57 protein-coding genes (1 of these 57 running past the window's edge) are annotated in these 56,929 nt (G+C 48.0%); 29 read left to right on the top strand and 28 right to left on the bottom strand.

Going from position 1 to position 56,929, the window contains the following annotated elements; translation table 11 throughout:
* The 3 genes from ACYVHB_RS26760 to ACYVHB_RS26750 form a co-directional block, all read left to right on the top strand.
* Positions 1–317: HU family DNA-binding protein (locus ACYVHB_RS26760; RefSeq protein WP_461054952.1), on the top strand; the 317-nt coding region annotated here is incomplete at its 5' end.
* A gap of 324 nt (positions 318–641) precedes the next feature.
* On the top strand, positions 642–1,325 hold the full coding sequence (locus tag ACYVHB_RS26755; protein ID WP_461054951.1) for a DUF6624 domain-containing protein: 684 nt from the start codon (positions 642–644) through the stop codon (positions 1,323–1,325).
* 72 nt (positions 1,326–1,397) lie between these two features.
* Positions 1,398–1,841, top strand: coding sequence for a hypothetical protein (locus tag ACYVHB_RS26750; RefSeq protein WP_461054950.1), 444 nt, complete (start codon positions 1,398–1,400; stop codon positions 1,839–1,841).
* Between the two features lie 92 nt (positions 1,842–1,933).
* Here the strand turns inward: ACYVHB_RS26750 and ACYVHB_RS26745 are convergent, their stop codons facing one another.
* The 4 genes from ACYVHB_RS26745 to ACYVHB_RS26730 form a co-directional block, all read right to left on the bottom strand.
* Complete coding sequence (locus ACYVHB_RS26745) at positions 1,934–2,500, bottom strand: TlpA family protein disulfide reductase (RefSeq protein WP_461054949.1); 567 nt, start codon at positions 2,498–2,500, stop codon at positions 1,934–1,936.
* 231 nt (positions 2,501–2,731) lie between these two features.
* Positions 2,732–3,085, bottom strand: a complete 354-nt coding sequence (locus tag ACYVHB_RS26740) for a hypothetical protein (protein ID WP_461054948.1) — start codon at positions 3,083–3,085, stop codon at positions 2,732–2,734.
* A 178-nt stretch (positions 3,086–3,263) separates the two neighbouring features.
* Complete coding sequence (locus ACYVHB_RS26735) at positions 3,264–4,406, bottom strand: redoxin family protein (protein ID WP_461054947.1); 1,143 nt, start codon at positions 4,404–4,406, stop codon at positions 3,264–3,266.
* Between the two features lie 115 nt (positions 4,407–4,521).
* Positions 4,522–5,163, bottom strand: coding sequence for a cysteine hydrolase family protein (locus tag ACYVHB_RS26730; RefSeq protein ID WP_461054946.1), 642 nt, complete (start codon positions 5,161–5,163; stop codon positions 4,522–4,524).
* Between the two features lie 703 nt (positions 5,164–5,866).
* Here ACYVHB_RS26730 and ACYVHB_RS26725 point away from each other — a divergent pair.
* Positions 5,867–6,121 (top strand): hypothetical protein, encoded by a 255-nt coding sequence (locus tag ACYVHB_RS26725; RefSeq protein ID WP_461054945.1) that lies wholly within the window; start codon positions 5,867–5,869, stop codon positions 6,119–6,121.
* 300 nt (positions 6,122–6,421) lie between these two features.
* Here ACYVHB_RS26725 and ACYVHB_RS26720 read toward each other — a convergent pair whose 3' ends face one another.
* Positions 6,422–7,186: an SDR family oxidoreductase gene (locus ACYVHB_RS26720; RefSeq protein WP_461054944.1), complete on the bottom strand. Its 765-nt coding sequence runs from the start codon at positions 7,184–7,186 to the stop codon at positions 6,422–6,424.
* 716 nt (positions 7,187–7,902) lie between these two features.
* On the opposite strand from ACYVHB_RS26720, the gene ACYVHB_RS26715 reads away from it, so the two are divergent.
* From ACYVHB_RS26715 to ACYVHB_RS26695, 5 genes are all read left to right on the top strand, one after another.
* On the top strand, positions 7,903–10,032 hold the full coding sequence (locus ACYVHB_RS26715; RefSeq protein WP_461054943.1) for a hypothetical protein: 2,130 nt from the start codon (positions 7,903–7,905) through the stop codon (positions 10,030–10,032).
* Between the two features lie 761 nt (positions 10,033–10,793).
* Entirely contained in the window at positions 10,794–12,119 is a 1,326-nt protein-coding gene (locus ACYVHB_RS26710; protein WP_461054942.1) for an ATP-binding protein, read from the top strand.
* A gap of 110 nt (positions 12,120–12,229) precedes the next feature.
* The gene (locus ACYVHB_RS26705; protein ID WP_461054941.1) at positions 12,230–12,793 is read left to right on the top strand and encodes a plasmid pRiA4b ORF-3 family protein; all 564 of its coding nucleotides are present in this window, start codon (positions 12,230–12,232) and stop codon (positions 12,791–12,793) included.
* 360 nt (positions 12,794–13,153) lie between these two features.
* A complete protein-coding gene (locus ACYVHB_RS26700) occupies positions 13,154–13,747 on the top strand; it encodes a hypothetical protein (protein WP_461054940.1) in 594 nt (197 codons plus the stop codon).
* A gap of 94 nt (positions 13,748–13,841) precedes the next feature.
* Entirely contained in the window at positions 13,842–14,423 is a 582-nt protein-coding gene (locus ACYVHB_RS26695) for a chemotaxis protein CheB (RefSeq protein ID WP_461054939.1), read from the top strand.
* Positions 14,424–14,877: 454 nt separating this feature from the next.
* Here the strand turns inward: ACYVHB_RS26695 and ACYVHB_RS26690 are convergent, their stop codons facing one another.
* Together ACYVHB_RS26690 and ACYVHB_RS26685 are read right to left on the bottom strand one after the other, a co-directional pair.
* Positions 14,878–16,077, bottom strand: coding sequence for a lactonase family protein (locus ACYVHB_RS26690; RefSeq protein WP_461054938.1), 1,200 nt, complete (start codon positions 16,075–16,077; stop codon positions 14,878–14,880).
* A 234-nt stretch (positions 16,078–16,311) separates the two neighbouring features.
* Positions 16,312–16,881: a cupin domain-containing protein gene (locus tag ACYVHB_RS26685; protein ID WP_461054937.1), complete on the bottom strand. Its 570-nt coding sequence runs from the start codon at positions 16,879–16,881 to the stop codon at positions 16,312–16,314.
* Positions 16,882–17,413: 532 nt separating this feature from the next.
* On the opposite strand from ACYVHB_RS26685, the gene ACYVHB_RS26680 reads away from it, so the two are divergent.
* The gene (locus ACYVHB_RS26680) at positions 17,414–17,917 is read left to right on the top strand and encodes a hypothetical protein (RefSeq protein WP_461054936.1); all 504 of its coding nucleotides are present in this window, start codon (positions 17,414–17,416) and stop codon (positions 17,915–17,917) included.
* A gap of 15 nt (positions 17,918–17,932) precedes the next feature.
* Here ACYVHB_RS26680 and ACYVHB_RS26675 read toward each other — a convergent pair whose 3' ends face one another.
* Complete coding sequence (locus ACYVHB_RS26675) at positions 17,933–18,235, bottom strand: HU family DNA-binding protein (RefSeq protein WP_461054935.1); 303 nt, start codon at positions 18,233–18,235, stop codon at positions 17,933–17,935.
* A gap of 117 nt (positions 18,236–18,352) precedes the next feature.
* On the opposite strand from ACYVHB_RS26675, the gene ACYVHB_RS26670 reads away from it, so the two are divergent.
* Positions 18,353–18,547 carry a hypothetical protein gene (locus ACYVHB_RS26670; protein WP_461054934.1) on the top strand — a complete coding sequence of 65 codons (195 nt, stop codon included), beginning with the start codon at positions 18,353–18,355 and terminating at the stop codon, positions 18,545–18,547.
* A 762-nt stretch (positions 18,548–19,309) separates the two neighbouring features.
* Here the strand turns inward: ACYVHB_RS26670 and ACYVHB_RS26665 are convergent.
* The 3 genes from ACYVHB_RS26665 to ACYVHB_RS26655 form a co-directional block, all read right to left on the bottom strand.
* On the bottom strand, positions 19,310–19,894 hold the full coding sequence (locus tag ACYVHB_RS26665) for a serine hydrolase domain-containing protein (RefSeq protein ID WP_461054933.1): 585 nt from the start codon (positions 19,892–19,894) through the stop codon (positions 19,310–19,312).
* 9 nt (positions 19,895–19,903) lie between these two features.
* Positions 19,904–20,665, bottom strand: coding sequence for a hypothetical protein (locus ACYVHB_RS26660; protein ID WP_461054932.1), 762 nt, complete (start codon positions 20,663–20,665; stop codon positions 19,904–19,906).
* 67 nt (positions 20,666–20,732) lie between these two features.
* Positions 20,733–20,945, bottom strand: coding sequence for a hypothetical protein (locus ACYVHB_RS26655; RefSeq protein ID WP_461054930.1), 213 nt, complete (start codon positions 20,943–20,945; stop codon positions 20,733–20,735).
* Between the two features lie 227 nt (positions 20,946–21,172).
* Here ACYVHB_RS26655 and ACYVHB_RS26650 point away from each other — a divergent pair, with 227 nt between their 5' ends.
* The 7 genes from ACYVHB_RS26650 to ACYVHB_RS26620 all read left to right on the top strand — a co-directional run bounded on the left by ACYVHB_RS26650 (position 21,173) and on the right by ACYVHB_RS26620 (position 26,024).
* Complete coding sequence (locus tag ACYVHB_RS26650; RefSeq protein ID WP_461054928.1) at positions 21,173–21,484, top strand: hypothetical protein; 312 nt, start codon at positions 21,173–21,175, stop codon at positions 21,482–21,484.
* 40 nt (positions 21,485–21,524) lie between these two features.
* Positions 21,525–22,823, top strand: a complete 1,299-nt coding sequence (locus tag ACYVHB_RS26645; protein WP_461054926.1) for an agmatine deiminase family protein — start codon at positions 21,525–21,527, stop codon at positions 22,821–22,823.
* 87 nt (positions 22,824–22,910) lie between these two features.
* Positions 22,911–23,339: a GNAT family N-acetyltransferase gene (locus tag ACYVHB_RS26640; RefSeq protein ID WP_461054955.1), complete on the top strand. Its 429-nt coding sequence runs from the start codon at positions 22,911–22,913 to the stop codon at positions 23,337–23,339.
* Positions 23,340–23,479: 140 nt separating this feature from the next.
* Positions 23,480–23,965: a MarR family winged helix-turn-helix transcriptional regulator gene (locus ACYVHB_RS26635; RefSeq protein ID WP_461054924.1), complete on the top strand. Its 486-nt coding sequence runs from the start codon at positions 23,480–23,482 to the stop codon at positions 23,963–23,965.
* A gap of 198 nt (positions 23,966–24,163) precedes the next feature.
* Positions 24,164–24,907: a helix-turn-helix transcriptional regulator gene (locus tag ACYVHB_RS26630; RefSeq protein WP_461054922.1), complete on the top strand. Its 744-nt coding sequence runs from the start codon at positions 24,164–24,166 to the stop codon at positions 24,905–24,907.
* A 485-nt stretch (positions 24,908–25,392) separates the two neighbouring features.
* Positions 25,393–25,575, top strand: a complete 183-nt coding sequence (locus ACYVHB_RS26625; RefSeq protein ID WP_461054920.1) for a hypothetical protein — start codon at positions 25,393–25,395, stop codon at positions 25,573–25,575.
* Positions 25,572–26,024 (top strand): type II toxin-antitoxin system VapC family toxin, encoded by a 453-nt coding sequence (locus ACYVHB_RS26620; protein ID WP_461054918.1) that lies wholly within the window; start codon positions 25,572–25,574, stop codon positions 26,022–26,024. The genes ACYVHB_RS26625 and ACYVHB_RS26620 overlap by 4 nt, the downstream gene beginning before the upstream one ends.
* A gap of 503 nt (positions 26,025–26,527) precedes the next feature.
* Here ACYVHB_RS26620 and ACYVHB_RS26615 read toward each other — a convergent pair.
* The 6 genes from ACYVHB_RS26615 to ACYVHB_RS26590 all read right to left on the bottom strand — a co-directional run bounded on the left by ACYVHB_RS26615 (position 26,528) and on the right by ACYVHB_RS26590 (position 33,660).
* Positions 26,528–28,846, bottom strand: coding sequence for a histidine kinase dimerization/phosphoacceptor domain -containing protein (locus ACYVHB_RS26615; RefSeq protein ID WP_461054916.1), 2,319 nt, complete (start codon positions 28,844–28,846; stop codon positions 26,528–26,530).
* 109 nt (positions 28,847–28,955) lie between these two features.
* Positions 28,956–29,810 (bottom strand): universal stress protein, encoded by an 855-nt coding sequence (locus ACYVHB_RS26610; protein WP_461054914.1) that lies wholly within the window; start codon positions 29,808–29,810, stop codon positions 28,956–28,958.
* Positions 29,811–30,384: 574 nt separating this feature from the next.
* Positions 30,385–31,008, bottom strand: coding sequence for an alpha/beta hydrolase (locus ACYVHB_RS26605; protein ID WP_461054912.1), 624 nt, complete (start codon positions 31,006–31,008; stop codon positions 30,385–30,387).
* 364 nt (positions 31,009–31,372) lie between these two features.
* A complete protein-coding gene (locus ACYVHB_RS26600; RefSeq protein WP_461054910.1) occupies positions 31,373–32,308 on the bottom strand; it encodes a ring-cleaving dioxygenase in 936 nt (311 codons plus the stop codon).
* Positions 32,309–32,346: 38 nt separating this feature from the next.
* Positions 32,347–32,472 (bottom strand): hypothetical protein, encoded by a 126-nt coding sequence (locus ACYVHB_RS26595; RefSeq protein WP_461054908.1) that lies wholly within the window; start codon positions 32,470–32,472, stop codon positions 32,347–32,349.
* A 72-nt stretch (positions 32,473–32,544) separates the two neighbouring features.
* Positions 32,545–33,660, bottom strand: a complete 1,116-nt coding sequence (locus ACYVHB_RS26590) for an alpha/beta hydrolase (protein WP_461054906.1) — start codon at positions 33,658–33,660, stop codon at positions 32,545–32,547.
* Positions 33,661–34,701: 1,041 nt separating this feature from the next.
* Between ACYVHB_RS26590 and ACYVHB_RS26585 the strand changes: the two genes are divergently transcribed.
* Complete coding sequence (locus ACYVHB_RS26585) at positions 34,702–34,971, top strand: transposase (RefSeq protein ID WP_461054954.1); 270 nt, start codon at positions 34,702–34,704, stop codon at positions 34,969–34,971.
* 160 nt (positions 34,972–35,131) lie between these two features.
* Complete coding sequence (locus tag ACYVHB_RS26580) at positions 35,132–35,551, top strand: hypothetical protein (protein WP_461054904.1); 420 nt, start codon at positions 35,132–35,134, stop codon at positions 35,549–35,551.
* 257 nt (positions 35,552–35,808) lie between these two features.
* On the opposite strand, the gene ACYVHB_RS26575 is transcribed toward ACYVHB_RS26580, so the two are convergent.
* The 6 genes from ACYVHB_RS26575 to ACYVHB_RS26550 form a co-directional block, all read right to left on the bottom strand.
* On the bottom strand, positions 35,809–36,510 hold the full coding sequence (locus ACYVHB_RS26575) for an SDR family NAD(P)-dependent oxidoreductase (RefSeq protein WP_461054902.1): 702 nt from the start codon (positions 36,508–36,510) through the stop codon (positions 35,809–35,811).
* Between the two features lie 186 nt (positions 36,511–36,696).
* Positions 36,697–36,861, bottom strand: a complete 165-nt coding sequence (locus tag ACYVHB_RS26570; RefSeq protein WP_461054900.1) for a hypothetical protein — start codon at positions 36,859–36,861, stop codon at positions 36,697–36,699.
* Between the two features lie 330 nt (positions 36,862–37,191).
* On the bottom strand, positions 37,192–37,794 hold the full coding sequence (locus ACYVHB_RS26565) for an OmpW family outer membrane protein (protein WP_461054898.1): 603 nt from the start codon (positions 37,792–37,794) through the stop codon (positions 37,192–37,194).
* Positions 37,795–37,821: 27 nt separating this feature from the next.
* Positions 37,822–38,481 (bottom strand): DUF4136 domain-containing protein, encoded by a 660-nt coding sequence (locus ACYVHB_RS26560; protein WP_461054896.1) that lies wholly within the window; start codon positions 38,479–38,481, stop codon positions 37,822–37,824.
* A gap of 153 nt (positions 38,482–38,634) precedes the next feature.
* The gene (locus ACYVHB_RS26555; protein WP_461054894.1) at positions 38,635–39,147 is read right to left on the bottom strand and encodes a general stress protein; all 513 of its coding nucleotides are present in this window, start codon (positions 39,145–39,147) and stop codon (positions 38,635–38,637) included.
* Positions 39,148–39,599: 452 nt separating this feature from the next.
* A complete protein-coding gene (locus ACYVHB_RS26550; RefSeq protein WP_461054892.1) occupies positions 39,600–39,824 on the bottom strand; it encodes a hypothetical protein in 225 nt (74 codons plus the stop codon).
* A 238-nt stretch (positions 39,825–40,062) separates the two neighbouring features.
* Here ACYVHB_RS26550 and ACYVHB_RS26545 point away from each other — a divergent pair, with 238 nt between their 5' ends.
* Positions 40,063–40,833 (top strand): MIP/aquaporin family protein, encoded by a 771-nt coding sequence (locus ACYVHB_RS26545; protein ID WP_461054890.1) that lies wholly within the window; start codon positions 40,063–40,065, stop codon positions 40,831–40,833.
* A 177-nt stretch (positions 40,834–41,010) separates the two neighbouring features.
* Here ACYVHB_RS26545 and ACYVHB_RS26540 read toward each other — a convergent pair whose 3' ends face one another.
* The 3 genes from ACYVHB_RS26540 to ACYVHB_RS26530 form a co-directional block, all read right to left on the bottom strand.
* Entirely contained in the window at positions 41,011–41,496 is a 486-nt protein-coding gene (locus tag ACYVHB_RS26540; protein ID WP_461054888.1) for a Dps family protein, read from the bottom strand.
* A gap of 148 nt (positions 41,497–41,644) precedes the next feature.
* Entirely contained in the window at positions 41,645–42,595 is a 951-nt protein-coding gene (locus tag ACYVHB_RS26535; protein WP_461054886.1) for a hypothetical protein, read from the bottom strand.
* A 26-nt stretch (positions 42,596–42,621) separates the two neighbouring features.
* Entirely contained in the window at positions 42,622–42,738 is a 117-nt protein-coding gene (locus ACYVHB_RS26530) for a hypothetical protein (protein WP_461054953.1), read from the bottom strand.
* A gap of 413 nt (positions 42,739–43,151) precedes the next feature.
* Between ACYVHB_RS26530 and ACYVHB_RS26525 the strand changes: the two genes are divergently transcribed.
* The 3 genes from ACYVHB_RS26525 (at position 43,152) to ACYVHB_RS26515 (ending at position 49,224) form a co-directional block, all read left to right on the top strand.
* On the top strand, positions 43,152–43,655 hold the full coding sequence (locus ACYVHB_RS26525) for a hypothetical protein (protein WP_461054884.1): 504 nt from the start codon (positions 43,152–43,154) through the stop codon (positions 43,653–43,655).
* Positions 43,656–44,013: 358 nt separating this feature from the next.
* A complete protein-coding gene (locus ACYVHB_RS26520) occupies positions 44,014–46,641 on the top strand; it encodes a histidine kinase dimerization/phosphoacceptor domain -containing protein (protein WP_461054882.1) in 2,628 nt (875 codons plus the stop codon).
* 387 nt (positions 46,642–47,028) lie between these two features.
* Positions 47,029–49,224, top strand: coding sequence for a tetratricopeptide repeat-containing sensor histidine kinase (locus ACYVHB_RS26515; RefSeq protein ID WP_461054879.1), 2,196 nt, complete (start codon positions 47,029–47,031; stop codon positions 49,222–49,224).
* Between the two features lie 31 nt (positions 49,225–49,255).
* Here the strand turns inward: ACYVHB_RS26515 and ACYVHB_RS26510 are convergent, their stop codons facing one another.
* Complete coding sequence (locus tag ACYVHB_RS26510; RefSeq protein ID WP_461054877.1) at positions 49,256–50,005, bottom strand: substrate-binding domain-containing protein; 750 nt, start codon at positions 50,003–50,005, stop codon at positions 49,256–49,258.
* Between the two features lie 79 nt (positions 50,006–50,084).
* Entirely contained in the window at positions 50,085–50,663 is a 579-nt protein-coding gene (locus ACYVHB_RS26505) for an RNA polymerase sigma factor (RefSeq protein WP_461054875.1), read from the bottom strand.
* An 804-nt stretch (positions 50,664–51,467) separates the two neighbouring features.
* On the opposite strand from ACYVHB_RS26505, the gene ACYVHB_RS26500 reads away from it, so the two are divergent.
* The 5 genes from ACYVHB_RS26500 to ACYVHB_RS26480 form a co-directional block, all read left to right on the top strand.
* On the top strand, positions 51,468–53,114 hold the full coding sequence (locus tag ACYVHB_RS26500; RefSeq protein WP_461054873.1) for a sigma-54 interaction domain-containing protein: 1,647 nt from the start codon (positions 51,468–51,470) through the stop codon (positions 53,112–53,114).
* A 358-nt stretch (positions 53,115–53,472) separates the two neighbouring features.
* Complete coding sequence (locus ACYVHB_RS26495) at positions 53,473–54,132, top strand: BON domain-containing protein (protein ID WP_461054871.1); 660 nt, start codon at positions 53,473–53,475, stop codon at positions 54,130–54,132.
* Between the two features lie 359 nt (positions 54,133–54,491).
* Positions 54,492–55,376, top strand: coding sequence for a VOC family protein (locus tag ACYVHB_RS26490; protein ID WP_461054869.1), 885 nt, complete (start codon positions 54,492–54,494; stop codon positions 55,374–55,376).
* Positions 55,377–55,395: 19 nt separating this feature from the next.
* Positions 55,396–56,124: a DUF1003 domain-containing protein gene (locus ACYVHB_RS26485; protein ID WP_461054867.1), complete on the top strand. Its 729-nt coding sequence runs from the start codon at positions 55,396–55,398 to the stop codon at positions 56,122–56,124.
* 34 nt (positions 56,125–56,158) lie between these two features.
* On the top strand, positions 56,159–56,929 hold the 5' portion of the coding sequence (locus ACYVHB_RS26480; protein WP_461054865.1) for a DUF2490 domain-containing protein. Its footprint extends 30 nt past the window's final position; only the first 771 of its 801 coding nucleotides appear in the window; it begins with the start codon at positions 56,159–56,161; the stop codon falls past the right edge of the window.

Below are 56,929 nucleotides of genomic sequence, written 5' to 3'. Positions count from 1 at the left end.
GATCGAGGATGAGAAAACAAGATGTAATTAACCGAGTCACGGCCCAAACCGGCCTTGATCCCGAAGTCAGCCGGTTCATTCTCGAAACCTTTTATAAGGTTGTTAAAGATTCATTAATTGAGGGCAAACCCATTTACATTCGCACCTTCGGGAGTTTCATTCTCAAAAGGCGGGCGGGCAAAACGGCACGCAACATCAATGCGAAAACCGCGGTGTCCGTAGCGCCCCGTGTCATCCCCTTATTCAAGCCCAGCACTGAGTTCGTCGATCAAGTCAAACAGGGAGGAAACCAGCGCAACTCGGCAAATACAGCCTAGTAACACCCGTAACCTGGGGTGGTGACATCGTATGTCACCACCCCAGGCGGTCTACTTTTTATCCCCGCGCGGTGGCCGCCTTTCCCACCTTTTTTGGATCAATACTTTTTGTATTATTTCAAGGGGGATTTTATAAGGATTCTTATATTAAGAGAATATTCTAAGATTCAACACCCCTCAGGAGCCATATATAGGGGCTCGATTGTACGTTGGAAAGGGGAGAAAGAAGCTCGGTATTATTTCAATCGATTATCCGTAGATTGGACCACCTATTGCGGGTAAAATCATGTCAAAATGAGCTTGTTTTGTCTTTACTGGTGATCTATGAAAAGCGTTCTATTGTTACTGGTACTACTGTGTCTAAGCCCGCTTGTGGCTATCAGTCAGGTTAACCTATTACTGAAACGGGAGCTAGACAGCATGTATGTGCTAGATCAACGTTATCGAGCTTATATGGGCCAGGTAGGCAAGAATCAATTACTAGCCGATAGCCTGATGACAGCTTTCCAGATCAAAGACAACTTAAGCGGAACCTTATGGACTTATCAGAACCGAGTAGATAGTCTAAATCTGACTCGCTTAGAGCAGATCGTCAAAATATATGGGTATCCCGGTAGCTCGCTGGTTGGTAAACCCACGAATGAGGCCGCTTGGTACATTCTTCAACATTCCCCTAAGATTGGGCTCTATTTCCCCCTCGTCAAACAAGCTGGTCAAGCCAACGAATTACCTTTCTCCTTAGTGGCGATGATGGAGGATCGGCTATTAACCGAACAACTTAAACCTCAGACTTATGGTACACAGATCGCCTGCTACCCACTGCGCGCCAATTCGACCAAACAGGAATGCTTTGTTTGGCCTATTCTGGACCCTAACCAAGTCAATCAACGTCGAACTAAAGCTGGTCTAGCTAAAACGGTCGAAGAGAATGCTAAACGCTTTGATATTGAATACAAAATTTTGACTATGGAAGCGGCAAAAAAGCGTTATGTTCTTGGAAGTCTATGATTAAAAGTTTGATTATTAGCTTGATGAATTCAGATCAAGTTAACGTATTGCCACTTATAAAACTCAAATTTTATGCGATACAACAGACCAATAGTTCTGGCTTGCCTATCACTGGTAATTCTCAACTCTTGCGACAAGGACGAATTAGAAGGTGGCTATCTGCCTATTGGAAAATTCGCCAATCGTACAACCGCTGAAACTGAGGCTTTGAAAACACTGATAAACCGATTTTCAGCGTTACCAACATCAGGCTACTACAAAGTGAAGTATGAATTTGATGATGTCCAACTCGCTCCAGGAGTTAACGGAAGCGGGTATCATAAACATGCAGTCTGGTACGATAAAGCTAATAGTGAGTTAGGAGTCGAGTTTGATATCTACAGTGGAACGAGTTGTCGATGGAACAAGGTCGATCAGATGAGTTTACAAAAGATTGTTGATTCTAAGCAGGGATTGGAAGCAGCTAATCAGTTAGCGACTCCCACCGGGAGTCAGCAAAATTGCTTTAAGGAATGACGCCATGAATTTGATATTTCGGGGATTGAACGTAGCAAATCAGTATCTGCAATTTCTAAGTTGCATCCCTTAACATAAGGCCACTTATACAACTACTTAATCATTTGTTCTATAGCCATTGGAAGATCACTTTCCGCTATTTTTTGACCCGTTTTTGGGTTCATGGTACCAAAACGCATAAAGCGTATAAACCCATCACTATCTACCACAATGTGGTAGGGGTAGCCGATTAGCGTCATTGATTTGAATAAATCTTGAGCCTCCGGTATAATCGTATAAGTAAAGGTTTGATGGATAAGAATAGCCTTAATCTTATCAGCGGTTTCCGGGGATAGAGCTAAAAAGATGATATCACGCTTAGGGTACTTAGCTACTAATTCATTCAGCGAAGACATTTCATATACGCAAGGCAGACAAGTAGTTGACCACATATTCAAAACCGTTATCTTACCCTTAATCGATTTATTATTAACGTTGTTACCTGCCAGATCCTGAAACGCGAAATCAGGTAATTTTTTTCCAATCCAGCTTTTAGCTACCTCTGCTGCGCTGATTATTACGGCTTTTTGAGGTATTGATTGACTAAGACCAGATTGACCAGCAAAGGCTAAACCAACAAGTAGGCAAATCGAATACCAAGGAGATAGTTTGGCGTACATAGGATGATTGAGTAGCTGTGTTCAACTAGATAAACAGTGGTTGTAAGAATTTCGAGCTCATATGTGGAAGAGTGAAAATTGTGACTATTTCCATAATTGTTCTATTATATTTTGCTACTCATACTTCAAATTGTCTCATAACATATTGTTAGTTATAAAACAGAGGTCGGAAAAGTGTAAAAATTACCTATACTTGGAACCGCTTGTTTATTGTATTTTTCTTGACTCCTGTTAAAAGTTTATACTTTGGATATGTCGGGCAGCCACGGCAAAAATCAACTGCCGTGTCTCTTCGCTATCTAATTGATAAGTCCTATATAGAGCTCTTGCCAGAGACGAATACAAAAAAGATATCCCACGCTTACATTTTGCGACTAGAGCTGAATCAGGTTCAATTTTAGGTTTTATCAGCAAGTCATTATAAGAGATAAAATTTACACCGTCTGGATTAGGTGCAGCGGGTGCTTTTGGTCTGAGTTGTTGCTCAGTCTGAAGCGTAAACCACAATTTTGCATAGCTTATAAACTCATTTCTGAAATTGGTGTCATTATAGATTTCTTCGATTAACTCTTGATGTGTTCTCATAATCGGTAAGCTGAGTGATAATGACCTAATAATTATCAAGTTAAAGTATAATTCGAACATTACATTCTGACCGCTAACAAGTCGTATTCTTTTTAGGGCAGTTTTATAACTGAAGTTATGTTAATAAAATAAAAATATATTTCATTTGAACGAATAACTGTTCATCAAAGTAAAATAATTACATTCGCTGAGAAAGAAAAGTACTTAAATCTTGGGGACTAATATCTCTTCGAATGATCGTGCCGTGTTCGTCTAGCAAGAAATTAGACGGAAAATAAGTAATTGATAGTAGGCCAACCGTGAGTTTACCGGAGGGATCTAAATAATGAGGCCAATTTAATCCGTTGGTTCGAATGGTTTTTTTCCACAGTTCTATTTCCGTCGATTTATCGATAGAAATTCCAACGATAGTAAACCCCTTAGTTTGATAAGTAGTAAATATGTTTTTGAGTTGAGGAAACTGTTGCAGACACGGTCCACAACGACTGAACCAGAATTCAATGAGTGTATATTTTGATTTGTGGTCAGGGGAAATGGATACCGACTTACTACCTATATCAATCAAGGAGAGAGAAGGGAAAATTTGCCCAATAGCGGTTACTTTTGACGAGTTTAGCCGTTGAGCGATCATCTTGCCAGTAGGTGTGTTTTTCAACGAGGCAGAAAAAGCCTGGTAGAGCGAGTCAAAGATGGGTTGATAGCCATCTCCCATGTCTCTAACTAATTGCCATAAGCTCACATACGAAGTAGGATACTGCTTAATGTAGCTGAGATAGCCCAATTGCTGTTGATGGATTAACCGGGCTCGGTTTCGACTAAAAGCCGTTTGCAAACTGTCTAGTATATGAGCATCAGTAATAGCCGACTTTTGTCCTAAGTATTGCTCGAAAGCCTGCTCTCGCTGTTTACTAATTGGCAAAATATAATTGTCTCTGAACTGGTTATACTCAGTCATTGTCTTTGTGGCTAGTTGGGGCTTCTCTCGGAGCGAATCAACGTTACACGTAATGGTTTGACTACTGGGCTCAATGAAGAAATAGTCTGATATGTAACCGGGCCTGATTTGAATTCGATAACTACTAGGATAAGCCATTTTTCCCTCTAGTAGAAAGCGTCCATGTATAATTTTAGTCTCGTAGTTGTTCTTTAGATTTGGATCGAACCCCTCGCCACTTGGCACCAAAGTAACCGTTCCCGTGTCGCGATTAACTGTTCCCTGTAATTGATAGGTCAAGTTTTTGGCTTGCCCAAATACGATGCTGTGTGTAAAAACATAAGCGATTATGAATAACATGCAGGAGCCTAATTTCATCTTTTTCATGGATTTTACTTGGTAAACTCCAACTTCCCTCACAAGGTTGTGAAAGTGAATTTGTGTTATATAAGTACCAATTATGTAAAGTAGTCGATTAACAAAGCACAAGCGCGTTGCCGTCTCATTTAGCCTTAAGAACTTCACAGATTGTATCGGTGTCGGTTAGTAGGGCGTCCCCTGAATACGCAATATTATCAATGGAACGTTGAGCCGCTTCTTGGTGGCCTGCCCCACAAGCGTCCGTGACAAGAATGGCCATGTAGCCTAAGTCGGCAGCCTGGCGTAGGGTCGGATCAATGCCGATCTCGGTGGCAACGCCCACGATGATAAACGAGTTAAGCCCACAGTCGCGTAAAACGGTATTCAACGGGGTGCCTTCAAAAGCAGACATGGCGATCTTGTCCAAAACGGCCTCACTCGGTAGCGGCTCCAGAGCGGGCGTTAGCTGAAAACCCGGCGAAGTAGGTAAGAACCAAGGTTTAACGTCTTCAACGGTGTCTACTCGTTGCCAAGCCATAGCCATGCGTAGTTGGAAGACGCCCATCAGTTCTTTGGGCATTGACCGATGTCGCATGAAGATGACGCGCAAGCCTGCCCGACGAGCGGCCGTTAGCACGCGCAGTACTTGTGCGGTCAGGTGGTCGCTATTCTTGATTTGATTCAACACCCCAATCTGCATGTCGTATACAATTAAGGCCGTTCGTTGGGGGTCACAAACCTCCGCCAAGTTTTGGGGAATGTCCAAGCCGTATGCCTGTTTCATAATTTATGTTTACTCAGGTTATTAGTTCTATAATCAGCACTATGATAAGCTGGGCGAAAAGTTAAACATAACTCGGTTTTGTGGTACCACAAATTTGGTGTTCATTCGACGGGCCCCGTTCAGTTGAGCCACCAACCATTCCTGGACCGCTTCGTGGCTGGTGTTGGCCATTAACGCTTGAAACTCAGCCGTGCCCGGCGTATTGGTAGCCTGGAGATTGATCACCCTTTCCAACCCCCAATTGAGAAGTATTTGCTTCGCCTTGACAAAGCCATGACGACGATCATTCGACTGTCCGCTCTGGATTCAACTTAGATGCGTTAATAAACCTGTCCTTAATTCAGGGCTGATATTGTCGTAGCCATCAGGAAGGGCATATGACCCATTATGTCCTGTTTGGCAAAAAGACCAAACGCCCAAGCCTTATTTAAAAAAAGAAACGAAATAAGTGGTGACTTTAAGTAAAACAATTCGTCACATTAGGAGCCTATAATTAAGTTGGTAAAAGATTAGGATGGCCTATCTACCCTCTTGAGCTTCAGAACGACTGGCTCGTTGGAGCCAATCCGCTCCTGTAGGCTTATCCACGCCTATAGTTTGTTTTGTCCACTTTAACTCTCTGTTGGTTACGATGAAATCATTGCCACCAAGTAATGCCAACCGAAATTCCTTTCAAGAAACATTTGAGGAATACGTACGACGAGTGACCAGTCGATATGGTCTGGATGAAGTGATCTATCAGCAGCAGGTGGTCAATAAAATCGACTTCTCTGACTTATCGGATTTGGATCAGCAGGGGTTTGCCAAGTGGCTTGATGAGCAGTTTTACATGAAGCTGGGGCTTGTCACGGCCCTGCAACGGGGTTTACAGATCAAGGTTGGTAGGCAAAAACCGGCGACACCGACTACCCCTGGGGGGAGCTACACCGTGCGCATCGGGGGGTGTAGTTCAAAGTAGATGTTCATTTGTTGAAGCGATTTTCTTTACGAATAGGATTGATGAATTATTTGTACTTAAGCAATACCAATAGGTAAGTTTATTGTTAATGTTTTTACTTCTAAAATAGTACATTACTAAGATCAGATTACTGCCTTTTACCGAACACGTCTTTAAGATCGTTTACGGTAATGGCTAAAGAAAGGTAGCCAGTCCAATTCCGTAGCTTTACAGTAGATTAGTCAACGTTTTTAGGAATAAGATTGGACCGGTCAGCGCATTCGCTTTACCGAAGCCAATGCCTTTGTAGTATCAGGTTTTTCATCGGATGAAACCACCTTCCGAATGAATAACTTGACCTGTTATCCATTCTGCTTCATCACTCGCTAAAAAAGAAACTAATCGGGCTGCGTCATGTGGTGTTCCAATTCTCCCCATTGGCGATTTTTCAAGAAATACTTTGGTTAAATTGTCGTCCATCCAACCGGTGTCTGTAGGACCAGGATTTATTGCGTTAATTGTGATGCCATGTTTTGCGATTCGCTGAGAAATTGTTCTTGTTAATGTTTCAACCGCTCCTTTAGTTATTGCATACGCAATTTCGTCACTCATTTCTCCTAACGATTGGCCTGAAGTCAAGTTGATAATTCTTCCACCTTGACTTAACGTAAATCTTTTTGTAAATTCTAATGTAAGTAGCGTTGTTGCTCTCAGGTTAATTTCATAATGTTTATCTAATTCATAGGCTGAGAAATTTGTAATGTTGGTCTGAGTGCTATAAGTCGCGTTATTTATAAGAACTGAAGCTGGACCCAACCTATTTTCAACTTCATTAAATAATAATTCTACTGAGTTTACATTTGAAAGGTCAAGTTCTAATTTCTCACATTTTACACCATACTTAATAACTTCATTTTGAATCAAATTTGGCTCCTCAGCGCCTACTTTCCAAGGCATTTGATTATCGTAGGGTGTCCAATAGGTAAAGAAAATGTCAATATTGTTTCGGGCTAGTTCACTACAAATAGCATAACCGATCCCTTTGAACCGGCTAACTCCGGTAACTATAGCTATTTTTTTATCCATTTATTCAGGTGTAATAGTTTTCGGAATTTGGGGTTCATTAAATTTCTTACTAACTCGCTAATTGCCACACATTCAACAGATAGCACGTGTGTTACATTGCTGTACTAGTCCAACTCTTACCGGTCAAGCGGTAGACCGTTTTGACTAAGAGCAACTCTACAAACCTAAATTTGCCCAACCGGAGGATCGGCGTTGCTGGCCTTTCTCGTGTCAGCCACAACCCGCCAAACGAGCAAAAAAGCCTGCCCTCTGGGACGTGCAGCCTGTCGCAAGCAACCCACCGAAAAATCACTTTACAGACATTTTGGACTTGCTACCGTTTACTGGACACTCCGTTAAGATCGCATTATGGTATCAGGTATAAGGAAGTAGTTCCATTGAGCTTATGATTTATCAAAAGTAGTATTTTTCCGTTGTGCACACTATAAGATTTGCCCTCCCCTTTGCAATATTTAATACTTTTCAAAATTATTATTCAGAAAAAGCAGCGATTATCAAGACAAAAATGCCAAGTTTACTAATTGTACTAAAACAATAAACAGGGCTGAACAGGCTGTCAAAAACTTTAGATCTACAAAATGGTATATTCCCAAATCTGACCTCTGACCTCCCCTCAATAAATTATTTACCATTGGTACACAGGTAAGGAGGTTTATTGCCCCAAGCTAATTATTATTACGAGGTATCCCAATCTTCGTAATACTAACGCTTCAGTTATGAATAAACTTAGTCCTACTCAGGCGCTCGGTTGGTTAAGCGCGTTGCTGCTGCTCTTCTCCTGGAACCTACAGGCAGAGGTCAATCCGAGTCGAATCGCTCACCGCTATCTGGTTCAGTCCACCGAATCCTGCAATGTATCGACTCTGGCCATTGACCCCGTCCCCATCAGCCTGACGGCCACGGCCGGGACGCCTTTCACCTACGTTGTGCCTCTGTTGCTGCCCATCCCCAACGCGGCTTACACGGCGACGGGTCTACCGGCCAACGGCTTAAGCCTGGGGTATAATCCAGCTACGTCCTCGGGGCGCATCGAGGGCACACCCACCACGGCGGGGGTGCTGAGCGTGACCGTCACGGCCACTGGCCAGACCTCCAACCCGGCTATCACCACCGCCTTTGTCGTTTACACCATCACCATCAACCCGGCGGTGCCGACCAGCCTGACGGCCACGGCCGGGACGCCTTTCACCTACGTTGTGCCTCTGTTGCTGCCCATCCCCAACGCGGCTTACACGGCGACGGGTCTACCGGCTAACGGCTTGAGCCTGGGGTATAATCCAGCTACGTCCTCGGGGCGCATCGAGGGCACACCCACCACGGCGGGGGTGCTGAGCGTGACCGTCACGGCCACTGGCCAGACCTCCAACCCGGCTATCACCACCGCCTTTGTCGTTTACACCATCACCATCAACCCCGCTCCGGGAACCCCGCCAACTAACAATCCGCCCGTTGCGCCCAGCATTCCCAGTCAGACGGCAACGGTTGGCATAGCTTATTTTCAGAACACGCCTTCGTTCACCGATCCCGATGGGCAGGCCATCGCCGTTCAGGCTTTCGGGCTGCCACCCGGTCTGAGTTATACGGGCACCGCCAGCGGTATTGTGGCCGGTACGCCTACTACGGCCGGTGTCTACTCGGTCTCGTTGGTGGGCACGGATCTGGGTAACGGTACCATTACGGGCGGGCTGTCAGCTACCGCCGTTTATATCATTACTGTATCTCCGGCCTTGCCCGGTAGCGGTTCGCTCACGCTGCTGGCTCCGACTTATAACTGCACCACGGGTGCGTTTACCTTCAACACCAGCGGGGGCGACGGTTCGCCAATTACCTTTGCCGCAATCGGGATCACCAGCCCGACGACCAACCCTAACCAATTCGTTGATCAGGAACTGCGCACCGCTGCCGATGCGCCCCTGATTACGCTGTCCGCTATCCAGAATGGCACACTCGTGACCTATGTGTGGAATATTCGCGCTCAGTGCCCGGTCGGTCCGGGCACTGAGCCCATTACTCCGCCAGGTGGTGGTGCCCTGACGCTGCTGGCTCCGACCTATAACTGCACTACAGGTGCCTTCACCTTCAACACCAGCGGGGGGAGTGGTTCACCAATTACCTATGCTGCAATCGGCATTACCGGTCCGACGACTAACCCCAACCAATTCGTCGATACCGGTTTGCGCACCGCGCCTGATGCACCCCTGATTACCCTGTCGGCTACTCAAAACGGCACGACGGTGACTTACTTATGGAACATCCGCGCTCAGTGCCCAGTCGGTCCGGGTACTCCGCCCATCAACCCACCGGTTGGTTCTGCCTTAGTGCTGCTGGCTCCAACCTATAACTGCGCTACAGGAGCGTTTACCTTCAACACGAGTGGGGGCAACGGCAACCCGATTGAGTACCGGGCCGTGCCGGGTATCACCGACTGGACGACGAATCTCAACCAGTTTGTGGATGAAGGCTCGCGAACGGCCAACGACGTGCAACCCTTCCTCTTAGAGGCTCGTCAGAACGGGGTGGTTGTGAGCTTGGTGTGGAATCTGAAGGCCGCCTGTGGCCGGGCCCGGCTGGGGGCTGGTGAGCCGGAGCGTCGCTTGCGGGTGATAGTGCTGGGCAACCCGGTTGTGGGCGAGACGGTGCAAGTGGAGGTGAGCGGAGCTGAAGACCTGCCGCTGCGGGTGACCTTGACCAACTTACTAGGTGGCCCTGTGAGCGAGGAGCGCATCGGGCAGGCGGCTGCCATGGAACGGATTAGCGTGAAGTTGGGCCGTTCAGGGGGCGTATACCTGCTTAAGGTGAGTAGCCCTAGTCAAACAAATGTGGTGCGGGTGCTGAAGACAGAATAGCCTAATCAATCGGTTACACATTGCCATCCAAACAAAAAGCCCGAATCGCTATGATTCGGGCTTTTTGTTTGGATAGACCAACACAGGGGAGGTACAACCGCTAGGTGACGCTTATCAAAGTCTTTATGTAGTGTTTTATTAATCATGGGCCCCAAACGGCCGTTGCACCGATATTCGGCCCGCCCAGGGATGCCGGTGGTGCGGCAGTCCGACCACAGCGTATTGGTTGCCCTAGCACAAGCGTGCGATTTGGCAAAGCGACATACATTTACTTAACTGGTTATGCCTGATTACATTCAAACGAAGACACTCCTCGATTTTATAAATTTACGAGAATAGTAATTTGCCGTTATATTGGCTATGGAGCAGGCTTACTATAGGTTTTAACTATTTTGTATTTTTCATAGTTATTGTTCAGAAAAGCAACCTTTTCGTGGACGCTTTTAAGTTAATAACTGATCGACCAACCTGGCCAGCCAAGTTCGAATAGTCGTTCATTTATCAAAGGGTTTTCGTGAACAAAGAGAGTTGAACTCGTATTTGCACTAAAGCAATAAAGGAAGCTGAAAGGGCTATGAGAAAACTTTACTATTTTAATAGTACACTATTTAGATTATACTGATTGCCTCTTACCAAGCACTACGCTAAATGATCTTAAAGTCGTGTCCAGTAAAAGGTAACAAGTCCACTTTTAAAAATACTTCGATTTGGACTGTGCTTATGGCAGTCCGCTGACCGATCTCGTATCTTTACGGCTGACTATGGCCGAATCTCAACTCATTGAATATAAGGAAAGTTGGCGCGATGAATACCTCAAGTGGATTGCCGGATTCGCCAATGCTCAAGGTGGTACCTTGTTGATTGGCCTCGACGATCAGGGGCAGGTTGTTGGTCTAGATAACGCCAAGCGATTATTAGAAGACTTGCCCAATAAGATTCAGAATACGTTAGGTATCGTCGCCGATGTAAACTTACGAGAGCAAGCTGGTAAGGCCTACCTAGAGATTGTTACCCAACCCTATGAAATGCCCGTCGCCTATCACGGCGAGTATCATCTGCGGAGCGGTAGTACCAAGCAGGTGCTCAAAGGCAACGCCTTGCAGCAGTTTTTGCTGAAGCGGTTGGGCAAGACCTTTGATGATGTCGTTGAGCCGAAAGCTAGCTTGGAAGACCTTGATCTTGAAGCGATCCAAGCGTATGAGCAACGGGGCGTGGAACGACAGCGACTGGCTCAGGATCAATCGGCTCAGACAGGCCTGGTTACCTTCCTGGATAACCTGAACCTGATTGATGCCGAAGGAGGACTGAAGCGGGCCGCTTTAATCCTGTTTGGCAAACAACCTATGCGCTTTATTTTGGGAGCCCATGTTAAGGTCGGCCGCTTTGGCAAGGATGCTACGGAACTCAAGTTTCAGGACGAGTTGAGTGGGGATAGTTTTCGACTGGCTGAGCGTACGTTGCAACTCCTAGACAGCAAGTATTTGCCCGGTTTAGTTACCTATCAAGGCCTGTATCGACAAGAGCGGTTGCCCTACCCACCCGAAGCCATTCGTGAGGCCCTATTAAATGCCATCATGCACAAGGACTACTTTGGAGGCCCCATTTTCATTTGGGTGTACGAAGATCGACTGGTGTTTTTCAACGAAGGCTCTCTGATCGAGGGATTGACCCCAGCCGATCTGCAACAGCCTCATTCCTCGCGTCGTCGTAATCCCACCTTAGCGATGGCCATGTTTCGGGGCGGTCTGGTAGAAACCTGGGGCCGGGGTACCTTGAAGATGATATCCGAGTGCCGAGCTTGGGGCTTGCCTGACCCTGTATTTGAAGACAAACAAGGCGGGGTCTGGGTGACCTTCTTTGCCGATCGTTACCAGGAAGATCGGTTGCGGCAGGCGGGGCTGAATGAGCGACAGATAAAAGGGGTTCTATACACCAAGCAACAGGAGCGAATCACCAACGCTGACTACCAACGTCTCAATAACTGCTCGCGCAACACGGCCAGCGCTGATCTGAAAGAACTGATTCAACAGGGCTGGGTGAAGCAACAGGGCACTAAGGGCGCTGGCTCCTTCTATGTCTTGTTATAGTGAAGCTATTGCACAAATTGCACATCCATTGCACATCCATTGCACAATTGCGTTCAGTAAACACGTCAAGGTGTCGAAAATTGGATCTACTCATCAGTAACCTTACTCAGATGGACGACATTATTCAGCTTAGAATCAGCCTGCTTGGCACTAAACCACTCATATGGCGCCAGGTGCTGGTGGAGAAGACCACTACGTTTGAAACCCTGCATAAGATTATCCAGATTGTGATGGGCTGGACCAACTCGCATCTTCACGAATTTACCCTGCCAGGCATACGGATTGGCCAGCCATTGGATCACTTAGATGATGACTACGGTGATGAGTTGATTGATGAAGCATCGGTTACGATGGAAAGCGTGCTGACTGCCACTAATCAGACAGTTAACTACACGTATGATTTCGGCGACAGTTGGATTCACGCCATTGAGGTAGAGAAATGGCTTGCGGGGGATTCAGCTACAATGTACCCCGTCTGCACCGGTGGCGAGTTAAGTTGTCCACCGGAAGACTGTGGTGGTATTCCTGGTTTCTACGACATGTTGCGCATCGTGAAAGACAAGCGACATCCTGAACGGCAGGAAATGCTGGAATGGCTTGGTGGGTCTTATGACGAAAAGAAGTTCGACCAACAAGCGGTCAATCAGCAGTTAACCAACTTTTTTCATTTGTAGGCACTCATCGGATTCTATCCAATTGAGGTATGTTTTCAATTAAGCAATTGTTAACTGCCGAATTGTGCTAAAAGAATCATTTGGTTTATTGCCTTTCCAGCTATGGATTGAAGAGGATATCCAATGAACGCAGCGATTTCGTGATCGAAACCATAGAAACTGCTAATTGTATTTAATAAAGATACGAAGTGAAGGTAATCAATTTTTTATCACGAAGAATTGAATGCGCTCATTATGATTTTTCCAAGGTAAGTGGCCCTGATAAGGATTGCTTTTTCTAGCTCATCAGCCAGGTTTTTGCCTGACTCATGGCTGAGACGGTATATTCGTCAGTATTTTAGCCAACCACTATCCCCACGCATGACGCCCAAACAATCTCAACGGCTCATCAAAAAGATAGCCGATATCAAACGCGCGTTAGCGGCCGAAAAACGGAAGTTTGGTGGCTATGATGATTCCCGGGGGCTTCGTTATTTGCCTACCCGTTATTACCTCCAGCTGGCTGATTACAAAGGGGGATTAGCCTACACCCGCTGGTTTGCCAAAACGTTTCCCGATGATATTGGCTTTCCAGACTTTTTGTTTGAGTGGGCCGTGGTGCTCTTTAAGTCGGGCAAGCTTGCCGAGGCCAAAGCCAAAATCTGGCAAACTTTCTGTGCCAATACCTATGTACTGGATAAGTTCTTTGGCCATCCCATTCACCCACTCCAAAAATATGAATGGTCAAATTTGGCTCAGGCTGGTTTCACGGAGTATTTCACCTATTCCCATCAGCAAACGGAGTGGCTGGATTTCAGCCAGTGGCTGGAGGAGTTTATGGCCAGCGAATTGTTTGCCACCCGGAAAGCCCGGTATCTAACGATTCATCAGCAACTGGTGGTGGAAGACGATCAGGAAATCAGGGACTATTTACGAAAGGAAGCGGATCAGCTAGAAAACGCGATTAAATTTTAAAAAACGTCTGTCTTACACCTGTAAGACAGACGTTCATTTTGTCTTACAAATTGTATTACTTTACATAGTGTAGATTATAGAACACCATTCTCTAATGCTTCATGAAACCAAGTTCTACATCGCTGCGATTGGCGTATCGGCTGGGGGGATGGAGCCGCTACACGCGTTCTTTTCCCAAATACCCCCTGACTCGGGAATCGCCTTTGTCGTTATACCCCATTTAAACCGAGATTATGTCAGTATCGCCGACAAGCTTTTAGCTAAACACACAACCATGCCCGTTTGGTGGGCCAGCCAAGGGCAGGAAGTAAAACCCAACTGCATCTACATGTTGCCTATCAACAAGATGATGACCATTGAGAACGGGTATTTACAGTTACAGGATAGACAAGTCTTAGACCTCAGTAATTGGGCCGTCAATATTTTCTTTAAGTCGTTAGCGAAAGGAGAAAAAGCCTATGCCATTGGTATTATTCTTTCGGGGGCTGGCTCAGACGGTACTCAGGGAGCCATTGCGATTCATAATGAGCAGGGGCTGGTGATGGTGCAAGATCCTCAGACGGCTGAATTTACAGGCATGCCTGAGTCGGCTATCTTGAAGGATCATCCAACTCGAATTTTATCACCCAAACGATTAGCTCAAGCTTTACTAACCCTTGTGGCTGAGTTAACATAATCTGACTTATACAATTTTTGAGTAAAAGCATCCGCTCAGTAGATAACTGGCTTGTTATCACACAGTATCTATGAAACTGATACTGCTTTAGAGAATACTTCAAATGCTTATTACTATGAAAAAGGACTCCCGATTTCCTCGTTTCCCAACTCCACTCTTTTTCTTGACGTGGCGGGCTATCTTAGTTGTAATTAGCTTTGTAGTAATCGCATTGGTAAAAATGCTAGGATAATATCGAAAGCAAAGTCAGACCTTACTTCTCTGAAAAATCTCTTTACATAAAGTTAGTTACAAAACTGTTCTGAGATTTGTGCAAAATGCAAGTGGTGACATATTATGTCACCACTTGCATTTTAATTAGGTGTGTTCAATAACTATGAATATGTTATGAAAATAAGCATAGAAATAGCAGTGTTAGAAGCTATCTGATTTCTTTGGTTAGTGCAAAATAATATCAGCGAACAATTACCATCGAGTGCACACCGCGCGTAACGGGTACAGAGTAGCCGGTTTTGACTAACTCGATTCGCTTTGGGTTAAAGTAATCACCTGTTAGCCGCCAGAAGTCAATCGAGCCGCCTGGCTTACGACCATCGTAATGATCGAAGGTGGCCACAGCCAGATACAGGCTGGAATTGTCAAACACGACCGCTTCAGGTAAGATACCATCAAAAGAATAGTCGCCAACCCGGTCCAGAAAACCTGACTCCGTGTCTAAACGCAAAAGCGTCAATGAAGCATAAAAGCCTTGTTTCGTATTGTCAAAGGGCTGCGTGCTTTGTTCCAAATTGGTGGTAACAATCCATTTCCCATCGGGACTCATCGTTAGCCCTTCGGGTAGAACACCCGCCAGCGCACGCGACACAATCTGATGCTTGGGCGAACCGTCGCCAGCCGTGTCGACGGCCAGGCCGACCGCCGTAACTGAACCCCGTACCGATCCCGGATACATGGCATTGACAACCACGAAACGGCCATTGGGGGTAAACTGCGCCTTGAAGGGGTCTGGATCGACCACCACCGAGTTACCCCAGGGGGATAAGCTGAATTGGTTGCTTTGGTGGGTATACTTGAAAAAAGAAAGCGTTGATTTAGTCGCATTCAACAAAACCAGCTCATCCCGACTGGGGTGGAACACGAGTCCATTCAAGATATCCCCCCCCACATAACCAGGAATATCGGGTAGTGACAGATGGACCAATTTACCCTTGTCGAATCGGTAAATAGCTAAGGGAGATAGTTTGGCATCCTGGGGACGGTAGGTGATGGCGACCAGCGAGCCATCCTGATTAAATACGACCGATAGGGGCCGTTCGGGTCCATCGATTCGCTGAATTTGCTTGGGGTGATCAGCATCCGAAAGGTCAATGACGGTGACTACTTTCCCCGGTGGTAAGTCATCGAAGAGTGGATTGGACTTGCCCACGGGACGGGTCCCTCGTGTCTCGATGACAATGGCGTATCGCCCGTCGGGTGAAACAGCGACCGATGAAGGTGGCCCGGTAACCGAGTTGCTGGCTCCAATCTCCACGGCCTTTAGTTGCCCTACTGGTTTATTGAGTCGGATAACAGCCAAGGCATCCTGCCCCTGGGCGGGACCGAGGTGGCCATCTAAGTAAGCCGAAGCAATCATATCGGCATCGGAGACGGCCACGATGTATCGGCCTTTAAAGTCAAAATTGGCGCCAGTGGGTAGAGGTTGGCAATTGACTATGTTCGATAAGCTAAGAAATAAGATGATGAATAGCGTCCAATGACAGCCAACGAGTTTTATGCACTTGAACTGTCTTGCCATTACTTTCTTTTGTGTTACATAAGTGCCTTTGTGATAACCTGATGTTGGATCTCCTGCTGACTCCAAAATTATAGTTATTAATATATGTTTTCATCAATCGGGTTTGAGTGGGGGACCAAGAACTCGTGTATTGTGTTTTTCAGCCAACGTTCGCAGACTGGCTATACTTTGATCGCTCATTTGACTAAAGCTGCGTAAGTACTCTTCCATCGTACCAGCGGGCTGGTGCATAATCGTTAAGTGGGCAATGCCTTCACTGGTCTTGATGAAGGCATGAGGTAGGCCACGAGGTACTAATAGTGAGTCGCCTGCTTTCAACCGCAGCGTTTCATCCCCTGCCTGAAATTTGAATTCACCATCCACAACCAAAAACCATTCGTCGGTATCCGTGTGCAGGTGCAAGGGTGGTCCCGCTTTAAGGGATCGAGTGGTATCAAAGATCACACAGCGTCCTTCGGTATCCTTGCCCGATACCTTTACCTGAAAGGTGGCATCCGGCAGTTGAAATGGCTGCTTGGTACGATCCTCCCCCGCCCGAACGACAATCGCTTTTTTAGGAGGGTCGACCACCAAGTTGCTGATGGGTATATTGGCCAAAGGCGGTTTGGCCGTCGCTATAGCAGGAGCCAGTAGGGGCAATTGGAGAAAAAGTCGACGTTGCATGGTTTGCGGATTAAGTGCTATTGGGCTTTTATGAGCAATAAAACAAAACTTACGTCCTTTACTTCAATTGATTTAGATTATGGCTATTTCTTGTTCTATAATCAACAGTATGTTAAGAAACGCTATCGCCAGCACTAAAATGGCTTGGGGTCAAGTTATTACTTACTCACCACTGACCCTGACCACCCATGGCTCACGTATTGCCTTTCTACTGTCTTCAGCAATTGGTCTATCACTCCAACGATGATTGTCCGCAGGCCCAAAGCATTCCCCCGGCTGACCAACGGGTCGGGCGGGGTGGCAAAACCGATTGTTTGTGCTGCCGCAATCTGAACAAAAGTCAGCGCAAAAGTAGCCCTACCCATGGCATCATACGGCGGTTGCTTTCCCGGAAAATTCTCTTAACCTAAGAATCCGTATCCAGTATTCTTGGGAAAAATACAAAAATGAGTGAGTTCTGTTGCGTTGACCAATCGCTCTGAGTAGCTCACTTATTGGCTATGTTTGCGCGACGATCTAACCACTGACCAATATGAAACCCGTAGCCATTCAATTTTTCTCCCCTTCTGACAATACCAAATCCAGTCAGCAGCCAACGGCCAAGCAAACTCGTAAAGTCTTCCTGACGGGTTCGATCTCGGCCACGGGTAAACTGATCCTCTCCCACAAGACGGTTGACCAATTGGCCCTTGACCCGACGGCCACCCGCTTCAAAATTGGTATGGAGCAAGGGAAACGTAAGATCAAATCGTTGTATCTGATTCCCACTCAAGAGGACGTTTCAGACAGCTTTGAATTAGTCAAGAAAACTAACAGTTACAGCATCACCTTAGCCTTGATCTTACAAAAGGGGGGCGTCGAATACCAGAAGATCCCCTACGTGTTTACCATCCACCCATTTGCCCACGAAGATGGCGTAACGGGCTATGAATTACGACTCAATACCCAGACGCCTAAGCCTGCCTATACGGGTAAACCGCGCGGCCGAAGGGCTAAAAACACGGCCCAGACTCAGCCGTCGACCTCCGTTGCGTAATCGGCGCTGATTGACTTATTCCTGAGTGGTTCGGGCTACGTCTCGCTGCTTGACCAGATCGGTGAATTCAGGGCTGGGCTTGAAGTAAGGAATAGTGTGAGCGGGCACAATGAAGGCGGTGTTTTGAGCGATATGACGGGCTGTTTTGCGGGCACGCTGTTTGAGAATGAAGCTCCCAAAACCCCGTACATAAATGGGCTCGCCTTGCGTCAGGGACTCTTTGACTACCTCGAAGAAGGTTTCTACGACGAATCGACTGGTTTCTTCATCGAAACCCGTCTGCTGGCTAATCCTGCGGATAAGATCTTGTTTTGTCATCGCTCTTACAACTCATTTGGGCACCATTGGGATGGGAAATAATGAAGAAACCGCTTTGACTCGCTACATGCCCCGGCCCTGAATCGTGTTTAGGCTCCGCCCCTGGTTCTGCTCGCGTTGAAGGTTGGGCTCCTGTTCCTCGATCAGTTTGAGCCGTTGTGCTTCCTCCTGCTGGCGCAGCTCGTGGGCTTGGCGCTGGATGGCCTGCACCCGCCCTTACTGGGCCGCTCGCTCCTGGTCGCGCAGCTCCAGCGTCAGGGTAGCCCGCTCCGGGGTCGTGCCGTGTCACATCGGGTTTTGATCCGGCAGTAGCTCCTGCCAACAGCTATGCTAACCAGAGAGTTATCAACCGCTGATTAGCACTCACCCGTTTAGTTCTGATCAGAATTTCTCGTTGGCGGAACACTCCTAACATAATCGGTAAACGACTTGGGGAGCGTTTCGCTTTTCTACCCCTTCCAAGATGGCCGTTTGTCAACGAATAATGGTTTCAAGCGGCGAGCCGGAGCCGGTGCCAAGACTACTCAGAAAATTGCATTTTACCATTGTGATATCATTAGGGCGGTCTGATTTCTGCCCATCTCAGAGTTTGTACTTTTCATAGTGAGCGTTCAGAAAAGGCAACCTTTTCGTGGACGATTTCAACTGCTGACTACAAGGGTCCAGCTACGTCTCTGAACAATAGGTAACGTCCATATAGCCAAGGGATTTCGTGAACGGTTTTGAAATACAATGCAACTATCCATAGTTTATTGAATTTCAATTATTTATTCGTCCAATTAAAGGTGATTGACAGCCCTTTAATTGGACGAATTCAGGTTGAGTTATGAGAACAAAAAACAGGGGCCACGTTAGCAGCCCCTGTGTGTGCTTCATTGGTCAATATTACTCAGGTTGAGGCCTACCACTGGTGCCGTTAGACTTGAGCCGATCCGTAGGCGAGCACGGTGACTACAAAATCCATAATCGCCGTCAATGTGGTTTTCTTTACAGCGGTACAGTTGGGCTGACCACAAGCATTTTTCGGCCAGCCAGGAAAAGGTTAGCGTCTGTTCCTTGCCCCTGATTTGTCGTTTAGTTTATTAAAGTCTGAGTAATAGCCGTTTGTGCTGTTTTGCCCACCTCCCCAGCCCCGATTGAGAAATCATAGTACGACGTCTTCAGCGACCCGTCACCGTTCGAACTGGGGTAATACAGATACCCTCCGTGCGAGACCTGGGTACCATTGGTGACGTTGTCCCGATACCAGCCGAGGTTGTTATCGTCCATCAGTTTGCGTTGCTGGGCGTTCAGCACGGTATCGGTGAACCGCAGCTTACTCAGGAACTGGTTCAGTTCGTCCATCGACAGGTGGATCCCGCTACCCGCCGAGAACAAGGTCGAATCACCGAAATCTATGCCCTGAATGCTGCCCGCCGGGAACGGATAAAACAGTGTAGGGTTCTGAGCATCCGGTTTGGCCGTCACGGTTTTGATCCCCGCCGGGCCAAATACCTGCTGGTTCAGGTAACTCAGGTACGCATTCGCCAGGGCCATCAGCCGGTCATTTACGTTCTTGTCGCTGAAGCCGTTCAGGTACGGAATGATGACGCGGAACAGCGCAAAGTTCTGGTTCTGATACTGGTATGACTCATCAGTACTGACCCCTTTGGCAATCATGTTTTCCTGTTAGACGTAGGCCGCTTCGTATCTACCTGACAAAATCCGCGTTTCTTCAACTTTCTGCACCATCGTCAACTGATCGTCAGCCTTCGCGATCAAACCCGTAAACTGAGCATTGAAGCTGTCCGACTGGAAGAAAACGAACGCCATACCGGAGCGAAAAAAGACGTCATAAAAGTGGGCATAGGGCGTTCCGGCCAAGGGATTAAAGCCGCCCATCTTCGTCAGTATGTCGGCTGCGTGGTGCTTGGTGGTAGCCGTTGCAATGGCGCAATAGCCACCAAAATGCGCGCCCAGCGCCCAAATCGCAGCGGCCAGCGTTACACCTGTCAGTCGGTTACATAGGTGCTTATCGACGGCCCAGCCGCCGGGTTCACACACAAATGAGTAGTCCCGCGCCGAATGGTTCAGGAAATCCCGAATGACGTTGCCATAAAGCGTTTGTAGTGCTGGTTCCATGCGGTCGAGGGCGTGGTGCAATTCAAATAAGGCTAATTCGGTGCCAATCTTATAGATTGGCACCCGGATCACGCCACAGATCAGTCCGTCGGCGTTGCGGGCAACGATGTGCCAGGCGTGGTAATCGAGTTCGGAACGATGTCGGCCGGATGCGTCTAAAGCCGAGACTGGAATGGCTTTGTCGTGCGCGTAAATGCGCCCACGAAAGCGCTGAATCTCGGCAATCGCGCCTTCGTATTCGAGCGGATGGCGAGTCACCAGTGAGCCGGGTACGAAGCCCGACTGTGGCGCAATAAGGGAGAGGCTCATATTTTAAAAAGAAATGAATGGTCAGTAATCTGGTTATTTAGTTTTGTAGACAAAAAATCGATTATCATCAGTTGTTTCCGAACGGTTTCGGCGGTACGCTTTTCAGGTAGAGCCAGATGGCGTGTAGTTCGTCGTTAGTCATCATCCCAACTTGCGGCCAGGGCATCGACGGGTGTAATTCCTGACCGTTGGGGCGTTTACCCGTGCGCAGCGTCCGAAAGAAGTCGGTTTCTCTCCACGAGCCGATGCCGGTCGGCGTCAGGTTGGCGGCCGGGGTCAAACTGCCCCCCTAAGTTTTCCCAGATCATCTTGTGATTGAGTTGGTTTCGCCAGCAAAGGTAGCGGGTAAGCCAGCCTTGGGTAAATAGTGCTTTTGTACTAAATCCTGATTAACAGGCCATTGAGCACGAATTAGTACAAAAGGACCATTGACGATGGATCCCGCAAAGGCTACTTTTACGGCTCGTTTCAACGGAGGTATTTGATGCTTTTTAAAGCGAACCGATTATGAACGAACTACTAAAACGGGAAATTCGGGTGGCGTTTCATCCCAAGTCCCAGCCGGTCCGGTTCAGGATTTTGAAGTATGTCCTGCTGGGGCTGTTCGTCTATTTTTATTGGAACAGCCCCACCTTCTGGTGGATCTTCGGCTCTTTTTCAGTAGCTGGAGTCAGCCTGCACTTTTTTTACCGGTACAAAACCCACGGGTGGACACGCAGCTACGGACGTGGTTTTCTGCGCTGGGATCATGAACTCATTTTCGGAAACCGCCTTCCCGACGAACCCGGCCTGGTTGACCGTGAACGACGGACACCGTAGATTACAGGAAAGCAGCCACTAGTAGATATCAACTGTACTCATGCATCGATTGACTATGAAACACCACACTACGTTGTTGGTGGTAGTTCTGACTTGTGCGATCGGGTTGGCCTGTCAGACGTCCACGCAGCAGCCAGCCGGTTCGCCGGCCTATCGCCAGGTAGCGGAATACGAGCCGACCGAAGCTGTCTGGTTACTCTATCCACAGGTGACCCACAAGAAGGAACTGCCTATCGAGCCGGTCATCGCAACGATAATCAGGGCTGTGGCCCCGTACGCTCATATTAACCTGATTGTTCCTAACGAGAGTCTTCGGCAGCGAGCGAGTGCGTTGCTGCCCGATAGTTTGCTGGCAACCGAGCGAGTTACGCTGCATACGTTTCCTTATCAGGAATTCTGGGCACGGGATATGGGACCGCGCTTTGTCCGCAATGCGAACGGGCAGAAAGCGATGGCTGACTTCAGGTTCAACACCTGGGGCTACGCCGACACGACGGATGCGGCCGCCCGCTTGGACGAGCAACTCGATGAGCGGATTGCGGCCCGGTTGAAGTTGCCGATCACCAGTTCCGCCCTGATTACGGAGGGGGGCGATCAGGAGATCAATCGGCAGGGGGTGTTGCTGGCAGTTCAGGCAGTCGAAAAAGAGCGCAACCCATCGCTTTCGTTCGAACAGATAGAAGCTGAGTTCAGGCGGGTGCTGGGCGCGAAGAAAGTGATCTGGCTGGCGGAAGGCCTCCGCGATGATGACCACACATTTCGGGGGCCAATAGACGGACCGCAGGGAAAGAAATACTACACGACCCTGACCACCAACGGCCATGTGGACGAGGTCGCCCGCTTTGTCAACGATAGCACGATTCTGCTGGCCTGGATTGACCCGACGGATCGGCACAGCCCTCTGGAGCGGGAAACGGGTCGGCGAATGGACGATAATGTCCGGATACTGCGAAGCGCGACAGATATGCGGGGGCGTCCGTTCAGGATTCTCAGGATGCAGTTGCCCAGCCCGATTACTACGACACTTCAGCCCGGCGATGGCGTTTACGACATCATCAGTCAATTGACCTACCAGGATGGGTCCGTTTTCCCCGTCGGGAAGCCGGTTCCCGTGGTTGCAGCCGCCAGTTATCTCAATTTTCTGATCGTCAATGAATGCGTACTCGTCCCATATTACTGGAAAAAAGGCAGAGACCCTGCCCTGCGAAAACAGGACGCAGACGCCAGACGGCTGTTGGAATCGCTCTTTCCGGCTAAAAAGGTAATTCCAGTCGATATTCTGCCGGTGAACCTGGGCGGTGGGGGTATTCACTGCATCACAGCCAATGAACCGAAGTAGCGAAGAGCGTTACGTAAAAGATAACACTATCCTGTTGAACGCCGTGGACTACCTGATTGGGGAACGTCGCGCCGACGAGACGATCCCATCCCCTACGATCTGCTGCTACTGGCTGATGAGAGCCGGGCACTTGTCGACGCCTACCTGCCCAACAGTAAGATGTGCGTACTGGAAATCGACGGGCAGGTAGTTGGCGTCGGTCTGTTACAGGTAGATGATACGGCAGGCGAGATTGTGAATATTGCCATCGCGCCCGAGTACCAACGCCAAGGATTAGGACGGGCGTTGCTCCGGGCACTGACCGAAGCGGCCCAACAACACGGCCCTGAGCGATTGCTGATTGCCACGGGTAACTCCGGCATCGGTCAGATCGCGCTTTACCAGCAGGAAGGATTTGATTTAATCGGCATCGACCAAGAATATTTCCTGCGCCCCTACCCCGAACCGATCTGGGAAAACGCTGTTCAATGCAAACACCAGTTGATCTTTCAAAAAAAATTGACGCATCTTCCCTGAAGTGACAGCCATACGACTCAGAAAAGTAATCCGGCACTATTCTCTACCGGGTCAACTTGTTCATCAAAAGGCAGCGTTTTCGATTAAGTAGTAAGTTTGTCAGATTGCTTATCACGTCAAAACGAAGAACTGCCTAACCGATGAACAATAATCAGTACCACCGCATTGAAGACGATATTCAGCAAACCACCTTTCGGAACGAACTCTCGAAAGCAGGCATCAACTTGATCTACACCGGCACCTGGCTGAAAACCCTGCACAGCGATTTCTTTAAATCGTTCGGTATCACCTGGCCTCAGCACAATGTTCTGCGTATTCTGCGCGGACAAAAAGGTAATCCGGTCAGCGTCAACACGATCAAAGAACGCATGATGGACAAGTCCTCGAACGTGTCGCGCATTACCGAAAAGCTGCAACACAAAAAATTGATCGAGTGCCGCCCGTCGGCCATCGATAAGCGGTCGGTTGACGTCAGCATTACTCAGAAAGGACTCGACCTGCTCATGAAGGTCGAAGAGCGCGTCCCGGAAATTAATAATCTTCTCGGCCACCTCGAACCCAGCGAGTTGCTGCTGCTGAACATGCTGCTCGACAAAATACGAAACACGATAAACCAAAAATCCTGACGGCATTTCGGCTATTTTTTTAACTTTATGTGTGTACGTACTTATTGTTTATTGTCTACTAAATTGACCGATTACTCAATATAGCTGTGTTTTGAGCATTTTCATCCTGTCTGGTCGGGAAAGTTGCTTATTTTTGTGTTGTGTTTATGCGTACGTACACATAAAATGCCACCTTATATCTTCCTCCAACTGATTATTATGAACAAGCAAGAGCAACGAGAGGTTGTCAGCGGTCAGGGCCGTGAGTGGGGAACCGACGTCCCCTGCCTGCCAGCGCCCGCCCTGTCGATTCTGGAACAACTCTTTCCGGGTTGGGTCATTAGCCAGTGCGATGCCGGGCATCGGCCGCATTTTCTGAGCCGCAACAGTGCCGCGTTTTTCGGCGTTTCGCCCGATGAACTGGCCGCTAAAACATACGACGATTTTATGAGCCTGATCCACCCCGACGTTCTCGACTCCTATCAGCGAAGTTCTCAAAAGGCGAGTGACGTGCTAAAAAGCATTGATCCAACTGAAGTCTTCCAGTATCGATTCACGATTCAGTACCGGCTGCGTCGGCGAAAAGAGTACCTGAGCCTGCATGAAGAGCGGCTGTTCTACCTTGACGAGCACGACTGCCCGATTCACTATATTCTGTTCCGGGATCTGTCGGCCGAGCGCAGCATAACCCGCGTTCAGCTCGACTGGTACAAAGTGCATGAACTGGGCTATCAGCGCGTGGGCAGCTACGTACCGGCGGCTCCCGAGCAGGACTTGACCGCCCGCGAGGTAGAAGTGGTTCAGTTAATCAAAAAAGGACTGAGCAGTAAAGAAATTGCTGACCGGCTGTGCATCAGCGTCAATACAGTACGCAACCATCGCAGTAACCTGTTCAGGAAGACCAACGCCCGTAATATGGTTGACTTGCTCAAGAATACGGCCCGGCCGGAACGGGTAAACTAATGGCAAGGGCCGCGCTACTGCCGTCAGCAGTGTAACACCACCGTCACCGAGTAATAGTATTGTCCAGAGTTGTGGTTTGCAGTGATAATTCAGCCCACTATAGGGTAGTTGCTAACATTCCGGGAAAATGTTTCAGATTCTTGGACATGGCCAAAACCGGCCTCCGTTTAACTTCTTTATTCAGCTACTAATTCCTCTTTCTGATTTTTCTGTAATAGTACAATTACTGTCCGCAAACGGATATATTTTTCGCTTCCAGATTTCAACAAACACCCTCAACTGGTCCCAATAGTCCTCTTTTGCTTTTGGGATGGTATAGTATAGGTCAGCAAAAGGCTGGCAGATGGGGGTTCAACTCAGCCATTGCTTTAGTGATCGACCGCTAATGATCATCATTTATCAGATGGTTGGGAACGCAGAGAACGCTCAAAGTTTAGATCAATTGGGCCTTATTTTTGTTAAGTTTGTGAATCATTCTTCCCGCTATGGCAACGAGCAACGCAAAGCTAAGGACCAAAAAGCCGCTTAAGGTTAAACTCTTCAACGCATCGGGCCAGGTAGTTGAAGGCATCATTCTCTCCGGTCAACTCGCCAAAGAAGACCCTGGTCTGGCCATAGCTAAGGAACTGGGCAAACATAAACACCTTGAACCTACCCCCATCCCTTGATCACCCTTACAAAGCCTGCCCTCCTTTGTGACACAGGTTTGTTAAGTCGTGTTTTTCTAGCCCAACCGCCGTTTATAGAGGCTTACCAAACGGCCATTGAGCAGTACCAAGAAACAATTAGCACGGCAGTCTTCATTGAATTACAGCATTGGCTACTGATCCAACGGGGGCTGGCGATGCCCATCAGCCGGGTGGAGTATGATCGACATCGCAAGCGGCTGGACAACTACATTGTTCTAAACAGCGATGGGGTTAGTGAAACTGCGTTGGCTCTGGCCCGTCGATGGCCCGATACCGGCGTTGGTGATGCTTACACAATTGCCACCGCCTTAGTTTTTGATGTACCAGTTTTTACGCTTAATCCTAAGCATTTTGAGCGTGTGACTGGTATCACTCTCCACAAGCCTGACAACTATCAGCAACTCCTACAAAGCACCAAGCGAAGTTAGGGCAGGTATTGACTGCTCATGCCACGGGGCCAACTTGGCTATACTCATCTTTCCGAAGCGAGAAAGCGGTTCTAATTTGAGTGATTCGTACGGTATCTCTACTTCAAATGCAGACCGTGGATTCTGGTTTGCGGCCGCTATCACACCGGTTGTGTACTACTACCGGAAATACCCGTCAATATAGCAGATTCGGGCCTGATGCATAGTCGATCATCGAGTGATTGAGGGGTTACGCTTTGAAAGACAAAAAATAGAGTTAGCTAAAAGCCTCAAGGCCTTGTAGACAAGTCTGTTCGGGTCTTGTAAAACCGTTCAAAAAAAGCGCTGAACAGGTCAAAACTGTGAACGATTAAACTGAACGGTTTTATTGGACGCTAAAAAGGCAGTTTTCGGCCACTTCCCTCCTACTCCATCACCGTTCAGTAAAACGTCCGAATAAAGGCAGGACAAAAAAGTATGTATCGTCCGTCATGGAGAATAGTCAGCCCTACCGATGTCCGTACTCAGGCGTTAACCAGGTAGGTCTCGTCCTGAAAGAGGAGCCGCAGACTCAGCCCTGGTGGACTGATGACCTCCAATTCGCCCCCGAGTTGTTCGCTGAAGCCCCGAATCAGGGTCATCCCCAGCGAACGGCTCCGGGTCGGGTCGAAGTCGGCGGGCAGGCCCACGCCGTCATCAGCGATCAGCAACTCACAGCCCGTCTGGGCCACCGACCGCAGCCCGACCTGCACCGTGCCCGGACGCCCACCCAGGAAGGCATACTTGAGGGCGTTGGTAATGGCCTCGTTGATGATTAGTCCCAATGGCACCGCCTGCGTCACGTCCAACTCGATGGGGGCCACCTGCACCACAAAGCGGATGGGCTGGGGCAGATTGAACGATTCATGCAGGTAAGCCACCAGCTCGGCGATGTATTCGGCCATGGGGATGCGGGCGATGCCTTCGGTCTGATACAATTTCTGGTGGATCAGGGCCATGGCCTGCACCCGGTGCTGGCTCTGTTGGATGGCCGACAGGGCGGCCTGATCCTGCAGGGAAGCGGCCTGGGAGTTCAACAGGCTCATGACTATCTGGAGATTGTTTTTGACCCGGTGGTGAATCTCCTTCAAGAGTCGTTCCTTTTCGGTTAGCAGCCGCTGTAACTCGTCATTTCTGTGGCCAATTTCCTTCTGTTGAGCCTGTAATGCCTCCTGTTGAGTCTGTAATTCCTCGTGCTGGGCCTTGAGTTGTCGCTGCTGGACTTCCAGCAACTGGTTGCTGCGTTGCTTAAGCTGATAGCGGTTAAAACCCAATAGTAGAATAGTTAGTAGCAGACCACTCCCCCCAATCAGCGCATTGCGTTGTGTTTGTTGTACATTGTTTTTTTCTGTAAGCAGGAAAATTCTTTCTTGCTTGATTTTAATATCCTGCTCTTTTTTCCCCGTTTCGTACTGAATTTCAAGGTTGGTAACCTGTCTGCTTTTAGCTTCACCTAGCAACGAATCTTCAAAAGTTTTATACTTCTGGTAATGATTAATGGCGGAGATATAGTTACCCTGCGCCGAATCCAGTTTAAACCACATTCTCTGAACTGTTGCAGCTTCCTTTACCAGGTGAACTTTAGTAACCAGCGCCTGGTGATCCTTCAGGTATTTGCGGGCCTGATTATATTGGTGCGTGCTAAAAAAATACTCAGTAGCTGTGTTATAAAACGCTATGTAATCAAAGTCGCCTGTTTCATTTGCCTTTTTAATTTGCAACAGTTGGTTAAAATACTGTTCAGCCTGATTATACCGCTTCAGACGAATGTAAACCCTAACGAAGTTAGCCGTAAGTAAAACCTGATCATTTAGCTCAGTGGGAGGGTATTTTTTTACTATATTATCTATTAAAGACAGTGCTTCTTCTGAGCGGTTTAGTCTTTGAAGCCCATTGGATAGATTGTGAGTCAGGATATGAATAGCTTGATGATCATTAAGTCTAATGGCATGTGTAAGACCCTTTCGGAAGTAAATGATAGCTTGTTCGTGTTTTTTAAGGAAGAAGTAAGTTAAGCCCACCCGGTTGTAGATGGTGCAGACCATTGTGGTTAGATCGCCAAGCTGTTCAGCCGTTTCGACGGCCAGCAAACCATAGCGGATGCCCTCTTTGTAATCACCTAATTGGGATGAAACCGCTCCCAGTAGATCATAAACAGCCTGCAACGGTCGGTAGCCTATGGCCTGATATATTGCTAGGGCCTGTTTGAGTTCTAAGAGGGATTGTGGTAAATTGTTTGCTATAGTATGTAAATCGGCTAGTTCCTCTAATGTATTGGCTTGCTTTAATCGATTCCCTGATCGCTGAAAAGCCGCCAACGCTTGTTCCACTAGTTGAATTCGCTTCTGCAATTCTTCTTTGCTCGCAAAAGCCGAATAATAATGTTTATGCTCTAGATAGGCGGCTCCTAACTCTTCGAAGGTCTGATGCAAGCGGAGGAATTCTACCGCTTTGTCGATGTATTTTTCCCCAATTTTTCGCGAGCCTTTCTCCCTGTAAATCTGTGAGAACAATAAATAGCTATTTCCCTGCCCACGTGTATAACTTAATTTTTCGCTAAGCACTTCTGCCTGCTGGGTAAACGATAGGGCCTTATCCAGATCTACCAGCGACTCCCCGGGTTTTAGGAACAGATTTGTTCCCAACTGTAACAACACCTTGACGCGGTTGGTATCAGCTTTGTTGGCTCGCAGCAGAAGCCACAGACTGTCGGACTGAGCCACTGTAGGGGGTTGGGCTTTCAAGGGCATGGCCATGGAAGTGCCAGCCAGAAGCCCCAATAAGAAAGCAAAAGCGAATCGCATGGCAGGCGGGGTTAAGTATTCGTTTGACGAATCAAAACGGTGAGCAGGTTCTGCTGGCCGTATGATTTCTGGACAAGACAAGCCAAAACGGTAAGTTGCAAACGGAGTGTCATCTAAATCTGAAGCGGGTCCTTTCGCGGGGAACAGGAGAATCGTACAGAGTCAACAGTGGAACACGCGGATGGTAGGCCAAGGGGCGGGTTTCGCTGTTGTTCACAAACACATCAAAGACACTTTTGTGATGGGGCATCATGACGAATAAATCAACCGTATGGTTGTCTAAATACGCATTGATGCCTTTCTGTACATCCTCGTCGTGGATGCTATAGGTGTCTATCTGAATATCTTCAAAAGCCCTGAATACGTATTGGCGACTCAGATCGGAGGTCAGCATATCTGATTGCCTGCTGACTTCGATGGTCAGCAGCGTAAGTTGGGCCTCTTTTCGATGGGCCAGGGCTGTCAAAAACGAAAATGACTCCGCATCATTGACCGATTGATAATCCATTGCCAGTACCATCTGCTTAAGTGTCCGGATGGGTGACGAAACCGGCACCACCAGCACATTCGTATTAGCGAACCGGATCATACCCGTCGCAACACTGCCAAAGAATTCAGTAAGGCCCAAACCGGTAGCTCCCACCACAACCAGATCGAAATATTCCTGAGCGAGCAGGGTCTCAACGGCACTTACTGGACTGCCCAGCATCGCCAATGTCCGGTAGGTATGGTAGCTCGGTACAAGCTGCTGCGTTATTGTACGCTCAAGTTTCTGTAACGACTCCTCGACCAACCGGCGTTGTTTGGCCAGTAAAAAGGACCCGGTGAACCCCTCGGTCGGTTCGGTTGAAAACGCATGGAGTAAATTGAATTGGGTGGCTGTATCGGCAAAGAGAGCTTGCGTAAAAACCACTGCATGGTGCGAAGACGAAGAGAAATCAGTCAGTATCAGAATTTTATACATGATAATCGGGGGTTTACTGGCAGTTGCAATGAGCCTGGAGTGCTGGTACAGCTGATAGGCATAAATAGTCTTTGAAAGGTTCTCGATTAGGTAGGGCAAATCGCGCTGCCATCATCATAGAGTATTAGCAGGGGTACAGCTGGAGCAATGCCCAGCAACTACTCGCGCCCGATTCAGCCAAGTTGTCGTATCAAGGGAGCGTTATAAGGGCAAATATTACCCGGCATCTCCAACACATTGGCTATAAGATGAAAATCGGGGAATGGTGCTTCGCCAAACCACTTGTTAATTTCGTAAGGGTAAGGAGCGACAATTACAGAAATACACAATTCCAACTTGACATTGAGTGTCTTTCCTGACCAAATAGTTGAGCGGAATGAACGGAAGATCTATCAATCGTTAGCAGTCCTCTGACAAAACTAAAAGCCTTTAAAACAAGTATACCTCCCTACTAAAGAGTAGCAACATTATCTTCATCAAGTTGTAATGCTTTGATGTGGTGTACCCGATCTATCTTGACTAAAATTGATTCGGCGAGTGGTACAATTTGTTGGGTAAAGGAGAATGGATGTAGTTACGAGTGAGTAAAAATAAGCGAATTCGCTGCGTTAATTTCATCCTGACTGATGGTATGGCCCATGTTCACATAGACTTTCTCGGTTATGTTGGCCCCCATGCTTTTTAACAATACCGTTGATTCATGCACCCGTTTCACCGGTACGTGAACGTCAGGGTCGCTGGTTCCAATAAAAATTGGTGTATCGGCAAATACACCGCTGTACTTTTCGGGGTATATTTTATCACCAATCAGCCCGCCGGTAAAGGCAACTATGCCCCCATAGCGGGTTGCCTGTCGGGTAACAAATTCTAGCGTTAGACAGGCCCCCTGCGAAAACCCGAGAAAATACAGTCGCTCCTGCGGAACGCCCTGCTTACCAAGCGATTCAACTAAAGTGGTCAGCAGGCTTAGTGAAGACGAAAGCCAGGGTTCATTTTGTGCGGGCGGAGCCAGGAAAGACGCTGGATACCAACTGTTATCCGGAGCCTGTGGTGCAAGCAAAGCGAAATCAGAAACGGTCAGATGGTTGGCTATCGACAGAATATCGTTAGCTCTACCCCCTCTGCCATGCAGCAATATCAGGGTCCTGGGTTTATTAGTCAGCGGTTGGCCAGCCGTGAGCATTGCTTCCTGTTGCATCGTAGATGGTGTTATGTAGTTATAAATAGTCTATACCGAGATATGCTATTCAGTTTTTAGTTACCCATACCATACGTCCTGATACTGACTAGGAGCATATCCGAACTGAGCCAGCACATAAAGACAAAGCAGAAGTAGAGTCAGCATATGGTCCCGCACATAAGCAACCATTGTTGGCAATAGTAGTCAGGCATACACTTCCCCTTCTGCCTCCGGATTCACTTCGGCATGGTAAACCGTCAGGGTAATGCTGAAGATATCAACGATCATTTCTGCGATTGCGGCCACTGTCTCACACAAAACAAAGGTACCTTTCTGCTTTTCGTTGCTCTAGTTTTATATCGACCACGGTGCGTACGAAAACTTATTTCAGGTCTGGTAAGGTGTTCTCTAAGTTCGTTCTTAAGGCTTCGTGCTGGCTGGGGAGCATGAGGCTCGTGCCCAATTTCTCCAACGGCTCATCGACCGTAAAGCCGGGGTTGTCGGTGGCAATCTCAAACAATACACCGCCCGGTTCTCGGAAGTAGAGAGAAAAGAAGTAGTCGCGGCTTATTTTTGGAGTAATCTGCAGGCCTTTACGTAAAATCGTTTCACGGTATTCCATTTGGATGGCTTCATTGGCCACCCGGAAGGCAAGATGGTGGTTGGTTCCGGCGGCATTCCGACCTGATTTTCCTCTTGGTTCTTCGAGCAGGTCGACAATCGAGGCATTCGGTACGGCATCGGTCATGAATCGATAGCGGTTCCCTTCCTGCGCCAGTAATCGGTAACCGAATAGTTCGGTTAGTATCTCAGCCGTTCTGTCAATCTTTTGCAGGCTGAGCGTGACACTATGAAAACCCCGGATTGCTATATTCTGCTTTACATCCGCCGTTTCCCAGACTGGTCGGTCATCCGTAGTTTTGGAAACGATAAGGGAGAGAGCTAAACCGTCTGGATCGGTAAATAGCAGGTAGCGGTCACCAAATCGGTCGGCCTGTTCGCCCATCGATACGCCAGACTCGCGAAACCGACCAGCCCAGTAATCCAGACTATCTCCGGGGACCGAGTACCCGATCTCAGTGGCCATGCCAACTCCGTTTTTGCCCGGTCCGATGCCTTCCCAGGGAAAGAAGGTAAGGATGGTTCCGGGTGTACCTTCCTCATTACCATAATACAGGTGGTAGGTAAAGGGATCATCAAAATTGACGGTTTTTTTTACCAGCCGCAGGCCAATCAAATGGGTATAAAAATCAAAATTGCGTTGAGCATTGTTGGCGATGGCGGTGATGTGATGAAGCCCTAAAATTTGATTTTCCATAAGTATCATTCAGTTCATATCTGTATCGTGTTTTTAATTCAGGAACAGAGCATTGTCGTCGGCACCGTCAATAGCGGCACCCGGACTAAAAGTGGGCAGTTGGAGTGACAACGGTATAGCAGTACGTCCAGCAGGAGCCGAATACCGATACCGTTTGTTTTCATTTGATTAGATGGTAGTAAAGCCACATTGGGTTTTACTACCATCTTTAACCTCAATGAACGAACTTTGGACAACTATTCACTAGGGAGTCCGCTCGGCAACAAGTACTTTCTTAGCTCGGCAGCGGCCTGGACAAACAGAGAACGCGTTTGTGGAATTTCCGCGAGGCCGTTTAGCAGTCCAAAGTCATGGATCATACCATTATAGCGAATGGTGGTCGCTTTCACGCCTGCCTCGTTCAGCTTTCGTCCGTAAGCCTCCCCTTCATCCCGAAGAACGTCATTTTCGTCTACCATAATTAGAGCGGGGGGAAGTCCTTCTAGTTGTTTTATAGTAGCCTGAAGGGGTGAAGCATGGATTTGCTTACGATCCTTAGGATTAGGAATATACATATTGTACATCCACTTCATGGTCGATGTGGCCAGATACCGGTCTTTTCCAAACTCCTTGTACGACTCTGTATTAAAGTCCGCATCTAATATGGGCCACATCATAATCTGCAACTTAATGGTGGGCCCATGTTTCTCCTTGGCTTGAATAGCAGTAACCGCCGTCATGTTGCCTCCTACACTGTTGCCCACCACCGCCATGTTGCCTCCGTCCACGTTGATCTCCTTACCGTGGTCGGCCACCCACTTTGTGGCGGCATAAATCTCGTTGATAGCTTGGGGAAACTTAGCATCCGGGGTGCGGGTGTAATTGACAAACACGGCCGCAACGCCCGATAGCACCACCAAGTCACGCACCATCCGCTCATGCGTCGGGAAATCGCCAAATACCCAACCTCCTCCGTGAACAAACATGAACACCGGTAGCTCACCCTTCACCCCTTTGGGGCGAACGATGTTAAGTTTTATAATATGTCCGTCAGCCGTGATCGTTTTCTCGGAGACGTCAATGCCTGACAGGTCTACTTTAACGGAGGCTTGCGCCTTCTCTAGTAACTTCCTGGCTTCCCTGGGTGGAAACGTCTCGGGGAGGGGACCAGCATTAACTAGTTTCAAAAAAGCACGTACCTCTTTCGTTAGATGTGGGTCCGTGGCATAGTCTTTAACCTGGGCAACCACATCGATTTGAGTGGTCAACGAACAAAGTGACACAAGCAATGTGAACAAACGAAATCGACTAAATCGATTTAAATTAAATGGGTAAAGTTTTGACCCGCTGCTAGGGAAATGGCATTGATTCATAGCTGTAATCGTTTTGTATACGTTAAAATATTTGTTTAGTAGAGTAGTATAAACAAACCGAGATCCAAGGACGAAGGATTGGTGTTATTAGCCACACCACAAATCCAACACAAGACTAATTTTCTTGTGTCGTCTCATACTTTTACTCTTTGTTATTTAACTACCCTCTTCAAAGCAAACCAAAACGGGTGCCAAGCCATATACCAAAAATAACAACTGCTATTATTTTCTATAAGTTGCTCATAATAATTTGATTAAGTACTTATGTCATCTACTGATTAGTGTAATTCTCTACAACATCCAATTCTATTTTTGCCTCCTTTTGGAGTTTTCTCCATTACACTGGACCCTTCGTAAAATAGTCATCCGTAAAATTGAGGCTTGAGGAACTGTCAAAAGCACCCAACCTAAATAGATGTATTTTATAATTTATAAATCGTCCACAAAAACGTCCGATTCCATCTGAAAGATCGACTTCAACTTTAACAACTGTCAACTTCAACCCGTCGCATAGGCTGAGTGATATCTTGCCAATTAGAGCGCGTGGAAAATTAGATTAAATGGATGTCGTTTTGCAACTTTGCTCCATGCTACCGCACCGACGGCCCGGCTATTCTGAGGGTCGCCCGTAGTGGCGCACCTTGGGGTGACTTGCCTGAACGCTTCGGAGCCGCACCGGCGGCCCGGCTGGAACTCCGTTTACCGCCGATTCCGAACGGTCCGCCGGTGCGGGTGGGCCGAGGCCGGTGTCTGGCAAAAAGCCTTCGAGAACTTGCAGGAGCCCGACTTGGACTGGCTGCATCGGCGGTCCGATGATGATTGACTCGACGGTATTGCGGGCGCACCAACACGCAGCAGGACAAAAAAGTGATCCTGCCAGCGAGTGTTTAGGGCAATCAGCAGGCGGCAGGAGCCCGAAGATTCATGCCATGGTCGATGCTCTAGGCAACCCGTTACGCATCATTTTGACGGTAGGCGAGCGAGCCAATATCACTCAGGCCGAGGCTTTGCTGGCTGACTATTAAACAGATGCGGTGTTGACTGATCGAGCCGGGGCGCCGGTGCGACTATGATGCTAACTCGTTGCTTGATGGCTTACGGGGAGCGGGCGTTGAAATCGTCGTACCTGCTAAGAAAAGTCGGCTTGAGCCACGACCCATCGACGAGAATCTATACAAGGACCGCAACAAGGTGGAGTGTTATTTCGACAAACTCAAGCAGTACCGGCGGGTAGCCACACTTTATGAAAAGACGGCCAGTAGTTTTGCCGGTTTTGTCTACTTAGCGTCGGCCATGATTCTACTCTTGTAATTGTCAACACGCTCTAATAGAAATATTATTTATCATAAACACTGGCATCCAATCAGTTATGTCGGATGTATAGTTAATGGACTATAAAAAGTAGTCTGTCATTCCAACTCTAACGCATTTCAAAGAATCACTTTAGAGTAACAATCACTAATAGTACCTTATGAAAACTGTTTTTTTTAGCTTAGCTCTCGTCGGGATAATGGTATCCTGCGACAGGCAATCGAGTCTAACTCCGGCTCAATCATCGGACCAGAGCGTGGCTTATCAGAAGAGCGTTCGCTTGAAGGGTACTTCGCTCGAACTTAAAGTAGCTCAGGTTGTCGATAGTCGTTGTCCTATCAATGCCCGTTGTATTACTGCCGGCTCGGTGAAAGTTTTTTTTGAAGCCAGCGAGCAGGGGGCAACCCAAGCCGTTGAAGTTGATTTGCCCGCTTACCCGGATAAGGCGGTTGATAAGCCTTTTACCATCAATGGGCAAACTTACCGACTGAACCTGCAGGAAGTGCTTCCTTACCCGGAAGCCGGTAAGGCGATCAACTTGTCGGATTACACCGTACAAGTCTCAGTCGAAAAACAGTAGGCATCAGTTGGTTCAGCACGGCTTCGTAAGTGTTAATTCCCGCTTCTTTAACCTCGCTCTTCACGAAGAGCGAGGTTAATATTTTTAAAAGTAGATTGATGCAGGCTACTAGAACTGGGGACGGAATGGCCGACGCGACGCGTCCAGTCATTTTCCTTTGCAGTGAGTTTGGATTACCGTTTTTGCAAAGGCGAACAATAAACGCGATCTGACTATTTAGTCTGACTACCACGATATTGTTTACAAGTGAGACGAGTCTACTGCACTTGATTATACGATTTAAGTGTGGTTTCACGAAGATCTCGTCCGGCGCCGAACAACACAAAAGTAATTGTGTCGGCGATGGTCTGCGGATTGACCCAGGTTGTAAAATCTGCATTAGGCATGAACCGGCGATTGGCGGACGTGTCAATCGTGCTGGGCGCAATGATCGTCGACACGATGTTATGTTCCTTTCCCGACGCGTTAATTAAGTCGGACAATTGAAATAGTAGCGATTTCGATAAGGTATAGGCCACTGCTTGTGCACCCAATTGTGCTTCGAGGGGTTGCCGGGCACCGATCAACACAAATCGCCCGCCAGTTGGTTGACTGCTCATGTGGGAAAAAATCGGCTGAACAACGTGATACGCTGTTTTAAAGTTAACAGCCATCATCCTGTCAATCAAAGTTCCGTCAGTTTCAGCCAGTGATCCCCCTTCATAGCCACCGGCCAGCAGTACGGCTGAATTGATGGGACCATGTTCGGCAATGACCCGTTGTACCAACGCTTTTATAGGCGCTTCATCGGATAGATCAACGTCGTAAATAAATAACGAATCTGCCTGATTAATTATGGAATTTTGCGGATTATTACCATGTTGCCGCGTGGCGATGATCCTATGTCCTTCGTTTAGAAGGGTTTGAGTGACGAGGTGGCCCAGGCCCCCCGTTGCGCCGGTTAACAGAACAGTTGCCATAGACATATACTGGTTGTTACGTTAATGCGAGCTTTATCGCTCAGCGGCTTCAACGTATCTACGGACTAATTATACTGCGATTTGATGGTTAACCATCTGACTAATTGGTGAGTGAGTGAAGCGTTGAATCAGTTTAATTGAATGGTTACCGGCCGTTTGAATAACACAGAACTAGGTTTGGTCAAACTAATTGACCAATGGCCCGTTCATGTCGCAATGCCCCTCCGTTTTGGCCCTGCGCATCAACGCTTCTACGTCGAAGACGGGAATAGGCTGGCAAAATGACGTACCCGTGAACTGATACCGAGTCCGCAGTAAGACCGATTGGCGGTGGTCAGTCAATTTTATCATCTCAATCCAAAGCCCTTCCAACCGAAGCCTGACCACCCGTCAATCGTTTCTACACTAGTGATCCATTTGTACGGTACAGAAAAACTCAGCACATTATAGTTCCATCCAATGACCTCGTTCAGACTGGCTACCGGCCATCGTGCCCTTACCAGCGTTCGTGATTCGTCCTGTTCGAATCGGGCTGCCGCCCCTAACCACAAGCCCAGACGCGAACGCTTCTTCGAGTAAGCCATACCAACAGGTGGCAAGAACTTAGTTATGGTGGATAATCACTATGAAACTCTTTTACACAATCTCGCTTGATCTTTAGATCTGCCTCTATCATCCGGGCTAATGCGAAAAGCTTAAGCCTACATTGACGTTGAGGTAAGATGTATCGCCAACCAGGCCGGTTTTAAAACCGTAATTGTAGCGGGCATTTACCAACGCTTTAACACCGTAAGACAGCGGAATATTGACGCCCACTTCCGGAAACAGACCCCACTGCCAACCCCTATTGACGAAGGATACTTCGCCAATGTCTGTCTCCTGCTTGCGGTAAATTGTCCCCACGCCAACCCCCACGTAGGTATTAAAGCCGTCCGTTTTGCCGAAATAGTAGTGGCTCGTAACAAAAACTGGTACGGCATTGATATAGCGGTACGTGTTACCCGACACATCTGTATTATTACCGGCATTTAGAGTAGATTGTCCAAGGTTTTTATTGAAGACGTTCCAACTCGTAGCAATGCCCACGCTAACGTGTTTACCCAGGAAATAGCCGGTTTCAAACCCTCCCCCGCGCCAACTGGCTTCATCAATGTAATCGGACGTTTTGCTTGAAGGAAAAGAAAGGCTATAGGTAATCGAAGAGTAGCCTTTCTGGGCGTAACTCGTCAGGGTAAGCAGGCTGATTAACGCTACTACCAACACTTTTTGATGAATCGTTTTCATAAAGCTTTACGTCTAAGTGAAAAACGGTTAGAGATAAGGCGACTGCTGAAAGGCCTTCTGAATGCCGCTGGTGATCCGCTGCTGCAACGTCGCGTTGTTTTGGTAGGCAGCACCCAGTAAGGCACCCGACCAGACGACCGGAATCCGTTTAATACCGGCGCTGGCTCCTTTCGGGTTCAAGATGTCGATGCTAATGGTGCCCGATGTGTAATTCGTATACGATACGCCATGAGGATAGTAGCCGAAGCCATAGTCGGGGTAGTAATAACCCCAGCCGGGATACCAGCCCCAGTAGTTCCACCAATAACTGCCGTAATAGTTTTTGTAAATGATAGTATTACGAGTAGCGATGGCCGATGCCTGCACAACGATGTCGGGTTGCTGACCAATCTCTGAGAAGCTGGCACTGAGCGGAGTCCATCCCTGCTTCTTTAATTGTGCAACTACCTGAGCCAGAACCAGTTTGTTGATGTCCGACGGAATCTTAACATTCCCCTTGATGTCAGAGCTGTCGATGATCTGGGCAACCGAATCTATTAGGACGTACGTTTTGACGGTCGAGAAGTTAAACGAAGGATCGTGCTGTGTGATGACGGTGTCGTAGCCGGATACCGTATCGGGACCTTCGGGCGTACAGGCGTATAGAAATAACGCCGTCATGGTGAGAAGAAAACACATCGATTTCATACGTGTGCGATTGAGTAGGATAAAATGGAACGCAATACAGTAGCCGCTCATGTTGTTCGCATAAGTCTTCAGAATCAGCAAAATGGCTAAAGGAATTTGAAAAATGGGGAAGCCAATCAGGGAAATGGCTTCCCGGCACTGGAGAATATACGGTCAGGCATTAACAGCCGGAGCGGTTTCCTCACTGATGCCCAGTACGTCGCGGGCTTTGTTTACTTCGTCGGCGGTGCCGTGGGCGACCAGCATGAATTTACCCGCCTTAAGTTCGGTCTCGTACTGCAGGATGCTGTTCTTGGGAATTCCCAGGCTATAAAGGGCAGCTCCCAGAGCGCTGAGACCACCCACGACCACGGCCCCCTCCAGCGCCCCGACCAGCGAGGCAATCAGCGGTCCGGCAATCACGACTGGTCCTAAACCTGGCAAGATGAAGAAAGCCGATCCAAATAGCAACCCCCAGATACTACCCCAGAAGGCACCCCCACCACCCCATTTCTTCACCCGGTCGCCGAGGTTGTAATACCCGACTACGTTCTCCTCAGTATGATAATCCTGGCCTACGATTGAGAGCTTTTTCATGTCGTAGCCCGCCTTATGAAGTTTTTTGACGGCCTCCTCGGCCAGGTCGTGGCTGTCGAAAAGCGCCACGAATGCGTTCTGATTGTCCATGTTGATAAGATTGAAAATTGCGTTAACTGAATGAAAAACGCTGAGTATGGTATCCTAACTCCGCTCAACGATTCCGGCTGGCGTGTTTCTCTTTGGGCAGAAAACGCTTCAGGGCCTTATAATCGGTGATGTTTAACCTCGCGCAGGACCTTGCCGCTATCGTCGAAATAAACAATTTCGCGCTCCTTACCTTTAGCCAATTCGACGCGGTACACCACGGTTCTATTTTTGGAGAACTTGATTCGCTCCCGACTCCCGACCACTTTCCAACCGAGGAACTCATTGTTGATAGTCCTAGCGACGGAACCTGGCAGGTCAGCCTGCCTGATGATTTCCTTATAGCTAAGTAGAGTACCGCTCTTATCATAAACGGCAGTGCAGTTTACGTCAGGACCCGCAGCGGTAACCTGTTAGTACTGCAAATCAGCGGTATCGCCGTCTGTGCCGTCCTTTTACTGAACAGACCATTCCATGCCGTATAATGTACCCGGTAAGAAGGCAGTGTCCTTGATAGTGGTATTCGCAAAGTCCTTCCTTAGGGCATCCAGAACAGCCTGCGGTTGCTCACCTTTTTTGACGTGAGTGATCGTGACGGTTTTATCAACCGTTGAGCCCTTTGCCCATATCGTCCCGAGCAACAGGAGCGTCAACATTAGGGATATGCTTACTTTTTTCATGAGCTTTTACATTTAAACCAAGAGAATTTCCGGTATTTAGAGAGCGACGGACGGCAAAGTCACACCAGACGCACTATTTTTTATGGGATGTGACATAAGAGCGACTAAATACTCTATTGCAAGCGATGGGCTTGATTCCCGACAGATGGTAAAAAGACTGATTAGGCAATTGTATCCAGCTATCTTAATCGTTCGTGGCGTCGCGGATTTAATTGAATAAATAGCGTATACAAAATTTATGGCTGCCCCCCGCTCGACAGTTACTCTCTTCCTGGCTGAATTCGTAGGCACCGCTTTATTGATTGCCGTTGGCTTAAGCGTAGTAATCTTCGACTGGGGAACTGGCTCAATCATGGCGACGCTCGTTCCGGTAGAGTCATCCCGGAGGGCATTGACCGGTTTTCTATTCGGCACGACGGGCTGCCTGATTACTTTGTCACCCGTCGGGAAAATCAGTGGGGCGCATATCAACCCGGTGGTGAGCCTGGCGTTCTGGCTGCGGGGTAAGATGAAAATAACGACCATGCTGGGCTACCTCATCAGCCAGATGCTCGGCGCGGCCGTTGGTAGTTTGCCATTGTTGCTCTGGGGTCAGCAGGGACGTAGCATTCAATACGGCGTTACCCTGCCGGGCGACGCAGGTTTGTGGGCGGCCTTCTGGGGTGAGGTGGTTACCACGGCCGCGTTGATTGTGGTCATATTCGTGTTCGTGGGAAGCCGCCAACTCAAGTCATTCACGCCGTTTACAATGCCGGTTCTGTACAGCGTCTTGGTTTGGGCCGAATCCCCACTATCGGGCTGCAGCACTAACCCCGCCCGCAGTTTTGGGCCAGCCCTGATCAGCCATAATTTCACGGATTACTGGCTGTACTGGGTTGCCCCAGTAACAGGTGTCCTTATAGTGGTTGGGCTATTTCGATTACTACGGCTGCACTACTATTATCGCATTGAAGCGGCCCGCATTAGCTATCACAATAGCCAAACGCATGAAAGTTTGAAAACGAACTAACGGCGCAATGTGACATTGACGAAGTCGCGTAGTCTAACCGGATAGTAATCTACAGATACAGCAAGGATGCGAATGGGATTTGGTTTATTCAGACGGTTATTGATGTGCATTGACCTGTCTTGGGCTGAGTAAAGTAATTCTGAGAAGATACGGCGCATTATCAGGCTTATCGGAAAGCTACTTTCCGTTTTGTTTGATATGGGCACGAAGCATCCAGGCCGTTTTCTCATGGGTTTCCATCAATCCCGTTATGTAATCACTGGTGCCTGCGTCCCGGTGCGCGTCGGCAAAGTCATTGACGTTTTTTCGCAGAAACACAATGATACTCTGGTGATCTTCTAACAGGGCTTTTATCAAACTCTGGCTGCTGTTGTCTCCCTCGTATTGTTCGGTAAGGTGGGTCAGTTGCAGGAATTTAGTCAACGTAGCGGGCGCGTAATGGCCTAACTGACGAATACGTTCTGCGACATCGTCCACCATGTCGGCCGACTGTTTGTAGAGTTCTTCAAAATACAAGTGCACCGAATGGAAGTCGTGGCCTTCCACGTTCCAGTGCGCGTTGACCGTTTTTGTGTAAAGAACAAACTCATCAGCCAATACCTTGGCCAATTCATGAGCGACGAATTCCCGATTCGACGCCGAAATGCCAATCGTTGTTTCCATAGTTGATTCTGCAATGGTTTAATTAGTGACGTATTTGAGAAGTCAAAGCAGAAAAGTCACAGAGATCTCACAAACTTTTTTTTTAATCATTGGGGGCAAATCTTCGCAGGCAGCAATGGCTGCGGACTGGGTGAAAAGAGTTTACCTTTTATCTGGAAAAGTTTAGCACCAAACTGTACAAGTCCTGATTGATGGATTGCACCGCTGCCTTAAGCTGCCCCAGCATTTCGGCGCGTGCATGGAGATTGCCAGATTGATAAAATCCACCCTGACCAAAATAAATTTCCTGCTCCTTTAACGTACTGCCATTAAGTACGTATTCCTGCCAGCGCTGACGGGTGTTGTAACTGATGGAATGTTCACCACCATAGCTAAACAGATTCTCATTGAGCACATACCAAACAAAAGACGGAAAAACCGTAGATTGCTTATGCTGAAACCAGACATCCGTCAGTAGATTGCGTTGGTGGATAAGTTGAACGGTTCGATTCGACGAGAAAGCTGCCCAACTGCCAAAGCCCGCACTCAGTACTCCGCCACCAACGCCTGTTAGTATAGTCGTTTTGTCAGGTGGAAGCCAGGTGGTAACTACCGTTGTGGCAGCACCAATAACAATCGAAATAACCGTCAGTCTGCGAATGCGTCCGGCATCGCGCTGGTCTAAATAGGTAGCGAACCGATTGGCTCGTTCGGCTTCACACTCCAGTTCCGCGGCTACACTGGCAATCTGGGTGGAAGCTGCCACGAGTCGGCTCAATATCTTCTGGCGGATAATCGTGACTTCCTGTTGATTGCCAGCCGTTGAATTTGTCTCTAGAGAGATCAGCTTTTGCAGACAAGGCAAAATGCCGACAGCGTTAGCCAATACTACGTCATGATAAGCGTAACGTTTAGTTAGCGCCGTGTCGGTTTGCAGATTGACGCCTACGTTTGTTTGAATCTGGTACGTGGTATCAAACGAAAGCCGAATGGCCGGTTGGCAGTATCTGCTTTGTGCAATGGGCCGTTTCACCCCCGGTCCCGGTTTTACCAGACCGCATGAGGTGAAAGCCCAGAGCGTTCCGACCAGTAGTAGTGCTTTAACAAACCATGCCTTCATCCTCCTGAAACGGGTGGGTTGATCGCCTATAAATTATCAGTTCTCATCTCCAGCTTGCCAGTAAAACGAGAGAACAACCCCGTAACGGTCGATACCGTAAGAAGCCTTAGCCGGAACTGTACCTCCGAGTGAACGGCGTCAATGAGCCACGTAGTAGCCGCTTTGGTTTACGTTTCCACTAGATGAATGTTGTACGGCACTGAGCCTTGCCAAACAGATGCCAATTTTGCAAGCAGCTTAACCAAATGGTCAGAATACCCCCTGGTTACGCCCAAAGATGCGTTTTTCAACAACCGCACCGGCTTCTCAATGGACACTCCCCTCCAATCTCATAGAGTCTCCAAATTGAATCTCCGGGGCGCTGGAGCCGTCAATTATCACTCACCGGCGGGAACGTAGTTTGCCCTGTTTCTTGCTGATTGATAGGAAATAAAAGATAACCTTCATCGTAAACTTCGATACGATGTGACATATACGTTAATTTTTATCTATGGTTTACCGCATCCTCCCATTCTACTCCAGTAGGGTGGTACGTTCCCTAACCGTGTACGACTATATGATGGAAAAACAACTGACGAAAACAGCCTGGATACCCTTGCTGCTGGCATTCCTGCTCACCCACGTTGCGCTGGCCAAATTGCCTGTCCGCGTTCAGTTGATGATCCATCAGATAGGCACTGAATTGTGGACAACGATGACCTTTAAGAACCAGTCCAGCAAGCCGGTTTACCTGAATAAGATCGATATCGGTATGGGTAACCGACTGCTTAATAAAGTATTTATCGTTGTACAGGAACAACGGGAGATACCCTACACGGGAGTTATGGTTAAACGTCGCGCTCCGACGGCTGACGATTTCGTACTGCTGGAGCCGGGTAAACGCGTACAAACGAGGATTCGTATAGATCAATCGTACGCTTTCCTGCCTGGCCGACACCGTTACACGATTCATTACCAACAGTATCACAGTTCCCCGACTGACCAGAATTTTATCTTGGAATTGGCGTCGGCCGGGCAACCGTTTACGTACAACGCTGTAACAAAACAAGCCAACAAGTAGCCGACTTCCTCCGGTCAGAATAATCTGACCAATCGGCACTCAACCGCTGCTCCTGAGAAAGCAACCCTCCAACCTCATAGAGTTTTCTTTTGGAGACTCCATGAGGTTGGAGGGTTTGCGGGGTTGGCAGAAGTTGCCGGCCGTAAGCCCATAACACAGGCTAAATAATTTGAAGTCAACGTAGCCTTTGTAAGTTACAAGTCAAACAAGTAATGCCTTGATTATCAACGTACTATTGTTTGTGTAATAACTCTAATGTTGGTTTTTACTATTGATTGTCCTTGGTTGTGCCGGACACCTGTGGGTTCCGTTGCTTACTGCTTTAGAATGGTCCTGAAGTTGCAATGTACTCTGGGCCATGAGACGCCTAATATCCATTGGTTTTCTGCTGGGCCAACTTGGGTCGACTCTGTTTACCACCACAGCCGTGGCGCAATCCACTTCGGCTACGAAGGCAGACCGTCTGGGTGAAGTAATCCAGCTCAACGAACCGGATACGTACCGCCTGAAAGCACTGCTCACGGCAAGTGCTTTTTACCTCAGTAAGCCCCTGAACCTCAACTCCAGTTTAGATAGTGCTCTGGTGTTGGCCCGGCAGGCCGAAAAGCTGTCTCGCCAACTAAAGGATGCCAAACGCGCAGAGGAAGCCGTTTTTTTGCAGGGTAAGGTCTATGTCAAACAGCAAAACGCCGCCACCGTCAGGCGGATGCTGGCTGGCTTGAGCGATACGATCCGCATCCGGCTGTTGCTGGAGCTGGGCAAGCAGAAGCTTCGACCAACCTTTACGCAGGAAGTAAACCGGGATAGTGCATTGCTCTGGTTTCAACAAGCCGAAACGCTCAGTACAGCTATCGGCAACCAACGATGGCAGGAAGAAAGCTGGTGTCTAATTGGCGTGTATTACCTGTTAAACGGGAATTGGCCTCGCGGTCAGGCGTACTTTACGCAGGTTATTAAAGCCCGCCAACGGGTGGGCGACAAAGCCGGGGAGGTCAGGGCGTGGCTGAGGATGGCCACCACCCGGTTCTGTGATGACTGCCAGGAAAACATATACTGTTTGACTAAAGCCCTGGCGCTCTGTCACCAACTCGGCGACCGGCCATTAGAGGCTATTATTCGGATGGAAATCGGCTACAAGCAGTTAAGCAAAGGCGATATCCACGAGGCCGAGCGGGAAGCGCTTCGGGCGGTAGCCATTCAAAATGTGGTTGGGTTTAAGGCACTCAACCAGGCGTACCATGCGCTGGCCAACGAAAGCGTTTACTACACGCCAAGCGACTACGGCTACCTGTCCAATGCCTACTATTTTCTGTCCGATCTGAGTCAGGCCAAAGGGAATTTGAACCGAAAGCTTTTCTACATCCTGAACGTGGTCAAAAGCGTGGAAAGCAGTGGAATGGCCGACGAACTGGATTACACCTACTTCAGGCTGGGAAACGCGTACTGGGAGTTGGGGCAGTTTGACAAAAGCATTGAGTATTACCGGCAGTCCTTAGCCATTAGTCATCAGAAAGGTCAGCTATTTGTTCAGATAGGATTGCCCAGACGAATGGTTGTAGCCTTACTCAGACAGGCAAACGCCCGGGAGGCACTGCTCCTGCTAAAAAGCTTTACGCACCAAAATCTGCCCGTCACTTATGAGGACAAGATGTTTATCGCCCAGAGCTTCGGGGCTTGCTATAATGCCCTGAAACAATACAAACGGGCGGAGAAGCACTATTTGCAGGGCGTCGACTTGAGTGAGCAATCCGCTTTACAGTTTCAATACATTGCCTGGAAACACATCAGTCAGTTCTACGTAACCACCGCTCAATACACTAAAGCTGATCCGTATTTGAAGCGGCTGCTGCTGGCGGCTCGTGAACAGATAATTCCCAGTCATTTGATCGATGTGCACCTGATGCGGTTCAAAGTGGATTCGGCGCTGGGTAACTATTCTGCGGCCATTAGACACTACCAGCAGTACAAAACCCTCAGCGATTCGGTCTTCAACGTAACGAAAAGCAAACAGACTGCGCAGTTAAGCATTCAATACGAAACGGAGAAAAAAGAACAGGCGCTCAGGCTTCGAGAGAAAGACATCGCCCTGCTTACTGAGCAAAGTAAGTCACAGCAAGCCCAACGTAACGGCCTGGTTATAGGTACTGGATTGCTGCTCGCACTATTGGGACTTAGCTACAATCGTTATCGCCTGAAGCAGCGCAGCAACCAGCAACTTCAGGCTCAGCAAAAAGAAATCAACCAGAAGAATGAGCACCTCTCCGAACTGCTCATCGAGAAGGATTCACTGCTGGTGCAGAAAGACACCTTCCTGAAAGAGAAAGAGTGGCTCCTGAAAGAAATCCATCACCGGGTCAAAAACAATCTCCAGATGGTGATGAGCTTACTCAATTCTCAGGCCAGCTACCTCTCCGATGAGCTGGCCCTGTCAGCCATTCAGGAAACACAGCACCGGGTGCAGGCGATGGCCCTGATCCACCAAAAGCTCTACCAGTCCGAAGGCATCGCCCGCATCCCCATAATGGACTACGTCCAAGACGTGGTCCATTACCTCCACGACTCCTACAACCTGGCCCAGCCAATTCGCTTTCAGTTGGCGGTGGAACCCATCGAACTGGATGTGGCGGTGGCCGTACCCCTGGGACTGATCATCAATGAGGCCATCACCAACACCTTCAAGTACGCCTTCCCCGAAGGATGTGCGGGTACGGTCAGCGTGCGGCTGCATCGGCTGGCCCAGACCACCTATGAACTGACCATTGCCGACGACGGAATAGGCTTACCAGAGGGCTATGCTCCCGCCCGGAGTCGTTCGCTGGGCATGACACTGATGCATGGTTTCAGTGAGCAATTAGGTGGAGAGTTGCACATCATCAGTCCACCCGGCTTAACTATTCGGCTGGTATTCAGCGAGGAACTGCTTGATCCAATATACCTCCAGGAATTAGTAAAAAATGTGCCACCGCAGGAAAGAGTCGGCTCCTGACCCGTAGATGCTCATTCAAAACTATTCGTACTATGCGTGGTTTTTATTCCTCCGGTTTGATGTTTAGTCTGCTTATACTGAATCTGTTAACCACCATCTCTGTGTAATCATCACCATTTCCAGCCAGCCGGGGTCAGCATTCAACTGGTGTTGGAAGCGGAGCAGCTCGTCAACGTTTGAGCGCCGTTAGATTTGTTACTTTTGTGCTTCGGCAAATCGTTGATTACTTGTTTTTTTAGTACACAGAACCAATTCAGCACCATGAGACCGCCCTTTCTCGCTGTGTCACTTTTACTTGTTTTCTTACCATGGCGAGCGCTGTCCCAGGAGTCACGAATCTACAGTCTAAGGAACGAGTTGAACCGTAGCCAAGCCGATACTAATCGCGTGAAACTACTGTTGGATTTAAGCTTTATCTACGTAAACCGGGTTGGTAATAGAGCCAACGATATAAATGCATCGTTATCACTTACCCAAAAAGCCATATTCCTGAGCCGATCCCTGCAGTACAAAAAAGGGGAAGGCAGAGGCTATCTGATTAGGGCCAAGACGCTACGTGAAAAAGGCGATGCACAGCAGGGGAAGGTCTACGCCGTGCGGTCAATGAACTTAGTTAAAAATTTGGGTTATCCAGAGCTAATGGGCTACGTCTATTCTGAATTAGCTCGGTATTATTCCGATACTCAAGCTGGTGTATCCTCACAAATCAACCTGAATGAACTGGCCTTAAGCTGCTTTGTCCGTAGCGGTGATCGAAAAAAACAAGCGGACGTGTTAAAGGAGATGGGTGATATGTATCAATTGCAGGGGAAGTATCACCAGTCAATAAGTAAATTACAGCGAGCGCTGAAACTCTACCAATCTGTTAATTTCCCTCATGTACAAGGTGTTTACGATCTGCTTGGGTTCATTTCCAGTAAAATAGGTGATTATAAGTCAGCCATGGCCTACGGTTTACAGGCCGTAAAAACCGCCGAAGTCCAGAAGGATAGCAGTTTGCAAATGTGCACCATCTATAATCGGCTGGGTATGACCTACCAAACTCTGGGACAACCCATTCAGGCGTATGATTACTATAAGAAGTCGCTGGCTGTAGCGCAGCGAAATCATCACACTCCCTCTGTAATCTATCTATTAGGAAACATCTCCTCAGTGTACCTGAGTCTTGGTAAGCCTAAGGAAGCGCTTAGTTTACTCAAACGAACGGCTAATACCTATCCACCAATTGATTTTGAAAGCAAAATTATCCTGGCTACCCGTTTCATGGAAGTGTATCAACACCTTGGGCAGTACAACTTAGCGCAGCCTTATTGTGATCAGGTGCTTAAACTGGTCGAAAAGAATGGTGCCGGTAGCCTGGGCATAGTCACTACTTATCAATCCGTTACTCGGTTTCTGCTGGCCAGTCATCAGTATAAACCTACTCGCCGGTATTTGGCGCTCAATGAGTTGCTTTGTCAGGAACAAGGATCTGCCGGCATTCTGGCCACGAATTATTTACTTTGGTTCCGACTGGATTCCACGGTGGGAAGTTATCCTTCGGCTATCGTCCACTTTCAACGCTACGTCGCGCTCCGGGACTCCTTGCTGACGGAAAGCAAAAACGACCAAATTGCCCAACTGGAAATTCAATATCAGTCCGAAAAGAAAGACCAGCATATCAAACTTAAAGAACAAAGTATTCAACTGCTAACCGAGCAGGGAAAGCGGCAACAACAGGAACTCGATCAGGCGCGGATGATCCGCAACAGCACCTTTGCCGGAATCCTTCTGCTAATTTTGATACTCGCCTTAGTCTACAACCGCTACCGGCTCAGGCGGAAAAGCAACCAGTTACTCGAAGAAAAACAACTCGAAATCAACCAGAAGAATCAGTCGCTGGAACAAGTGCTACAGGAGAAGAATCACCTGCTGGACGAGAAAGAATGGATGCTTAGGGAGATTCACCACCGGGTACGGAATAATCTGCAAATTGTGATTAGTCTACTGAACTCACAGGCCGCTTCGCTGGCTGATAAGGCGGCCCTGTCGGCTATTCAGGAGAGCCAGCACCGGGTACAGGCCATGGCCCTCATCCACCAGAAGCTCTACCAGTCCGAACAGATAGCCCGCGTGGAGATGGCTTCTTATATTCATGACCTGATTGATTACTTACGCGATTCGTATACCCACCCCCGTTCTGTCCGCTTTAAGTTGTCATTAAAACCGTTGGAGCTGGATGTAACGCTGGCCGTACCCCTGGGCCTGATTATCAACGAGGCCGTCACCAACGCGCTCAAATATGCCTTTCCACAAGATCATTCTGGTACAATATCGCTAAGCCTGCAACAGGTAGAAAATAAAACGTACCAACTCACTATCAGCGACGACGGGGTGGGCTTACCCGCAGACTTTGATTCAGCCCGTAGCGGGTCGTTAGGCATGACACTTATCCGGGGTCTCAGCCAGCAGTTGGACGGGGAATTGACAATAACGGGTTCTCCCGGCGTGACCATCCGCTTACTCTTTAACGACGAACTGCTCGGGACCACTTATTCCAGTGATGATTTTTCCTACCGCTGGCATCGGCCTTCCACCACATGACTCCTGCTTAATAAGCGGCTGTGCGCTCGGTTTACTCCCACCCCCATTTTTTGAATACTTCGTGCATCGGCTCCGTTTTCATGAACGCGAGAAACTGACGAGCCAAAGCCGCTTGTTTGGTGAAGCTGCTCAGGGCGATGGGCGTTGATCGGAATAAGTTCTCGCTTGGCGGTATCGGCACCAGTTCCGTTTCCTCCTTGAGTCGCTGATGCCATGAAGTGAAAGTAATCCAGGCATCGTACCGACTATCCTGCTTCCAGGCTGCAATACCCGCAGCACCCGTCAGGAACGTTTGCCGGATGTTGGCCTGGATAGCCTGGCTAAATCCCTGACGGCCGACCAGATCTTCCCACAGACCTACCTGCGCCGACCCGTTGACATCGAGAATACCGATACCAGGCTTAGCCAGATCTGCCAGGCTACGGATACCCTTGGGGTTGCCGGGCCGTACCAGAATACCGGCCCTTCGGGCGTAGAGTTCCGTACGGGTAGCCGGATCGACCAGATTGGGATAGTCGTTCATAAACTGGGTAAACATATATTCGGCCCCACTGAAAAAGATGTCGCCATTCTTTCGGGCCGCGTCAATCCAATCTGGATCAGGTCCGGCTACCACCTTGACTGGATGGCCGGTTTGTTGGCTGAATAGTTCGGCGCACTCGTTGATGGGGCCTAACGGACCTCCTGGGCCATACACATGCAGGGTGTCGGCCGATGTGGGAGCCTGTGCATGGAGAAAAAGTGGCAGAAATAACATAGGTATCAGAGCTAATTTATCCATGTTCTCTTCGTGAATTTGCCACTAATAGATTGGTAAGGTAGCCAAAGTCACAACGCTGAGGGTGTTTGAACACAACCGGTTACACGGACGAAAGATGTACATCATACTGAGCGTTGAGCTTTTCCTTGGATCGCTTCAGTCGCATCTTTACTGCACTGGCTGTGAGATTGAACCTCACCTGTAGGGTCTCGATGGATTCACCTTTGCAGTACTTTAGGTAGAGCATATTCCGTTCTTGCTCCGAAATTTTATTCAGCAAAGTGAACATTAGACTTTCCTGCTCGTCCTGGTTCAGGTTTCTGTCGCTGGGGCTTGTGCTTAGGCCTTCTTCCCGGCAATAAACATCTTCTAAACTACTGAACCGTGCGCGTTTTTTCTGATTAAAATATGCACGGCAGTGGTTGTTGGTGATGACAAACAACCAGGTTGCAAAGGAAGACCTTTCCTGAAACGTGTGGGCCTGTTCGAAGGCCTTCAGCAAAGAATCCTGCGCCAGATCGTAGGCATCATTGGAGTCACGGCATAACGAAAAACACCTATAATATACTTTCTTAAAATAGCGCTGATAAAGTGTACCCATTGCTTCCCGATTGCCTTCCAGATATTGGTAGAGAAGTAATTCATCGGAGGCTTTTGTAGGTATTGACTTAGCTATCATAGCAGTTGTTGTTAGGTTATGTTGAAAAAATTGGGCAAAGTGATGCCTGGCGGCCTTCTGGACGCGTTTGATGAATCAGCATATTGAGGTGTCGACTGCCCAGCTACATGAATCGGTCAGTGTGGTTCCTGGGCATGTGGTTCGTTGGCTTACAACATAAGATGGAGCACTTGGGTGAACAGTTGACCTTGGCCATGCCTAACCAGGATTTAATCCGTTAGAACGGTCTTGTCCTCAGTATGCCAAATTGAATGCCAGCCCGAACACTTAGAATATATAGCTGCGGTCTTTAATTAAATGTCTTATTTACAGCAGTTTGCCTTTGAGTGTTGATACAGCAGCAAGTCAACGCTTACTCCACTGTGTTGGAATTTCGGACAACGTCTCCATAGAGGTGGAGTTTCAAAACGAAAATGCGGGCAAACAGGGAGTTTCGTTGTTTAAGCTACCTGGGTTTGAACGCAATAAATAATTGAAGCGGTTTGTGTCGAGGAGGTTCGTAACTTCTGGTAAGTTCCAGCTACGTAGTCGCCACTTGCATATAGACCTCCCCGAATGATTGGAGGAAAACAGATGGATTCTCCATTTCTATGGAGTATTAGTTGAGCTTACTGCATCAGTGAAATCACCAAAAAGTCAATTTTATATGCTCTAACGCATTTTTAGATGATCTGGTAAATCAGCAATTAGTTTGGCACTCTTTTTCGCATTTGTCAGGCGAACAGTAACCAACAGTAAGGTAAGGGCCATCGATTGATGTTAACGTATATAGTACACCATCAGTAATTGTTCGCATGCATCGTTATGACTAATTTGGTTGCACACACACAGGATAAATATTGGATACGAAAGCAGGAGCAACGTTTACAAGCTGATGCAGTGACTGCGTTATTAACAACAGGCAACAGGGATGAGAAATTTATTGAGCTTACGAAAGTTTTACAGACATGCATTCCTTTTGACTTCATACACTTTAGCTGGGCTGGTCCTGACAGTGAATATGATAGTTACAGTTTACGCAGAATTAGTTTTGATGAGTACCAACTGCTGAATCGTGAGTCGTTCCTGCGTATGACACGCTCGACAGTATGCTATTTTTATGGCGTAAAGCAGGAACAGTTTTCGGCAGACACTTACTGCTTCAACGACATTGATTATATAGAAGCCTGGCCGAAACAACCCATATTGAAAACTATAGCCACTGTATTTAATATGCGATCTGCCTTAATTCTCACTGCGCACTGCCAATTTACAATGGCGATGTTTAGTACAGAATCAAATAGTTTTACAGAAGAACATACTGACCTCATTCAATCCTTGCAGTACAGTCTTGTGATGGCAATTGAACGAATGATGGCTTTTGATGAAATCAACTACCTTAAACAGAAGCTTGAAATAGCTGATCCGGGCGCAATCCCATCAATAAGCGCTACTGATCGGGGTAACGAAAGCAGTCAGGGCGACCTGCTCATCGGTAAAAGCGAACCTATTTTAGAGGTGCATAGAAAGATTCAGAAAATAGCCACTACCGATTACACCGTATTGGTGCTTGGAGAAACGGGCACCGGTAAGGAGCTGATCGCCAAGTCGATCCATATCCGGTCAAAACGTAAAGATAAGTCTTTGATTAAGGTTAATTGTGCTACTTTACCTGCAAACCTGATCGAATCAGAGCTATTTGGGCACGAGAAAGGCAGTTTTACCGGCGCCACCGAAAAACGTATCGGTAAATTTGAACTGGCCAATCGGGGCACCATCTTCCTCGACGAGATCGGGGAACTACCACTTGAGTTGCAACCCAAGCTGCTACGGGTTCTGCAGGAAAAAGAATTCGAGCGGTTAGGTAGCAATAAAAGCATTTCTTGTGATGTACGGATTATAGCCGCTACGAATCGAAATTTACAGGAGGAAGTTAAGGCGGGTCGATTCCGGGCTGACTTATTTTTTCGGCTAAATGTGTTTCCTATTTCACTACCAACCCTTTCAACTCGACAGGGGGATATTCCATTGTTGGCGGATTATTTTCTGCAATCTACAGCCCACAAGTTGGGCCGAAAGTTAATTCGTTTGTCTGAATCAGCCCTGCTGGAAATGATGTCCTACCCCTGGCCCGGTAACATCCGTGAACTGGAGCACGTCATTGAACGGGCGGCTGTCACCGCTATTGATGACGTCATTTACAGTTTATCACTCACAAGTACTCCCATATCTGCATCATTGCCTTGTTGCCAACGTAAATTTCCTCAAACCTTAGCTGATAGCGAACGAGACCTGATTGTTCAGACATTACACTTTACTAAAGGACGAATTCGGGGTAAAGGTGGTGCCGCCGGTTTATTAGCTATTGAGCCAAATACGCTGGATGCCCGCATGAAGAAGCTTGGCATTGTCAAACGGCACGTTGTTGAAGGGCATTGTGAACCGGTTTCTCCAAACGGATTTTTTCAATAAGCACAAAGAAAGAGGTGCTATCAAACCTATATCGGATGAAAGGAATAGCAAAACTCCAATATTCTAAAAACGAGTTGAAAACTCAATTATTTGGGAGTATGTCCGCTCACCTATTTTCGTATAAATGAATAATAACCTACTGACAAACAGTTGCTTGTTAATCTTTTCACCAACTCAACTAAAACGGTACACTATTTGGCAAAGGAGATGGTAGCAAAGGAAGCTTCCAAAACTGAAGTTATTTCAAAGGAGTGGCACACCATTTCTGCCACCAGCTAAAGAGCACTTATCCAGATTTGGAAGATTCATTCGCTACTAAACAAATTTAAGTTTAACGCTTACAAAACTTATGTAATTTATGAAGACCGATGCAAACGTTCAGGGCGATGTAGAAGAAGAATTGCTCTGGGAGCCCTCTCTCAATTCAGCCAATATTGGCGTTGCCGTCAAGGATGGTATCGTAAGCTTAAGTGGTCAGGTGGACAACTTCCTTAAGAAGTACAATGCTGAGAAAGTGGCTCGGCGGGTTACCGGGGTTAAAGCCGTGGTACAGGATATTGTGGTCGAATTACCCGGCTGGAATAAACACACGGATCAGGACATTGCTGAAGCGGCTTTGAACGCGTTAAAGTGGAATTCATTCACAGCAAATGCCGGGATTCAGGTAAAAGTGGAAGAAAAACACATCACACTGGAAGGCCAGGTTGACTGGAATTACCGGAAAAAAGCCGCAGAAGACGCGGTACGGTATCTGGCCGGGGTTAAAGGGGTCTCGAACTTAATCACCGTAAAGCCGTCAGTCTCTTTTGGCGCGGAAGATGTCAAAGACAAGATCAGGAAAGCGCTTGAACGAAACGCAGATATTGAGGCCAACAGCATTCTGGTTGAAGCAATCGGTAACAAGGCCATTTTAAACGGAAGCGTACACTCGTGGAGCGAGTACGATGCGGCCGAATCAGCGGCATGGTCGGCGCCGGGAGTCTCCCATGTGGAAAACAACCTGAATGTGGTTGCTTAAGTGGTTTGAATGGGTGTATAAATCGAAACGTTGAGTTGATTCTAAAAAAGGCAGCCACAATGAGCTGCTTTTTTTATGAGGTCATCCCACATAAAGCCCTTTTTAGGGTATCGAATCATGATTGCGGTGCCGGGGATGCCAGCCATTCCAGTCTTCTCCATCACATTGTAGTGTAGGGATAGATCAAAATTATGGGAGTTGTTATTGTAACAATCAAAAAGATAAAACATTGATTTGTAGTTATATACACTTCCTACGTATTGATTTTTAAAGTGGCATATTCTTTGGCATAAGAGGTAATTGACATGAACAGCAAACCTGTTCGATATTGTTGACTTCAAAAAATCATAATTAATCACATGGAACAGGTAATCCAACTCCATCGTACACCCGTCATCGCTTTACCGTTACCCGAATCGGCCCCACGAATCACCGGAGTGGGGCTGTTAGTGTCTGATCTCGATAAGTCCATTGATTTCTACCAGCGTGTGTTAGGGCTGGTAACCCAGCACGTAGCGGACGGCTATGCAGAGTTTAACCTCGGGTCAGGACATCGGTTGATTCTTGAAGATTGTGGCGTCCTCGGGCCTTCGCCCCACCAATTTGGCCGACTCGGACACATAGCGTTGCTGTATCCCAGTCGGGGTTCGTTGGGCGCTACTGTGCGCCGAGTGGCGACACGAGGTGATACGTTAATTAACGAAGCCATCGATCACGGTATTTCTGGATCGGTTTATTTAAGTGATCCCGATGGGAATGGTATCGAATTGTACTACGACCGCCTGGTAGCCGAATGGCCACGTACCGCTGAGGAACACCCGGACCCGGCGGGCATCTGGTTCCTGAACATAGAAGACCTGATGCGAAACGCTGACGTGGAAGAAAGTTACCCGCTGATTGGACACCTGAATTTAGTAGTGAGTAATTTGGAAGATACAATCGATCTATTCGTGGATTTGCTTCAATTGTCGGTCAACCTACGGACGGCTCAGGCGGTTTATGGTACCTGGCGCGGGTATCACCATGACTTATCGTTTCGGTATGTCGCCGGCGTTTCGTCGGACTGGCTACCGAGTTGTGCTGGTTTGAAGGCGTTCACAGTTAGTGGTTTTGAGAAGTCGCAGATGGAGGACATACTGACTAACCTCCACGAATCGAGTTACAGCCGACAGGTGCTATCCGATGGGGTCCAGTTAAAAACATTCGATGGTGTGACGGTTCGGCTACTACAGGCTGAATCGTAACGGGCTTAAGAGCCACAATATGATGGAAACGAAACAGGTTGTTTGCGCCGTAAGCGGGACGGAATACACCAAGGATCGAACAGTTCCGGTATCCACGCTGGACAGCCTGTTGCGGACCTTTCTTCAACATCAATACCCTACCCTGACCCAAGACAGCTTAGTTGGGCTGGATCAACTACCTAAGCTGAGAAGCCAGTTGGTTAGTCAATTGCTTGAAGACGAAGCGGGTAAGCTCAGTATTCTAGAGCAGAAGGTCGTCGAAAGTATTAAGCGTAGCAGTATACTTTCTGAAGATGTAGAGGAAGAAATTGATCGACGGCGTAGTGTGGGTGAACAAGTGGCCGTTGTAGTAGCGGCTTTTGGTGGAAGTTGGACGTTCATCACCTGGTTTTTCATTATTATGATTGGCTGGATGATCTTAAACGTATTCTGGCTTAACGATAAAGGCTTTGATCCGTATCCCTTTATCCTGCTGAACCTAATTCTGTCCTGTCTGGCCGCTATTCAGGCCCCTATCATTATGATGAGCCAGAACCGGCAGGAAGCCAAAGATCGGATACGCCGTGAACAGGACTATAAAATTAACCTGAAGGCCGAGCTGGAAATTAAGCTGCTTCACAAGAAAATGGACCATATTATGGAGCAGCAGAACCGACGGCTACTGGATATTCAACTGGTACAGACCGAAATGCTGCGCCACCTCAGCGCTCCACAGGTTTTTCCAACGCCGTCAGGAACGACTCTTTAAAGGTGTAACAAACGAGTACTAATAACACATCAGAATGAAGCTGATTAACACGTGTGGAGTGGGCCTGATAGTCGGGGTACTCCTGCTGGTCAATGGTAAAGGGCATGGCCAGTCCAAACGAGTGTTAGATCACAATGCCATTGGCTGGTACGTTTACAACGGCGATCATCGCATTGCTGACAAGTGGTCCATTCATACAGAATACCAATGGCGACGAATCGACCTGGTCCGTACGTGGCAGCAATCCCTGGCACGGGTGGGAGCCGCCTATAAACTATCGGAGCGGGTGAAGTTTGCCGGAGGTTACACCTATTTGGTCACTTTCCCGTACGGAGCATTTCCCCAGGCGGACCTGGGCGAACCGTATCCGGAACAGCGCATCTATCAGGATGTCGAGTTGAGCGAATCGTACGGACGGCTGCACCTCGCGCACCGGTTTCGTCTGGAGCAGCGCTGGTTAGGAGTTTTTGCAAAGGATAATCCCCGCCAGGTTGCTGACTGGGCGTTTCAGAACCGAATTCGCTACCAGGTTTCCGGTAAGTTGCCTTTCCAGGGAGCGACAATTGAGAACGGAAACTTTTATCTGAATTTCTTTGACGAACTCTTTATCGGTTTTGGTAAACTGGTGAATGAGAACATCTATAATCAGAACCGAATCTCGGCAGGCATAGGCTATCAGGTTCGGAAAGGTCTGCAGATAGAAATGAACTATCTGAACCAGATTCTTCAACATGCCAGGCTGGATGCGACTACTGGCCGACCAGTCTTAGAGATAAATAATGGATTTCGGGTAAACGTGAATCAC

Source organism: Spirosoma arcticum, assembly GCF_054779955.1.
This window is presented reverse-complemented; position numbering and strand designations above follow the sequence as displayed.

Bases quoted from the DNA above. Each gene is read 5' to 3' on its own strand.
- ACYVHB_RS26700 (WP_461054940.1), top strand. From the start codon at position 13,154: ATGACGCCCAAACAATCTCAACGGCTCATCAAAAAGATAGCCGATATC.
- ACYVHB_RS26560 (WP_461054896.1), bottom strand. From the start codon at position 38,481: ATGAAATCGATGTGTTTTCTTCTCACCATGACGGCGTTATTTCTATAC.
- ACYVHB_RS26590 (WP_461054906.1), bottom strand. From the start codon at position 33,660: ATGAATCAATGCCATTTCCCTAGCAGCGGGTCAAAACTTTACCCATTT.
- ACYVHB_RS26610 (WP_461054914.1), bottom strand. From the start codon at position 29,810: ATGTATAAAATTCTGATACTGACTGATTTCTCTTCGTCTTCGCACCAT.
- ACYVHB_RS26485 (WP_461054867.1), top strand. From the start codon at position 55,396: ATGATGGAAACGAAACAGGTTGTTTGCGCCGTAAGCGGGACGGAATAC.
- ACYVHB_RS26535 (WP_461054886.1), bottom strand. From the start codon at position 42,595: ATGAAGGCATGGTTTGTTAAAGCACTACTACTGGTCGGAACGCTCTGG.
- ACYVHB_RS26490 (WP_461054869.1), top strand. From the start codon at position 54,492: ATGGAACAGGTAATCCAACTCCATCGTACACCCGTCATCGCTTTACCG.
- ACYVHB_RS26720 (WP_461054944.1), bottom strand. From the start codon at position 7,186: ATGGATAAAAAAATAGCTATAGTTACCGGAGTTAGCCGGTTCAAAGGG.
- ACYVHB_RS26555 (WP_461054894.1), bottom strand. From the start codon at position 39,147: ATGGACAATCAGAACGCATTCGTGGCGCTTTTCGACAGCCACGACCTG.
- ACYVHB_RS26660 (WP_461054932.1), bottom strand. From the start codon at position 20,665: ATGAGCCTCTCCCTTATTGCGCCACAGTCGGGCTTCGTACCCGGCTCA.
- ACYVHB_RS26630 (WP_461054922.1), top strand. From the start codon at position 24,164: ATGAACAAGCAAGAGCAACGAGAGGTTGTCAGCGGTCAGGGCCGTGAG.
- ACYVHB_RS26635 (WP_461054924.1), top strand. From the start codon at position 23,480: ATGAACAATAATCAGTACCACCGCATTGAAGACGATATTCAGCAAACC.
- ACYVHB_RS26730 (WP_461054946.1), bottom strand. From the start codon at position 5,163: ATGAAACAGGCATACGGCTTGGACATTCCCCAAAACTTGGCGGAGGTT.
- ACYVHB_RS26540 (WP_461054888.1), bottom strand. From the start codon at position 41,496: ATGGAAACAACGATTGGCATTTCGGCGTCGAATCGGGAATTCGTCGCT.
- ACYVHB_RS26685 (WP_461054937.1), bottom strand. From the start codon at position 16,881: ATGCAACGTCGACTTTTTCTCCAATTGCCCCTACTGGCTCCTGCTATA.
- ACYVHB_RS26650 (WP_461054928.1), top strand. From the start codon at position 21,173: ATGAACGAACTACTAAAACGGGAAATTCGGGTGGCGTTTCATCCCAAG.
- ACYVHB_RS26645 (WP_461054926.1), top strand. From the start codon at position 21,525: ATGCATCGATTGACTATGAAACACCACACTACGTTGTTGGTGGTAGTT.
- ACYVHB_RS26495 (WP_461054871.1), top strand. From the start codon at position 53,473: ATGAAGACCGATGCAAACGTTCAGGGCGATGTAGAAGAAGAATTGCTC.
- ACYVHB_RS26520 (WP_461054882.1), top strand. From the start codon at position 44,014: ATGAGACGCCTAATATCCATTGGTTTTCTGCTGGGCCAACTTGGGTCG.
- ACYVHB_RS26500 (WP_461054873.1), top strand. From the start codon at position 51,468: ATGACTAATTTGGTTGCACACACACAGGATAAATATTGGATACGAAAG.
- ACYVHB_RS26750 (WP_461054950.1), top strand. From the start codon at position 1,398: ATGCGATACAACAGACCAATAGTTCTGGCTTGCCTATCACTGGTAATT.
- ACYVHB_RS26595 (WP_461054908.1), bottom strand. From the start codon at position 32,472: ATGAAAACAAACGGTATCGGTATTCGGCTCCTGCTGGACGTACTGCTA.
- ACYVHB_RS26755 (WP_461054951.1), top strand. From the start codon at position 642: ATGAAAAGCGTTCTATTGTTACTGGTACTACTGTGTCTAAGCCCGCTT.
- ACYVHB_RS26550 (WP_461054892.1), bottom strand. From the start codon at position 39,824: ATGAAAAAAGTAAGCATATCCCTAATGTTGACGCTCCTGTTGCTCGGG.
- ACYVHB_RS26735 (WP_461054947.1), bottom strand. From the start codon at position 4,406: ATGAAAAAGATGAAATTAGGCTCCTGCATGTTATTCATAATCGCTTAT.
- ACYVHB_RS26705 (WP_461054941.1), top strand. From the start codon at position 12,230: ATGGACGACATTATTCAGCTTAGAATCAGCCTGCTTGGCACTAAACCA.
- ACYVHB_RS26505 (WP_461054875.1), bottom strand. From the start codon at position 50,663: ATGATAGCTAAGTCAATACCTACAAAAGCCTCCGATGAATTACTTCTC.
- ACYVHB_RS26580 (WP_461054904.1), top strand. From the start codon at position 35,132: ATGAAAACTGTTTTTTTTAGCTTAGCTCTCGTCGGGATAATGGTATCC.
- ACYVHB_RS26675 (WP_461054935.1), bottom strand. From the start codon at position 18,235: ATGACAAAACAAGATCTTATCCGCAGGATTAGCCAGCAGACGGGTTTC.
- ACYVHB_RS26510 (WP_461054877.1), bottom strand. From the start codon at position 50,005: ATGGATAAATTAGCTCTGATACCTATGTTATTTCTGCCACTTTTTCTC.
- ACYVHB_RS26565 (WP_461054898.1), bottom strand. From the start codon at position 37,794: ATGAAAACGATTCATCAAAAAGTGTTGGTAGTAGCGTTAATCAGCCTG.
- ACYVHB_RS26525 (WP_461054884.1), top strand. From the start codon at position 43,152: ATGATGGAAAAACAACTGACGAAAACAGCCTGGATACCCTTGCTGCTG.
- ACYVHB_RS26665 (WP_461054933.1), bottom strand. From the start codon at position 19,894: ATGATTGCCAAAGGGGTCAGTACTGATGAGTCATACCAGTATCAGAAC.
- ACYVHB_RS26710 (WP_461054942.1), top strand. From the start codon at position 10,794: ATGGCCGAATCTCAACTCATTGAATATAAGGAAAGTTGGCGCGATGAA.
- ACYVHB_RS26545 (WP_461054890.1), top strand. From the start codon at position 40,063: ATGGCTGCCCCCCGCTCGACAGTTACTCTCTTCCTGGCTGAATTCGTA.
- ACYVHB_RS26605 (WP_461054912.1), bottom strand. From the start codon at position 31,008: ATGCAACAGGAAGCAATGCTCACGGCTGGCCAACCGCTGACTAATAAA.
- ACYVHB_RS26740 (WP_461054948.1), bottom strand. From the start codon at position 3,085: ATGAGAACACATCAAGAGTTAATCGAAGAAATCTATAATGACACCAAT.
- ACYVHB_RS26615 (WP_461054916.1), bottom strand. From the start codon at position 28,846: ATGCGATTCGCTTTTGCTTTCTTATTGGGGCTTCTGGCTGGCACTTCC.
- ACYVHB_RS26745 (WP_461054949.1), bottom strand. From the start codon at position 2,500: ATGTACGCCAAACTATCTCCTTGGTATTCGATTTGCCTACTTGTTGGT.
- ACYVHB_RS26695 (WP_461054939.1), top strand. From the start codon at position 13,842: ATGCTTCATGAAACCAAGTTCTACATCGCTGCGATTGGCGTATCGGCT.
- ACYVHB_RS26715 (WP_461054943.1), top strand. From the start codon at position 7,903: ATGAATAAACTTAGTCCTACTCAGGCGCTCGGTTGGTTAAGCGCGTTG.
- ACYVHB_RS26600 (WP_461054910.1), bottom strand. From the start codon at position 32,308: ATGGAAAATCAAATTTTAGGGCTTCATCACATCACCGCCATCGCCAAC.
- ACYVHB_RS26570 (WP_461054900.1), bottom strand. From the start codon at position 36,861: ATGATAAAATTGACTGACCACCGCCAATCGGTCTTACTGCGGACTCGG.
- ACYVHB_RS26575 (WP_461054902.1), bottom strand. From the start codon at position 36,510: ATGGCAACTGTTCTGTTAACCGGCGCAACGGGGGGCCTGGGCCACCTC.
- ACYVHB_RS26680 (WP_461054936.1), top strand. From the start codon at position 17,414: ATGAAACCCGTAGCCATTCAATTTTTCTCCCCTTCTGACAATACCAAA.
- ACYVHB_RS26625 (WP_461054920.1), top strand. From the start codon at position 25,393: ATGGCAACGAGCAACGCAAAGCTAAGGACCAAAAAGCCGCTTAAGGTT.